The 56,384-nt window shown below is 68.3% G+C and carries 51 protein-coding genes, 1 tRNA gene and 1 riboswitch (1 of these 53 running past the window's edge); of the genes, 22 read left to right on the top strand and 30 right to left on the bottom strand.

The genetic code is table 11. The features are described from left to right. From ACGFSB_RS00765 to ACGFSB_RS00740, 6 genes are all read right to left on the bottom strand, one after another. Positions 1-682, bottom strand: partial view of an ABC transporter ATP-binding protein gene (locus tag ACGFSB_RS00765; protein WP_393392039.1) — the 5' portion only. Its footprint begins 407 nt before the window's first position; 682 of the gene's 1,089 nt are visible here — the first part of the coding sequence; it begins with the start codon at positions 680-682; its stop codon lies beyond the left edge, outside the window. Next, positions 679-1,425, bottom strand: coding sequence for a phosphonatase-like hydrolase (locus ACGFSB_RS00760; RefSeq protein ID WP_393392037.1), 747 nt, complete (start codon positions 1,423-1,425; stop codon positions 679-681). The genes ACGFSB_RS00765 and ACGFSB_RS00760 overlap by 4 nt, the downstream gene beginning before the upstream one ends. Continuing rightward, entirely contained in the window at positions 1,419-2,543 is a 1,125-nt protein-coding gene (locus tag ACGFSB_RS00755) for a TIGR03364 family FAD-dependent oxidoreductase (RefSeq protein ID WP_393392035.1), read from the bottom strand. Before ACGFSB_RS00755 ends, ACGFSB_RS00760 begins: the two co-directional genes overlap by 7 nt. 158 nt (positions 2,544-2,701) lie before the next feature. After that, entirely contained in the window at positions 2,702-3,496 is a 795-nt protein-coding gene (locus tag ACGFSB_RS00750) for a GntR family transcriptional regulator (protein ID WP_393392033.1), read from the bottom strand. 319 nt (positions 3,497-3,815) lie between these two features. After that, a complete protein-coding gene (locus tag ACGFSB_RS00745; RefSeq protein ID WP_393392030.1) occupies positions 3,816-4,745 on the bottom strand; it encodes a hypothetical protein in 930 nt (309 codons plus the stop codon). A 99-nt stretch (positions 4,746-4,844) separates the two neighbouring features. Then, positions 4,845-6,095, bottom strand: a complete 1,251-nt coding sequence (locus ACGFSB_RS00740) for an ROK family protein (RefSeq protein WP_393393738.1) — start codon at positions 6,093-6,095, stop codon at positions 4,845-4,847. A gap of 71 nt (positions 6,096-6,166) precedes the next feature. Between ACGFSB_RS00740 and ACGFSB_RS00735 the strand changes: the two genes are divergently transcribed. After that, positions 6,167-7,270: a Gfo/Idh/MocA family oxidoreductase gene (locus tag ACGFSB_RS00735; RefSeq protein ID WP_393392027.1), complete on the top strand. Its 1,104-nt coding sequence runs from the start codon at positions 6,167-6,169 to the stop codon at positions 7,268-7,270. After that, the gene (locus tag ACGFSB_RS00730) at positions 7,267-7,734 is read left to right on the top strand and encodes a heme-degrading domain-containing protein (protein ID WP_393392024.1); all 468 of its coding nucleotides are present in this window, start codon (positions 7,267-7,269) and stop codon (positions 7,732-7,734) included. The genes ACGFSB_RS00735 and ACGFSB_RS00730 overlap by 4 nt, the downstream gene beginning before the upstream one ends. A 331-nt stretch (positions 7,735-8,065) precedes the next feature. Here the strand turns inward: ACGFSB_RS00730 and ACGFSB_RS00725 are convergent, their stop codons facing one another. The 4 genes from ACGFSB_RS00725 to ACGFSB_RS00710 all read right to left on the bottom strand — a co-directional run bounded on the left by ACGFSB_RS00725 (position 8,066) and on the right by ACGFSB_RS00710 (position 10,956). After that, positions 8,066-8,923, bottom strand: a complete 858-nt coding sequence (locus ACGFSB_RS00725; RefSeq protein ID WP_393392021.1) for a fumarylacetoacetate hydrolase family protein — start codon at positions 8,921-8,923, stop codon at positions 8,066-8,068. A 142-nt stretch (positions 8,924-9,065) separates the two neighbouring features. After that, positions 9,066-9,881: a YidC/Oxa1 family membrane protein insertase gene (locus ACGFSB_RS00720; RefSeq protein ID WP_393392018.1), complete on the bottom strand. Its 816-nt coding sequence runs from the start codon at positions 9,879-9,881 to the stop codon at positions 9,066-9,068. 105 nt (positions 9,882-9,986) lie between these two features. Next, positions 9,987-10,307: a DUF6412 domain-containing protein gene (locus tag ACGFSB_RS00715; protein ID WP_393392015.1), complete on the bottom strand. Its 321-nt coding sequence runs from the start codon at positions 10,305-10,307 to the stop codon at positions 9,987-9,989. A 118-nt stretch (positions 10,308-10,425) separates the two neighbouring features. After that, positions 10,426-10,956, bottom strand: coding sequence for a winged helix-turn-helix transcriptional regulator (locus tag ACGFSB_RS00710; RefSeq protein WP_393392012.1), 531 nt, complete (start codon positions 10,954-10,956; stop codon positions 10,426-10,428). 112 nt (positions 10,957-11,068) lie between these two features. Here ACGFSB_RS00710 and ACGFSB_RS00705 point away from each other — a divergent pair, with 112 nt between their 5' ends. Continuing rightward, complete coding sequence (locus ACGFSB_RS00705) at positions 11,069-12,490, top strand: MFS transporter (protein WP_393392009.1); 1,422 nt, start codon at positions 11,069-11,071, stop codon at positions 12,488-12,490. Between the two features lie 34 nt (positions 12,491-12,524). On the opposite strand, the gene ACGFSB_RS00700 is transcribed toward ACGFSB_RS00705, so the two are convergent. Further along, a complete protein-coding gene (locus ACGFSB_RS00700) occupies positions 12,525-13,328 on the bottom strand; it encodes a class E sortase (RefSeq protein ID WP_393393735.1) in 804 nt (267 codons plus the stop codon). Between the two features lie 196 nt (positions 13,329-13,524). Here ACGFSB_RS00700 and ACGFSB_RS00695 point away from each other — a divergent pair, with 196 nt between their 5' ends. The 4 genes from ACGFSB_RS00695 (at position 13,525) to ACGFSB_RS00680 (ending at position 17,444) form a co-directional block, all read left to right on the top strand. Further along, a complete protein-coding gene (locus tag ACGFSB_RS00695) occupies positions 13,525-14,550 on the top strand; it encodes a hypothetical protein (RefSeq protein ID WP_393392006.1) in 1,026 nt (341 codons plus the stop codon). 91 nt (positions 14,551-14,641) lie between these two features. Next, positions 14,642-15,025, top strand: coding sequence for a very short patch repair endonuclease (locus ACGFSB_RS00690; RefSeq protein ID WP_393393732.1), 384 nt, complete (start codon positions 14,642-14,644; stop codon positions 15,023-15,025). A gap of 22 nt (positions 15,026-15,047) precedes the next feature. Continuing rightward, on the top strand, positions 15,048-16,025 hold the full coding sequence (locus tag ACGFSB_RS00685; protein WP_393392004.1) for a DNA cytosine methyltransferase: 978 nt from the start codon (positions 15,048-15,050) through the stop codon (positions 16,023-16,025). Between the two features lie 99 nt (positions 16,026-16,124). Next, entirely contained in the window at positions 16,125-17,444 is a 1,320-nt protein-coding gene (locus ACGFSB_RS00680; protein ID WP_393392002.1) for a DNA cytosine methyltransferase, read from the top strand. Here the strand turns inward: ACGFSB_RS00680 and ACGFSB_RS00675 are convergent. From ACGFSB_RS00675 to ACGFSB_RS00665, 3 genes are read right to left on the bottom strand one after another with little or no spacing between them, the layout of a single operon-like run. Continuing rightward, positions 17,368-18,255 carry a DUF6339 family protein gene (locus ACGFSB_RS00675; protein WP_393391999.1) on the bottom strand — a complete coding sequence of 296 codons (888 nt, stop codon included), beginning with the start codon at positions 18,253-18,255 and terminating at the stop codon, positions 17,368-17,370. The genes ACGFSB_RS00680 and ACGFSB_RS00675 overlap by 77 nt on opposite strands. Continuing rightward, complete coding sequence (locus ACGFSB_RS00670; protein WP_393391996.1) at positions 18,252-19,244, bottom strand: hypothetical protein; 993 nt, start codon at positions 19,242-19,244, stop codon at positions 18,252-18,254. Before ACGFSB_RS00670 ends, ACGFSB_RS00675 begins: the two co-directional genes overlap by 4 nt. Continuing rightward, positions 19,241-21,391: a helix-turn-helix transcriptional regulator gene (locus ACGFSB_RS00665; protein ID WP_393391994.1), complete on the bottom strand. Its 2,151-nt coding sequence runs from the start codon at positions 21,389-21,391 to the stop codon at positions 19,241-19,243. The genes ACGFSB_RS00670 and ACGFSB_RS00665 overlap by 4 nt, the downstream gene beginning before the upstream one ends. A gap of 984 nt (positions 21,392-22,375) precedes the next feature. Here ACGFSB_RS00665 and ACGFSB_RS00660 point away from each other — a divergent pair. Genes ACGFSB_RS00660 through drmB form a run of 4 tightly spaced genes read left to right on the top strand, consistent with a single transcriptional unit; the run spans position 22,376 to position 34,159 of the window. Beyond that, entirely contained in the window at positions 22,376-27,169 is a 4,794-nt protein-coding gene (locus ACGFSB_RS00660) for a sacsin N-terminal ATP-binding-like domain-containing protein (protein WP_393391992.1), read from the top strand. Next, positions 27,166-29,082 (top strand): UvrD-helicase domain-containing protein, encoded by a 1,917-nt coding sequence (locus ACGFSB_RS00655; protein ID WP_393391989.1) that lies wholly within the window; start codon positions 27,166-27,168, stop codon positions 29,080-29,082. The genes ACGFSB_RS00660 and ACGFSB_RS00655 overlap by 4 nt, the downstream gene beginning before the upstream one ends. Next, a complete protein-coding gene (locus tag ACGFSB_RS00650; protein ID WP_393391986.1) occupies positions 29,079-32,315 on the top strand; it encodes a helicase-related protein in 3,237 nt (1,078 codons plus the stop codon). Before ACGFSB_RS00655 ends, ACGFSB_RS00650 begins: the two co-directional genes overlap by 4 nt. Further along, on the top strand, positions 32,312-34,159 hold the full coding sequence (gene drmB / locus ACGFSB_RS00645) for a DrmB family protein (protein ID WP_393391983.1): 1,848 nt from the start codon (positions 32,312-32,314) through the stop codon (positions 34,157-34,159). The genes ACGFSB_RS00650 and drmB overlap by 4 nt, the downstream gene beginning before the upstream one ends. Positions 34,160-34,166: 7 nt before the next feature. On the opposite strand, the gene ACGFSB_RS00640 is transcribed toward drmB, so the two are convergent. Further along, the gene (locus ACGFSB_RS00640; protein WP_393391980.1) at positions 34,167-34,826 is read right to left on the bottom strand and encodes an ATP-binding protein; all 660 of its coding nucleotides are present in this window, start codon (positions 34,824-34,826) and stop codon (positions 34,167-34,169) included. A 204-nt stretch (positions 34,827-35,030) separates the two neighbouring features. Here ACGFSB_RS00640 and ACGFSB_RS00635 point away from each other — a divergent pair, with 204 nt between their 5' ends. The 4 genes from ACGFSB_RS00635 (at position 35,031) to ACGFSB_RS00620 (ending at position 37,814) form a co-directional block, all read left to right on the top strand. Beyond that, the gene (locus ACGFSB_RS00635) at positions 35,031-35,876 is read left to right on the top strand and encodes a helix-turn-helix domain-containing protein (RefSeq protein ID WP_393391977.1); all 846 of its coding nucleotides are present in this window, start codon (positions 35,031-35,033) and stop codon (positions 35,874-35,876) included. Further along, complete coding sequence (locus tag ACGFSB_RS00630; protein ID WP_393391974.1) at positions 35,876-36,070, top strand: DUF397 domain-containing protein; 195 nt, start codon at positions 35,876-35,878, stop codon at positions 36,068-36,070. The genes ACGFSB_RS00635 and ACGFSB_RS00630 overlap by 1 nt, the downstream gene beginning before the upstream one ends. A 237-nt stretch (positions 36,071-36,307) precedes the next feature. Beyond that, entirely contained in the window at positions 36,308-37,018 is a 711-nt protein-coding gene (locus ACGFSB_RS00625) for a 1,4-alpha-glucan branching protein (RefSeq protein WP_393391971.1), read from the top strand. 265 nt (positions 37,019-37,283) lie between these two features. Further along, positions 37,284-37,814: a hypothetical protein gene (locus ACGFSB_RS00620; RefSeq protein WP_393391968.1), complete on the top strand. Its 531-nt coding sequence runs from the start codon at positions 37,284-37,286 to the stop codon at positions 37,812-37,814. 86 nt (positions 37,815-37,900) lie between these two features. Here ACGFSB_RS00620 and ACGFSB_RS00615 read toward each other — a convergent pair whose 3' ends face one another. Further along, positions 37,901-39,133, bottom strand: coding sequence for an FAD-dependent oxidoreductase (locus ACGFSB_RS00615; protein WP_393391965.1), 1,233 nt, complete (start codon positions 39,131-39,133; stop codon positions 37,901-37,903). 180 nt (positions 39,134-39,313) lie between these two features. Between ACGFSB_RS00615 and ACGFSB_RS00610 the strand changes: the two genes are divergently transcribed. Continuing rightward, positions 39,314-39,619: a hypothetical protein gene (locus ACGFSB_RS00610; RefSeq protein ID WP_393391962.1), complete on the top strand. Its 306-nt coding sequence runs from the start codon at positions 39,314-39,316 to the stop codon at positions 39,617-39,619. 23 nt (positions 39,620-39,642) lie between these two features. Here the strand turns inward: ACGFSB_RS00610 and ACGFSB_RS00605 are convergent, their stop codons facing one another. Next, positions 39,643-40,113, bottom strand: a complete 471-nt coding sequence (locus ACGFSB_RS00605; RefSeq protein WP_393391960.1) for a hypothetical protein — start codon at positions 40,111-40,113, stop codon at positions 39,643-39,645. Here ACGFSB_RS00605 and ACGFSB_RS00600 point away from each other — a divergent pair. Then, a complete protein-coding gene (locus ACGFSB_RS00600; protein WP_393391957.1) occupies positions 40,100-40,288 on the top strand; it encodes a hypothetical protein in 189 nt (62 codons plus the stop codon). The two genes, ACGFSB_RS00605 and ACGFSB_RS00600, sit on opposite strands and share 14 nt — an antisense overlap. 14 nt (positions 40,289-40,302) lie before the next feature. Here the strand turns inward: ACGFSB_RS00600 and ACGFSB_RS00595 are convergent, their stop codons facing one another. Both ACGFSB_RS00595 and ACGFSB_RS00590 read right to left on the bottom strand, forming a co-directional pair. Further along, entirely contained in the window at positions 40,303-41,304 is a 1,002-nt protein-coding gene (locus tag ACGFSB_RS00595; protein ID WP_393391954.1) for a GlxA family transcriptional regulator, read from the bottom strand. A gap of 158 nt (positions 41,305-41,462) precedes the next feature. Then, positions 41,463-42,818: a DUF445 domain-containing protein gene (locus ACGFSB_RS00590; RefSeq protein WP_393391951.1), complete on the bottom strand. Its 1,356-nt coding sequence runs from the start codon at positions 42,816-42,818 to the stop codon at positions 41,463-41,465. A gap of 223 nt (positions 42,819-43,041) precedes the next feature. Here ACGFSB_RS00590 and ACGFSB_RS00585 point away from each other — a divergent pair, with 223 nt between their 5' ends. Then, positions 43,042-44,364 carry an SGNH/GDSL hydrolase family protein gene (locus ACGFSB_RS00585; protein ID WP_393391948.1) on the top strand — a complete coding sequence of 441 codons (1,323 nt, stop codon included), beginning with the start codon at positions 43,042-43,044 and terminating at the stop codon, positions 44,362-44,364. Positions 44,365-44,389: 25 nt separating this feature from the next. On the opposite strand, the gene ACGFSB_RS00580 is transcribed toward ACGFSB_RS00585, so the two are convergent. The 4 genes from ACGFSB_RS00580 to ACGFSB_RS00565 are packed head-to-tail and all read right to left on the bottom strand — an operon-like array spanning position 44,390 to position 47,708. Then, positions 44,390-45,091 (bottom strand): DUF1707 domain-containing protein, encoded by a 702-nt coding sequence (locus ACGFSB_RS00580; protein ID WP_393391945.1) that lies wholly within the window; start codon positions 45,089-45,091, stop codon positions 44,390-44,392. A gap of 9 nt (positions 45,092-45,100) precedes the next feature. Continuing rightward, the gene (locus ACGFSB_RS00575) at positions 45,101-46,066 is read right to left on the bottom strand and encodes an ATP-binding cassette domain-containing protein (protein ID WP_393391943.1); all 966 of its coding nucleotides are present in this window, start codon (positions 46,064-46,066) and stop codon (positions 45,101-45,103) included. A 6-nt stretch (positions 46,067-46,072) separates the two neighbouring features. Continuing rightward, complete coding sequence (locus ACGFSB_RS00570) at positions 46,073-46,894, bottom strand: ABC transporter permease (RefSeq protein WP_393391940.1); 822 nt, start codon at positions 46,892-46,894, stop codon at positions 46,073-46,075. Beyond that, a complete protein-coding gene (locus ACGFSB_RS00565; RefSeq protein WP_393391937.1) occupies positions 46,887-47,708 on the bottom strand; it encodes an ABC transporter permease in 822 nt (273 codons plus the stop codon). Before ACGFSB_RS00565 ends, ACGFSB_RS00570 begins: the two co-directional genes overlap by 8 nt. Positions 47,709-47,907: 199 nt before the next feature. On the opposite strand from ACGFSB_RS00565, the gene ACGFSB_RS00560 reads away from it, so the two are divergent. Further along, a complete protein-coding gene (locus tag ACGFSB_RS00560) occupies positions 47,908-50,394 on the top strand; it encodes a transglycosylase domain-containing protein (RefSeq protein WP_393391934.1) in 2,487 nt (828 codons plus the stop codon). An 8-nt stretch (positions 50,395-50,402) separates the two neighbouring features. Here the strand turns inward: ACGFSB_RS00560 and ACGFSB_RS00555 are convergent, their stop codons facing one another. From ACGFSB_RS00555 to ACGFSB_RS00545, 3 genes are all read right to left on the bottom strand, one after another. After that, on the bottom strand, positions 50,403-50,723 hold the full coding sequence (locus tag ACGFSB_RS00555; protein WP_160505255.1) for a multidrug efflux SMR transporter: 321 nt from the start codon (positions 50,721-50,723) through the stop codon (positions 50,403-50,405). 59 nt (positions 50,724-50,782) lie between these two features. Continuing rightward, a riboswitch (guanidine-III (ykkC-III) riboswitch) is annotated at positions 50,783-50,852 on the bottom strand. Between the two features lie 77 nt (positions 50,853-50,929). Beyond that, the gene (locus tag ACGFSB_RS00550; protein ID WP_393393730.1) at positions 50,930-51,232 is read right to left on the bottom strand and encodes a GroES family chaperonin; all 303 of its coding nucleotides are present in this window, start codon (positions 51,230-51,232) and stop codon (positions 50,930-50,932) included. Between the two features lie 97 nt (positions 51,233-51,329). Beyond that, the gene (locus ACGFSB_RS00545; protein ID WP_393391931.1) at positions 51,330-51,659 is read right to left on the bottom strand and encodes a DUF3618 domain-containing protein; all 330 of its coding nucleotides are present in this window, start codon (positions 51,657-51,659) and stop codon (positions 51,330-51,332) included. A gap of 156 nt (positions 51,660-51,815) precedes the next feature. Between ACGFSB_RS00545 and bcp the strand changes: the two genes are divergently transcribed. Further along, on the top strand, positions 51,816-52,283 hold the full coding sequence (gene bcp / locus ACGFSB_RS00540; protein ID WP_393391928.1) for a thioredoxin-dependent thiol peroxidase: 468 nt from the start codon (positions 51,816-51,818) through the stop codon (positions 52,281-52,283). Positions 52,284-52,356: 73 nt separating this feature from the next. Next, positions 52,357-52,440: transfer RNA gene (locus ACGFSB_RS00535), tRNA-Leu, on the top strand. Positions 52,441-52,509: 69 nt separating this feature from the next. On the opposite strand, the gene rdgB is transcribed toward ACGFSB_RS00535, so the two are convergent. The 4 genes from rdgB to ACGFSB_RS00515 form a co-directional block, all read right to left on the bottom strand. After that, positions 52,510-53,115 carry an RdgB/HAM1 family non-canonical purine NTP pyrophosphatase gene (rdgB, locus tag ACGFSB_RS00530; protein ID WP_393391925.1) on the bottom strand — a complete coding sequence of 202 codons (606 nt, stop codon included), beginning with the start codon at positions 53,113-53,115 and terminating at the stop codon, positions 52,510-52,512. A 34-nt stretch (positions 53,116-53,149) separates the two neighbouring features. Beyond that, on the bottom strand, positions 53,150-53,545 hold the full coding sequence (locus ACGFSB_RS00525; RefSeq protein ID WP_393391923.1) for a hypothetical protein: 396 nt from the start codon (positions 53,543-53,545) through the stop codon (positions 53,150-53,152). Between the two features lie 128 nt (positions 53,546-53,673). Next, on the bottom strand, positions 53,674-54,405 hold the full coding sequence (rph, locus tag ACGFSB_RS00520; protein WP_393391920.1) for a ribonuclease PH: 732 nt from the start codon (positions 54,403-54,405) through the stop codon (positions 53,674-53,676). Positions 54,406-54,518: 113 nt separating this feature from the next. Next, a complete protein-coding gene (locus ACGFSB_RS00515) occupies positions 54,519-54,752 on the bottom strand; it encodes a glucose PTS transporter subunit EIIB (protein WP_389206627.1) in 234 nt (77 codons plus the stop codon). A 235-nt stretch (positions 54,753-54,987) separates the two neighbouring features. Here ACGFSB_RS00515 and ACGFSB_RS00510 point away from each other — a divergent pair, with 235 nt between their 5' ends. After that, positions 54,988-56,301, top strand: coding sequence for a PTS transporter subunit EIIC (locus ACGFSB_RS00510; protein WP_393391917.1), 1,314 nt, complete (start codon positions 54,988-54,990; stop codon positions 56,299-56,301). Positions 56,302-56,384: the final 83 nt, after the last annotated feature.

Raw genomic sequence — 56,384 nt, 5'->3', positions numbered from 1 at the left:
CGCAGTCCCGCAACCGCGCCCGGTCCATGACGGCAATCCGATCCGCCAGGGTCAACGCCTCGACCTGATCATGGGTGACGTACAAAATAGAGACGTCGGGCAACTCCCGGTGCAATCGGGCAAGTTCCCCCAGCATCCCCGACCGCAACTGCGCATCAAGCGCGGAAAGCGGCTCGTCCAGCAAAAGCACACCCGGCCGAATGGCCAACGCCCGCGCGATGGCGACCCGCTGCTGCTGCCCTCCGGACAGCTCCCGGGGAAAGCGTTTCGCGTACGACGCCATTCCCGTCATATCCAGCGCTTCGGCCACCCGCCCGGGAATCTCGGACTTGGCGACCTTCCGCGCCTTCATGCCGAAGGCGACATTCTCCTCGACCCGCATATGCGGAAAGAGCGCGTACTGCTGGACGACCATCCCGATCCCCCGCTGATGCGGCGGGAGACCTGTGACATCGCGCTCCCCGATGAACACCCGCCCGGAGGCAGGCTGCACGAACCCGGCGACGGCCCGCAGCGCGGTGGTCTTGCCCGAGCCCGACGGCCCGAGCAGGGCCATGACCTCGCCGGGCTCGACGGTCAGGTCGAGCGAGTCGAGGACGGTGTTCTTGCCGTAGGCGACGGAGACGTTCTCGAAGCGGATACCACTGCGCACGGCAGGAGAGGTGGGGGCCGCGCCGCTCATGCGCCGACACCCTTGAGTATCAGGGGGAGTTCAACGACCGAGCCGAGTACATGCGTAGCCCCCGCCCCCCGCAGCGCCACCGCGTCATGCGCCCCGGTGAGCACCCCGGCGACCACACCGGCCCCGGCCCGCACCCCGCTCTTCATGTCGTACGCCGTGTCGCCCACGACAGCGACCTGCTTGACGCCGTCCACCGCCCCCGTACGGAGGAACGCGCTGAGCACCATGTCCGGGTAGGGCCGCCCGCGGCCACCCGCGTCGGCGGGGCACAGGGTCAGCTCGACCAGGTCCCGCCACCCGAGCGCGTCCAGGATCGCGTCCTGCGTGATCCGGGCGAACCCGGTGCTCAACACCACCCGCAGACCATCGGACTTGAGCTCCTCGATGACTTCCCGCGCACCGGGGACCGGCGCGATACGGCCGCCGTCCACCAGCTCCCCGTACGCCTTCTCGAAGGCCACGTTGCCCTGCTGGGCAAGTGCCTCGTCCCCGAACAGATGCCGGAAGACGGAGATCTTGGACTCGCCCATGGTGGCGCGTACGTAGTCGAGCTTCTCCGCGTGGTCGGCCGAGCCGGGCTCGACGCCCAGTTGCCGCGCGGCGGCCGAGAAGGCCTGCTCGACGAGGCCGCCGTCGGCGACGGTGGTCCCGGCCATGTCGAGCACGACAAGACCGATGCTGTTGTCCGTGGTCGACTTCCTGTGTGCGGCCGACTTCCTGTGTGTGGTCAACTCCCTCACCATCCCAACTCGTCGGCAGTCTTCTCGGCGATCGCGGGCGAGCACGTCATGCCGCGCCCGCCGGGCCCGGTGACCAGCCACACGCCCTCGCGCACCTGCTGGCGGTGCACGACGCGGGCCGTGTCGACGCACTGCGCGTACACCCCGGCCCAGCGCCGCTCGATCTTCGGCAGCGGGCGCCCCAGGAAGCCCTCGACGACCTCGGTCAGGTGGTCGTAGGGGGCCTCGGTGGTGTCGAAAGCGAAGGGGTGCTCGTACTCGTGGGTGTCGCCGATGGTCAGGCCGCCGTCCTCGCGCTGCACCATCAGCAGCTGCATCTTGTGCTCGGCGGCGGTCGGCGCCTGCGCCTGCCCGGTGTTGAGCGCGTCGAGGGCTTCCGACTTGTACGCCGGGTAGTAGCGGAAGCTGTCCGCGTCGGCGACGGAGGTGGTGAGCGCTTCACCGAGGGGCGCCGTCTGCATCATCTGGAGGCGTACGCGGCGTACGGGAAGGTCGGGCCCTGCCAGCTCGCGGACGAGGCCGCCGAGCCAGGCGCCGGTGCACAGGACGACGACGTCGCCGGTGTGCACGTCACCGTGGTCGTCCCGCACGGCACGCTCGCCGATGACCTCGCGGACCTCCCTGCCGGGCAGGAAGGTGTAGCGGGGAGAGGCCAACAGAGCTTCCCGGAGACGGAGTTGAGCGGTGCGCGGCTCCACGGCCGCGTCCCGCTCGCACCACAGGCCCGCGATGAAGTCGCCCCGCAGCGCCGGGTTGAGGGCGCGGGCCTCGTCCGCTTCGAGCAGCTTGTAGCCGCGGGCCGCCGCGTCGGGGCGGGTGAGGGCGGCCTCGGCCACCGCGCGCTCGCGCTCGTTGCGTACGAGGGTGAGGGAGCCGTTGGCCCGGAAACCGATGCCCTCCACCCGCTCGCCTATCTCCTCCCACAGCTCGCGGGCCCGCAGGGCGGTGTCCAGCTCCTCGCCACCGGCGCGACCGCTCACCCATATCTGCCCGAAGTTGCGCAGCGACGCCCCACGGGCCTCGCTCTCGCGCTCGATCTGTACGACCTCGTGGCCGCGTTCCACTGCGTGCCAGGCGTGCATGGTTCCCACCACGCCGGCTCCTACGACGATGACTCTCACAACGGCAACGCTCCTGGGGGCGAATGTCCCGCCGCGGTCCTGACGGCAACGGGACAGTGAACGGCCACCCAAGGTTGGACTAGACCCGTTACGTTCTCGTTATCGACATGAGTCGATCGGCCGCCCTGGGAGGGAAGTTCAGCGGCGTTCCGCGGCGTTCAGCGGCCGCCGTTGCCGAGGTGCGTGGTGAAGGAGAAGCGGTCACCGCGGTAGAGGGTGCGGACGCGCTCCAGCGGGTGGCCGGAGGTGTCGCGCGAGACGCGGTGGATGAGCAGCATGGGCAGCGCGGGAGGCGTACCGATCAGGAGCGCCTCGCGCGGGGTGGCGAGCACGGTCTCGATGCGTTCGTCGGCGTCACCGAAGGAGATGCCGAGCTGTTCGCGCAGGTAGGCGTAGAAGGAGGAGTCGGGCTCGAAGTCACGGTCGAGCGCGGGAACGCGGGCGACGGAGACGTACGTACTCTCCAACCCCACCCGCTCCTCATCGGCGAGCAGCACGCGCTCCATGTGCCAGACGGGCTCCCCCTGCTGGACCCCGATCTCGGCGGCGAGGGCCGCGGGGGCGGGGAAACGGTCGAGGGAGATGAGATTTCGCCCGGGGGTACGCCCCTGCCGCCGCACGCCTTCCGTGTAGCTGGCGAGGGAGAGCGGCTGCTCCAGCTTGGGGCCCGCGACAACAGTGCCGCGCCCCTGCCTGCGCAGCCGCCCTTCGAGCAGCAGCTCGCGCAACGCCTGCCGCACGGTCTCCCGCGCGACCTCGTACCGCACGGCGAGATCCCGCTCGGTCGGCAGCGGCTGCCCGTCCCCCAACTCCTCTATCAGGTCGGCGATCCTGGCCTTGACCGCGTAGTACTTCGGGATGCGCCCGTGCTCGGGGATGCCGGAGCGGATGGGGGCGCCGGGCGCCTGGTCGAGCAGGTGCGCGGGAGGAGGCGGGGAGTTCGGGTAGTCCACCCAGGGATGTTCCCAGACGTACGTGAACCGGAAGGTGAACGGCTGGCCACGCGGACGGGCCGCGGAGGCGGTGGCCTTGCCGGCAGATCGTGACTGCGGGTAAGTGACGGCCGGTCGGACAGCGTCGGTCGCGCGTCGGTCGGGTGCGGCGGCGTTCGGACAGACGGCCTCGGTCGCGGTGACGACGCGGAGAGACGCACGGGCTCAACGCCGGGCGCGCAAACTCAACGCCAGGCGCGCAGAGTCAACGCCGAGCGCGGAGACTCAACGCCAGGCGCGGAGACTCAACGCCAGGCGCGCAACTCAACGCCAGGCGCAGCTAACGCCTCCGGGCGGCCGCTGCTCGCAGGCGTCGCGCCCCCACGATGAGGCCCCAGCCGCCGGCGAAGAGAGCAGCTGCGACGGCGCTGACGCCCAGGAGTGCGCGGGGGCCTGTCGCGGCCAGCTCATCGGCGTACGAGGAGCCCCCGTCGTCCGACCGCTCTCGCCCGCCGCCGTCGCCGCCGTCGACGCCGCCCGCTCCTACGCCTGCGCCATGGCTGTCACCACCGTCCCCGCCTCCGTCCCCGCCTCCGTCCCTGCCCCCGCTTCCGCCGCCGTCACTGTCGATGGCGAACGGATAGTCATCGGACTCGCCCACCCAGTCGCCGTCGTCGTCGCGGCGCTGGACGACCGCGGTGGACATGACGGCGTGTTCGGACCGTGCCTCGGAGGTGAAGGAGAGGCGGACCTTGACGTCCACGGTGCGGCCCGCCTTGACGGTGAAGCCGGGGAAACCGTCGTCGAAGACGCCGACGTTCTCGTCCCTGTCGGTCCGCTCGAAGCCCACGGGCCGCCACCGCTTGCCGTCGTGGAACTCCAGCTGGATCTGCCGGGGCAGCAGCTCGCGCTCCCGGTCGACGATGACGACGACCGGGTGGATGTCCCCGCACGTGCCACGGGTGGTGTTGGCAAGCCTGACCGACCAGGTCCGGTAGCCGCCCCCGGCCTCGTACGTGGCGGGGCCGCCCTCGATCCGGGTCCCGATGGGGAAGCCGTCGCTGTCGGGGGCGTCGCAGGTGGGCTGCTGGGCGGCGCGGGCCGCGGTGTCCGCTGCCGGGGTCGTCGTGCCCGCTGCCGGGGCCGTCGGCGGCCCTTCCGCAGCAACAGCTGAAGCCGCTGAAGTCGCTGGAACCACCCCGGTCGCCACGGGCGCGATGACGGCGGCAGCGGCGGTGACGCCGGAGGCGAGAGAGCGGCGGAGTCGCATGGGCGGCGACCCTGCCACGCGCACCCGAGTCCACCCGCCCCGCCACAGCCCCGTACCGCCGACTGGATTGCCCATGTCCCCCTATCAGCTGACTTTCCGTTAAGTGGCCATGCCCGGAAACGCCGCGTCCGCCGCCCGGCCGAACAGCGGCGCGAGCACCAGTTGCGCGGCGCCCTCCGCGACCAGCCGCTCTCCCCCGGCCGCGACGGCGACCGGAACGCCCCCGTCCCCGTCCCCGCTTCTGCCGCCCCGCCGCGCACGCTCACCGACGACGGCACCCACCCCTCGTACGAAACAGTCCTCGTCCGCGAGAACCACCCGCCCGCCAAGGAGTACGAGATCGATGTCGAGCAGGCTGACCAGATTCCCCGCCCCCGCCCCGAGAACCCGCGCCGCCTCGTCCAGGTCCCCCCGAGCGACCGCCGCCAGGCACAGCGCCTCGATGCAGCCCCGGTCGCCGCAGCCGCACGGCGGGCCGTCCAGCTGGATGACCTGGTGGCCGAACTCCCCCGCTCCCGTCCGCGCTCCCCGGTAGAGCCCTCCGCCAAGGACGAGCCCCGCCCCGAGCCCCGTACCGAGATGCAGATACGCGAAGGACTCCGCCACCCCGCCCAGCGCGAGGCCGAGGGCGGCGGCGTTCGTGTCCTTGTCCACGACGACCGGCAGCCGAAGCTGCTCGTGCTGCCCGTGCTGCCCGAGCTGCCCGAGCTGCCCGAGCCTCTCGGCGAACGCGTCCCGCAGCGGATATCCGTCCCACGCGGGGAACCCCGTCACGCGGTGCAGCACCCCGTCGGCGTGGTCGAGCGGCCCCGGCAGCGCGACCCCCACCCCGAGCAGGCCGACCCCGGCCAGCGGCTCGTCAGCCAGGCCCCGCTCCGGCCCTCCCCGCTCCGGCCCTCCCTGCTCCAGACCCCGCACCAGCTCCCGTACCGCCCCCACCGCCGCATCGGCCACCACGTCCGCACCGGCCCCGAAGTCCAGCGGGGCCCGCCGCTCGGCGACCACGCGTCCCGTCAGGTCGGCGAGGACGGCGGTCAGTTCGTCGCGGTCCAGGTGGAGGCCGACCGCGTGGCCCGCGTCCGGGACCAGGCGAAGCAGCGTCCGCGGCTTGCCCCCCGTCGACGCTCGGCGGCCCGCGTCCGCCGCCAGGCCCTCCGTACGCAGCCGGGCGGTGATCTTGCTGACGGCCTGCGGGGTGAGGCCGGTGCGCTCGGCGATCTCGAGGCGGCTTATGCCGGGCTCGCCCGCCGTGCGCAGCAGATCGAGCACCAGGGCCGCGTTGTGCCCGCGCAGCCCCAGCAGATTCACTCCGGCGCCCGATCTGCCGTCGCTGCCCCTCGCATCAGCCATTCCAGTCCTGTTCACACCCCCATTGTCGCCCGCGCTTGCGCTTTGGCAACAGCGTTGCTTAAGTGGGACACATGACTGGTATGACTCGTACAGGCTCCGGCTCCCCGCTGCGCGTGGCCCTCATCGGATACGGCCTCGCGGGCTCCGTCTTCCACGCCCCGCTGATCGCCGCCACCGAGGGCCTCGCACTCGACACGGTCGTCACGTCGAACCCCGAGCGGCAGGCGCAGGCCCGCGCCGAGTTCGGTGACGGCCTGCGCTTCGCCGCGTCGCCCGACGAGCTCTGGGCGCGAGCGGACGAGCTCGACCTGATCGTGATCGCGTCCCCGAACAAGACGCACGTCGCGCTCGCGACCGCCGCCCTCAAGGCGGGCCTCCCGGTCGTCGTGGACAAGCCGATCGCGGGCACGGCCGCCGAGGCCCGCGAGCTCGCCGCGCTCGCCGACGACCGCGGGCTCCTGCTCTCCGTCTTCCAGAACCGCCGCTGGGACAACGACTTCCGTACGCTCAAGCAGCTCATCGCCGACGGCGAGCTCGGCGACGTATGGCGCTTCGAGTCCCGCTTCGAGCGGTGGCGTCCGCAGCCCAAGGGCGGCTGGCGCGAGTCCGGAAACCCGGAAGAGATCGGAGGTCTGCTGTACGACCTCGGAAGCCATGTCGTCGACCAGGCGCTCGTGCTCTTCGGTCCCGCGCGGTCCGTGTACGCGGAGTCCGACGTCCGCCGCCCCGGCGCGGAGGCCGACGACGACACGTTCATCGCGATCACGCACACGAACGGCGTCCGCTCGCACCTGTACGTGAGCGCCACCACCGCCCAACTCGGCCCGCGCTTCCGTGCGTTGGGATCATCCGCCGGATACGTCAAGTACGGCCTCGACCCACAGGAGGCGGCCCTGCGCGACGGCAAGCGGCCCACGGGCGCTGACAGCGACGGCTGGGGCGTGGAGCCCGAGTCGCTGTGGGGCCGCGTCGGCTCCGGCGAGTCCCCGCTGACCGGCGGCGGCCTACCGATCGAGACGCTGCCCGGCGACTACCCCGCGTACTACGCGGCCATCGCCGCGGCACTGCACGGCACCGGCGAGAACCCCGTATCCGCACACGAGGCCGCGGCGGCCCTCGACGTCCTGGAGGCGGCACGCCGCTCGGCACGCGACGGCGTGACGGTGGTCGTATGACGAGCCCCGCGCCACTGACGGTCGAGGAGCTGGCGGCCCAGGAACTGCGCCTGGTACTCCCCCACTTCACATACGAGGACGCCTGGGCGCTCGGCACGCTCCTGGTCGACCTCGCCCGCGAGCGCGAGGCCCCGGTCGCGATCGACATCACCCGCGGCGGCCAGCAGCTCTTCCACGCGGCCCTGCCCGGCTCGACCCCGGACAACGACGCCTGGATCGCCCGCAAACGCCGCGTCGTCGAACGCTACCGCTGCTCATCGCTCCTGGTCGGCACGCGCTTCCGCGCAAAGGGCACGACGTTCGAGGAATCGTCACGCCTGGACCCGGACGCATACGCGGCCCACGGCGGCGCGTTCCCGATCGCGGTGCGGGGCGCGGGAGTGATCGGCACGGTGGTGGTCTCGGGCCTTCCCCAGGCGGCGGACCACGCGTTGGTGGTGGAGGCGCTGGAGAGGTTCGTATAAGCGGGGACGCCCCTTCTACGCAGGGGGGCGCCCCTTCAGGGGCGCGAGGAGCTGCGCGACAAGCCACAACGCACCCGCGGGGAGGCCCCGCCGGAGGGAGCATTGCGCCCCCGAAGGGGCGCGGGGAACTGCGCGCCCAGCCAGAACGCACCCGCAGGGAGCCCCGCCGGAGGACTGCCCCCGAAGGGGCGCGGGGCTGTATCAACCATGCGGCTCCGCCGCGCGGGCGCGCGCAACCACAGCGCACCCGCAGGTGGCGCCCCCGACGCAGAAGCCCCCGGCCCCCGGGGCACCCCGGGGGCACAAAGAAACCGCCCCCACCCCCGGAGGGCTACGCCTGCTTCAACTCCTGCCGCTGCCGACCAAGCCCCTCGATCTCCAGCTCCACCACATCCCCGCCCCGCAGATACGGCTTCGGCTCGGCATGGCCCATGGCCACCCCCGCCGGCGTCCCGGTGTTGATGACATCACCGGGGTACAGCGTCATGAACTGGCTTACGTAGCGCACCACTTCGGCCACCGGGAAGATCTGCTGAGCCGTGGTCCCGTCCTGCTTCAACTCACCGTTGACCCACAACTTGAGGGACAGCGCCTGCGGGTCGGGGACCTCGTCCGGCGTCACGAGCCACGGGCCGAGCGGGTTGAACGTCTCGCAGTTCTTGCCCTTGTCCCAGGTGCCGCCGCGCTCGATCTGGAACTCGCGCTCCGACACATCGTGCGCCACCGCGTACCCGGCGATGTGCGCGAGCGCCTCCTCGCCGGACTCCAGGTAGCGCGCGGTACGCCCGATGACGATCGCGAGCTCCACCTCCCAGTCGGTCTTGACCGACTTGCGCGGCACCAGGACCGTGTCGTTCGGCCCGATCACCGTGTCCGCGGCCTTGAAGAAGACGACGGGCTCGGCGGGCGGCGTGGCCCCGGTCTCGGCAGCATGATCGTGGTAGTTGAGCCCGATGCACACGACCTTGCCGATCCCGGCCACGGGCGGACCGATCCGAAGCCCGTCGGCGTCGAGCACGGGCAGCGAGCCCGCCTCGGCGGCGGCCCTGATCCGGCCGAGGGCGGCCGCGTCGGCGAGCAGCGCCCCGTCGATGTCCGCGACGGTCCCTGACAGGTCCCGCAACGTGCCTTCGGCATCGAGCAGCGCCGGGCGCTCGGCCCCCGCCGTACCGACTCGCAGCAGCTTCATGGTCAATCTCCCTTTGGTCGAGCGCGGCCGGTCCGTCCTGACCGGCCGCGTGGCCAGGCCGATGGGTTGCGGCCATCGGAGGTTTGGCCGATCGTCCAAGGTCAGCGTCCACTCCGCAAGACCCTGTTCACAGACCGGACCATTACCCGGCAGTAGCAGCCAGCGCTCCCGCCCCGGCCCCGTACGGCATGTCGCGGTACAGCACCGCCCGCTCGACCGCGCTCCAGGTGGTGCTGGTGACCACGTACAAGGCGGCGGCGAGCGGTACGAAGGCCACCGTGAACAGGGTCATGAAGGACATGAACGGCATGACCTTGGTCATCGCGCCCATGCCGGGCATCTGCGGGGCATCACCGGAACCGACGCCAGCACCGGCACCAGCACCGGCACCACTGCCACCCGCCGCAGGCGCCGCCATCGCCATCTGCCGCTTCGCCCGCCGGAAATTGAAGGTGGCGACGGCCGCGACGATCGCGAAGAGACCGAGGTAGACGAGCCCCTGCGCCCCGAAGACCCCACCATCGGCGAGCGCGTCAGCCCACCGCCCTCCGAGCGGCGCATCGAACAGCTTGTGCCCAAGCAGCTCGTTGGCCTCTCCGCCGATCCTCGAGTTGGAGAACAGGTGGTAGAGCAGGAAGAACGCCGGGAGCTGGAACAGGCTGGGCAGGCACCCGGAGAGCGGCGACACCTTCTCCTCCCGGTGCAGCTCCATGACCGCCTTCTGCAACTTCTCAGGGCTCTTGGCGTGCTTCTTCCGCAGCTCGGTGATCTGCGGCGAGAGCTTGGCGCGCGCCTTCTGGCCACGGGCCGATGCCCGCGACAGGGGGTGGACGAGGAGACGTACGCACGCGGTGAAAAGGACGATGGCGGCGGCCGTCGCGGAGGCGTGGAAGAGCGGTTCGAGCAGGTCGGCGATGCTACCGACCAGGTCGGCGAAAAGGGACATGAAAGCGGACATGGAGAAGCCCTCCGGGGGTCTCGTCGTGCCGAGGAAAAGGTGCGCTTGACGCGCTTTCCGGCGTGACGGCCCGCGAGGGGAGCTAGCTTCGGGTTTTGGTGCGCCCTACGCGGCCGTCATGACGAGACGGCCCGGTGCTCGGGGTCGCCTTCGCCCGGCGGCGTCGGGATCGCGCTGCGGCAGGAAGGCCGTGCGCTTCTCGCGGTCGCGGATCGCCGTACGCACCCGAGTGCGCGGCACCGCGGGAGCGCAGCGCGCGGCGATCACGGAGCAGGCGGCGAGCGCGGAGCCCGCGGCGGCGGTCGCGGCGAGCGCGACGGCGGCGGTGAGGCTGCTCGCGTCGAGGAGGACGACCTCGACGAGGAGGAAGAGGAGGAGCCCGGTGGGCCGGAGCGCGGCTTTCCAGCCACGGAATGCGTCCCGCATGTCCCGACCCCCCTTTCGCCACTCGCTCAGTGATACGCCGGTATGACGTAGGCGTAGACCTAGACCTAGATGTAAATGCATACGCATACGCCGATACGTCATATCGGCGTACTGCCCGTTATACAGGATCCGTCTCGACAGCCGTAAGGAGCCTTCGGGGTGCGAGCAGCGCCCGGCTGACCGGATCGGCCGGGTCCGGATCGAGGCCGGGCCCTGGCGCCATCTCGACGTCCTCGACGGGCACGAGCCCCCCGCAGGCCGGACATTCACCGACGGGCCCGAGCTCCGTACCGCACTCCGCGTGCCGGAAGTACCGCGGCGGCTTGCTCTCCGAGAAGGTGTCGCGCCCCCAGGCGCTGAGCGCGCGCACGGTCGGCCAGAGCGCGCGGCCCCGCTCCGTCACGACGTACTCGTGCCGCGAGGGCGCCTGCGCGCACGGCCGCTTCTCCAGGACGCCGGCCGCGGTGAGCGACTGGAGGCGGGACGCGAGGACGGCGCGGGGGATGCCGAGGTGGACGAGGAAGTCGTTGTAGCGCCGCACCCCGTAGAGCGCGTCGCGGACGACGAGCAGCGTCCAGCGCTCCCCGACGACCTCGAGCGCGCGGGCGACGGAGCAGTCCTGAGCCGCGTAGTCCTTGCCGAGAGCCATGGGTCCACCTTAGCGACTTTCCGACGTCAAGGTTCAATGAATGAACTTGAGCTGCTACGGTCACGGAACATCACCAAGTTCAATGACTGAACCTTCCTTGAAGGAGCAGGCCATGCCCCGGCCCATAGACACCGCAGCCCCCGCAGCCCGCGCTCCCGCTCCACGGACAGCCGCCCCGCGCACCCCGGATGCCGCCCGCCGCCCGGCGGCCACCCTCGCCGTCACCAGCGCGGCCACCGCAGTGACCTTGATGACGTACGCGGCGCCGACGGTCACGCTCCCCGACACGGCAGCCTCCCTGCACACCCCCCTCTCCGCCCAGGCCTGGCTGCTCAACGGCACCCCGCTCGGCCTGGCCGCCCTCCTCCTGGTGGCGGGCAGCCTCGCCGACGACTACGGCCGCCGCCGGATCTTCCTCTACGGGACAGTGGCGCTCGGCATCACCACAGCCCTGGGCGCCCTTGCGACCTCGTCATGGCTGTTCACGCTCGCCCGCGTGGCACAGGGCGCGGCGAGCGCGGCGATCCTGGCGGCCAGCCTCGGCCTGCTGGTGCACGCGTTCCCGGCGGGTCCAGGGCGGATCAGGGCAACGGGCATCTGGGGCGCGTGCGTGAGCGGCGGCATCGCGGTGGGCCCGGTACTGGCGGGCGGCGTAGCATCGCTGGCCAACTGGCGTTGGTCGTACGTGGCGTTGGGCGTGGCAGCGCTGGTGGTGGCCGCCTTCGCCCCGCACACGCTGACGGAATCACGCGCCCCTCGCAGCAGCCGCCCGGACCTGGCAGGCGCGCTGACGCTGGGCCTGGCCCTGGTCGCACTGGTGGCGGCGCTGACACTCGGCAGGGACGGCTGGCTGCGCGCACCGGTGGCGGCACTGCTCCTGGCGGCGTTGGCCCTCCTCGCATCGTTCACGGCGGTGGAGCGCAGATCCGCGGCCCCCATGCTCGACCTGACCCTCCTGCGCCAAGCACCGTTCCTGGCCTCATCAGGGGGCGCCTTCTTCACGGGCTTCGCGGTGATCGCCCTGTTCAGCTACCTCCCGACGCTGCTGCAACAGACGCTCCCCCTGTCGGCCATGGGCACGGCGGCACTGCTCGCGACATGGTCGGGTACGTCATTCCTGGTGGCCCTCCAGACCAGGCGCCTGGCAGGCAAGGTCTCGGCCCGCCACCAACTGGCCCTTGGCTTCGCCCTGCACGCGGCAGCGGTCCTGACGATGCTCTCCGCGGCCTCCTCCGGCCCATGGCCCCTGCTCCTCCCCGGCCTCCTGATCTCCGGCACGGGCAGCGGCCTCCTGAACGCGGCGCTCCCCCGGCTCGCGGTCGCGTCCGTCCCCGCCGAACGAGCGGCGATGGGGTCGGGGGCGAACAACACGGCGCGGTACATCGGTTCGGCGGCGGGAGTGGCGCTGATGATCGCGGTGTCGACGTCGACGGGTTCACCGGGCCATGGGGCGCGGGTGGCGCTGGTGATGTCGGCGGGACTGGGGGCGGTGGGGGCCGCGACGGTGCTGGCACTGCGGGAGCGAGGACGCTGAGGGGAGACGGTCACTGTTGTCGCCCTACCGGGCCCTACCGGGGGCGCATGGACCGCAGCTTCCCCCACACGATGAGGCGGTACTTGGAGGTGTATTCGGGGGTGCAGGTGGTGAGGGTGATGTAGTACCCGGGAGAGCTGTACCCGTACCCGTCCTTCACACCACTGCGGGGGACGGCACGGATGACGCCACTGTCGCGGGCGGAGGTCTGGCCCAGCGTCTTATCAACGACGTACGTATACACAGCCCTCTTGGTCTCGACAACGACTTCATCACCACCCCGAAGCCGATTGATGTACCGAAAAGGCTCACCGTGGGTATTGCGATGCCCGGCAAGGGCGAAGTTCCCGCCTTGGCCGGGCTGAGCGGTCCGCTCGTAATGCCCGACGTACCCCTTATTAAGTACGGCGCTCTTACTCACCCCCTCGGCAACGGGCACGCGAATCCCGATGCGCGGAATGCGGAGGACGGCGTAGGCCTGGTCCCAGCGGGGCGCGGGGGCGGCGACGGGCTGCTGCCGAGGGGCGGGCTTCCGCGCACCGGAACCACCGGAACCACCGGCATCTACGGAACCCGGCTCGGGGCCGTTATCGGGATCGGCGTCACCGCCTGGGGAAGGCGAAGGGAAAGAGCTGTCACGACTGGCGCCGTCCCCGCTCCCCCACTCCCGCTCCAGGGCCTGGACCTTGCGCTGGGCGCCCTCGCGGGCCTGCCGATTGGTCCACCAGAGCTGATGGACGACGAGGAGAAGCAGCACAAGCCCACACGTAACGGCGACTTCGGCACCACCCCACACAAGGCGAGCCCCCTTGCCCCGCCGACCACGCCGCCCCTGCACAACAACAGGAACCCGCCGCACCCGCTCCCGCACGCCGACACCTCCCTCACAAGAGGGCGGCAGATTAAGCCCAAGCCCGCGAACTATCCATGCCGCCGGCAATGGCGCCCACACGACAGCACCAGGAAAGTGCGGCCACCCTGATCCGCACGCCAACCCTGCTGTAAGGCACCCACTCGGCAGTACGGTGTCCCGTATGCGCCCCGACACGCCTGCCGACCACATCGCCGAAGCCGAGCGCCTCGAGCGCACCGCCGGTTTGTACCCCGAGGACACCGAGCACCTGCTCCTCCAGGCCGCGGCCCACCTGGAACTGGCAGGCGAACGCGACCGCGCGACCACGCTCTACGACCGCCTACTGGCCCCGGACGCCCCCCACCCGGCATCGGCCCCGGCCCTCATCCGAGCCCTGAAGGCCTCGAACCTCTGGGAGTACGGCCACGAGGCGGAGGCAAGGGCGATCATCGACGGAGTCCGCGCGGCGGCCCCGCGCGACCCGGCCCCATGGGTGATCGTGGCGGAGTCCCTCGAATCGCACGACGAGCTGACACAAGCGCAGGAAACTTTCACGCAGGCACTGGAACTCCTGCTGCCGCTCTCAGGCGGAGGGGGCGCCCCCTCCTACGAACAACGCCCGCTGCTGTTCGGCCGCCACAGGGTGCGCCGCCTGCTGGGCGCGACCCACGACGCGTGGGACGCACTGGCGGACGAGGTCTCCACGTCCCCCGTCCCCCTGGACGAACTCCACGACCCGAAACGAATCTGGTCCCTGGGCTCGGACAACCCGGCGGAACTCCGCGCGGAAATCTCCCGAATCCAGGCGGAGTTGGGCTCCTACAGGGAAGCCCTCTCCCGCCCATTCCCGGTGGCGGTCCTCCACTGGCCCTCAACGGAACTGGAAGAACTCCTGACGGCGTACCCGTCCCTGGAGTCCGAATACCCGTCCCACGAGGCGCACTTGGCGACCATAGAGTCCTCACTGAGGGAACTGTCGGCCTCCGGCACCCCGAACCTGGGCATCGTCACGGGCACGGTCCCGTCGTACGAGGCGTTCGCAGCCTCGGAGGGCACGGAGCCGACGGACGTCTCCCTGCTACCGCAGTACGCGACGACGCTGGCTGCCAGGGGGCGGGCTGTGGGGTGGCCGCCTCGGGGGGATGCGGGGTGTTGGTGCGGGTCGGGGCGGGCGTACTCAGGGTGCCATGGCACGCAGGAGCAATAGCGGGAAGCCCGAGGCATAAGGGATCTTTCCCCCTCATCCAGGAACGAACTTGAGCACGATGAAGCCGTCCTCCCCTGCCGTCTCGGCGCGCATGCGCCGGCAGGCGAGCAAGGACACCGCGGCCGAACTGGCGGTACGCCGATTGCTGCACGCGTCCGGTCTGCGGTACCGGGTCGAGTATCCGGTACCGGGCATGGCCAGGCGCAGGATCGACGTGGCCTTCACACGCGCCAAAGTGGCGGTGCTGATCGACGGATGCTTCTGGCACGGATGCCCGGAACACGCGACTCAGCCCAAGGCCAACGCGGAATGGTGGCACCAGAAGCTGGCTCGCAACATGGCCCGGGACGCGGAGACGACCGAGCACCTGACCGCGGCAGGGTGGACCGTTCTGCGGTTCTGGGAGCACGAGGCACCGACCGAAGTGGCTGATCGGGTTGCTGCCGCGGTGGCCGCCCGACGTACAACGATGTGAGCGAAGGAAGGGGAGGGGAACGATGAGCGGGTTGACGTTCGTGGACGTGTGCTCCGGCGCGGGCGGGCTGGCCCTCGGCCTGGAGGCAGCGGGGTTCGAGCCCACACTGTTGCTGGACAACAAGCCGGTGGCCTGCGAGACGCTGAGGACCAACCGGCCGGAATGGAACGTCCTGGAGACGGACCTTCTGGAGTTCGACCCGAGCGAACACCAGGAGAGCTACGACGTCGACCTCCTCTCGGCGGGTCTGCCTCGGGTGAAGTCCAGCGCGACGGTGGCTCGGGCCGAATCCGACACAGAGTTACGGCTGCTCGAGGCCACCATCTACCTGGCTCATGCCGTACAGCCACGAGCCATGATTGTCGAGAACGTCCCCGGGCTGGTAGGCGGGGACGAGTACGAGTCGATCCGAGACTTCATCCGCAAAGAACTCGAGCACCTCGGATACAGATTCAGCTGGTTCGTCCTGAACGCGGCCGACTTCGGTGTCCCTCAAGATCGCAAGCAAGGGATTCTGGTCGCCGTCAAGGAGCGCTGGTTCGACGCCTTCCGGCCCCCCGCCCCCACCGTGGAACAGCACGATTACCGGTCGGTCGGCCGGGCGTTGGCACGGTCGATGAGATCGCGCGGATGGCCGGACGCGGACCGTTGGGCGAGCCAGGCGCTGAGTGTGGCCCCCACATTGGTGGGGGGTTCGGACAACCGGGGAGGCGCTGATCTGGGTCCGTCCGGCTCGAAGAAGGCATGGGCCCGCATGGGGGTCAACGGCGGCTCACTGGCGGACGAGACGCCGGGACCCGATTTCGAGTGGCTACCGCACATCGGCCCGGACGGAATGGTCAAGATCACCGTCGACCAGGCGGCCGTGCTCCAGGCATTTCCCGAGGACTGGATCTTCGCCGGGAAGAAGACCGTCCGCTACCGTCAGATCGGCCACGCGTCGCCTCCGCCGGTCAGCCGGGCGCTGGGCATGGCGGTGGCCGATGCACTGCGTGCGTAAGGACGCGTCACCCCAGGTCGGGAGGCATATGGGCGCAAGCACAGGCACCTCTGCGGCGACGGGAATCTCATTGCCCGCCGCCGGCTACACTTCAACCCCATGACCCGAGCACCTCAGCAGCAACCACCACGTCCCGCGAATCCCGTCATCGTGGATCTCTTCGCGGGCCCTGGTGGCCTGGACATCGCCGCTGAGGTTCTGGGAGTGGCGAGCATCGGCGTCGAGTGGGACCCGCCCACACGGGCCACCCGGGACGCGGCCGGGCTGGCATCCACCACGATCGGGAACGTGGCGGAGCTGAGCCCGCTCGACGAGGAAGTACAGAACGCGACGGTGCTCACCGGCGGTCCTCCCTGCCAGACGTTCTCGGTGGCGGGGAACCGTGAGGGCCACAAGGCCCTGGACGACGTGAAGCGCCTTGCCACCCGTATCGGCGATTGCAGAAGCGCCGAGAAGTTCGATCTGGTGTGGGAAGAGGTCAGAGCCGAGACGGACAACATGTCCGACGAACGGACCGGGCTCGTCCTCCAGCCTCTCCGCTGGATCGTGGAGAAGAAGCTCAAGACCGCTTCCCCGTATCAAGTGGTCGTGCTGGAACAGGTACCCACGGTGCGGCCGGTCTGGGAGGAGTACGCCAAGATCCTTCGGGGGTTGGGGTACGCGGCACGCTGCGAAGTACTGCACACCGAAGACTTCGGAGTACCGCAGACGCGGCGACGGGCCGTGCTCATCGCGCGGTACGCGCCCGAAGCAGTGGACAGAGAGATCAAGTTTCCCGCTGCCACCCACCAGCGGTATCGGAAGGGTGCGCAACGGCTCTCCTCGTCGCAGAAGCGCAGGGAGCAGCAGGAACAGGAACAGCAGGATCTCATCTTCAGCACCCCTGAGCCCGAGAAGCCTGTGCCTGAGCCGTGGGTCTCGATGCGGGACGCCCTGAAGCACCACCGCCCGGCCGAGTTCGTGGTGGTCTCCAATTACGGATCGGGTGGTGACCCCAAGAAGCGAGGGCGCCGCACCTCTGCGGAGCCTTCCGCGACCATCACCGGCAAGTTCCGACGCAACAAGCTGTTCGAACGCGTCGGCTCCTCGAAGAGCGGGGAGGAGGTGCTCGGCGCCGAGCTCGGTCGTCTGTCCTTCGAAGAAGGAGGACTGCTGCAGACCTTCCCTGCCCGCTACCCGTGGCGGTCGACCGACGTCGCCCAGCAGATCGGCAACGCCATCCCGCCCCGGCTCTCGCTCCATATCCTCGGCGCCGCGCTCGGCCTTGGGGAGCCGGGGAAGGACGTCCTGGAACGGCTTCGGGACTGGTGCCCTCCACCGAGATCCGCAGACGGTTCCGGGCTCAGGAGTCTGGAACTTCCCTCCCCCGTACTGGTGCGTCCGCGAACATCTCTGCAAAGCGGTCGACCAACACAGTGACGGACCCCTCCGGCGCGGGCTGCTCGCGCGGCCCTTCCGGGAGTACGTTCCGGAGCACCGGACCCGCGATCTCGGCCTCGGCGATCCAGTCCCACAGCGGCTCACCGTCCCGATCGACGTCCGGTGCCACCACGTCGTACATGAGGGTCGCTCCTGCCGCGTTCACAGCAGCGGCCAGCGCGTTGGCCTCACGGCCGGTCCGGACCGTGCCACGGTCCAGGAGCCTCACCACTGCCTGCGCGGTGGGCCGATGATCCATGACGTCCTGGCGCAACGCGGTGTTCAACATGTCCTGTTGGCCGCACGCCGTGACCGCCGGAGCGTAGTCCGGTCCGTTCCGAAAGAGCTCTGCCGCCCACCACAGTCGTGAGAACGTCTGGGTGTAGTGGGGGCCCTTGAACCTCGCAGCCGCGACGCGGGGCGTCTTCCCGTCCGACTCCCGTTCGCTCATATGGCGCCAGACGACATAGTCGGGAGCGACACCGAACGCGAGGTAGTTCCACAGCCGCTTGTCCGCAGCCTGGCGCCGCGTGAGCCGCAGCGTCGCGTGCAGCCTCGGAGCGAGCCAGGCATCGGCCTGCGTCGGCTTCTCGTCCCGGTACTTGTGCATCGCGTCTTCGAGGAGATTGCGCACGGGATGGAGCGCCGCGCGAGCCTCGTCGCCGGGGATAGGCTCGGTGTTCTGGTTGAGGTCGATCGACGGGACGCTCTCCTTGCCCTCGCGCAGTCCTTCGGTGAGGTACCGGGCGGCGTTGAGGTCGGAGAGGAGCGCGAGCCGCGCAGGAAAGTGGTCCGGCTTGGCGGTTGTCATGCGTCGTCCCCCCGGTGAAGCCGGTCGAGTCCGTTGACCGTGATTCTCAGTGCCTTCGGCACTTCGGCTCTGCGGGCGGCGGCGAAATGGATGCGCGGCTGGAGGTCGGCCCAGCCGGCCGTCCCGGTGCGTCCCAGGTGCACCTCACGCAGCGCCTCCTCCACGGGCCGTCCTGGCACGACGTCCGGGAGCATCTCCCTGAGGACCTCGCCCTGCCAGTCGTGCGGGAACAGGGGCGTGCCGTCGTCCTCGACCTCCAGATCACCGACAGCAGCATGGAAGACAGCCGTCCACACGTCCGTACTCATCTGGGCGAGCAGCAGTTCACCGACGATGTTCTCGGTCTCGGAACCGTTGCCGCCGAGGAGGTCACGCAGTCCGTCGAAGTCTCGGTTCACACGCACGGTCGGCAGTCCGCCGGAGGTGTCGACGATCCAGGGCATCTCGCGGAAGGCCTGAAGCCACGCGGGTCCGCCCTGGAAGCCGTTCCACACGACCTTCAGTTCTCGGTCACGGACCGGTGAGTCACCGTCGATGTCGACGAACCACTCTTTCTCCGACGAGGCGATCACTCGTCCCGGCACGTCATCGACCGTCGCCACCACGTGAACGGACAGTGAGGCACGGTCCAGATGATCCGCATGCCACAACTCCAAGGCGCCCACCCATTCCCGACCACCCGGAGCCTCGGGCTCCAGGCGGATGGTGGTCCGAGCGTTCGTGGCGCCTTCCGTGAGGACGGCGAGCACGGACACCTCGGACCAGTGGCCCTTGGAGTCGATCTCCTTGGCAGGCACGGTCGCCGAGAGCTTCAACCGCGCTCGCTCCCAGTCCTCACGTTCGGCGAGCCCGAGCGCGACGACCTGTTCCACCACCGAGAAGCCCCTCGCGTCGAGATCCTCGTGTCGCTCGCCCGGCCCGCGCAGACCCACAGCGGTCACGCGCATCGTGACCGGGCCGGAGAGCCGAGGGTAGGGGAAGACCTTCACGCGCCGTCCCCCTTCCCGGTGCGCAGCTCGACGACGAGACCCGTGTGCGTGGCCCGCACCGGATGGGTGGACACGTCGGTGACTCCTCTGAACGTGGCGCTCCGGGCGCCGGGAGTGAAGTGCAATGACCCGTCGATCAGTTCACAGTTCCGCACGGCCACGAGCTGGGACCAGGCGAGGACAGGGCGCGGACCGGATCGGACGTCCACCTTGGCGACCGGAATGAGCCGCCAGGTGTCGCCTCCGGCCGGCACCTTCACCTCGGCAGACACGTGCCAAGCCCCGTCGTCTCCCACCTCGGCCTGGAGTTCGTCCAACTTCGGTACGGCAACAGCGGCGGGCCCGGAGGCCTTGCCGCCCTTGCGGCCTACCGAGAGTCGTTTGCGCAACTTGTCGGTGCCGTTGTTCGCTTTCGTCCTCGGCACGACCACCAAGTCGCGCACGGCTCGGTTCGTCGCGGTGGTGAGCGAGGCGATACGACGATGAGCTGACGGGGAGTAGGCCAGACGTAGCTCCTCCGTCTGGCCCCACTTGTTGTGCTCCGGGGGTTCGGAAGCGCGCAGGAATTCCTCGGCACGGTCGGCGAACGGGACGTCGCCGGCGGCACGGCCCGCCAACAGAACCGCCTGGAAAGGATTGGTCCCGATCGCGAGGTCGGGCACTCGGTTCGTCCGCACGGTCATCCGGTTGCCACGCATCGAAGTCACCCTGTAGGGCTGACTGTCGTCGTCGGTCTTGTCGAGCCGGTCGGTCGCGTCGGTCACCAGGAGAACGGCCCGATGCTCGTCGCCACCACGCGATCCGTCGAGAGCCGGCACGACCAGCGGAACGGTCGTCATCGCAACCTGTCCGGCCTCGGTAAGCCGCTCGACGGTCGTCCCCTCCAGGAAGGCGCGGAGCGCACGTGCCCTGGCAGGCTGATAAGTGTGCGGGTCGACCCTCTCCTCCGGGAGCACTTCCTCACCGTTGCGCAGGGAACGCACAGAGGCTTCGAGGAAAGGCGGTTGCTCCCCGCCGGCTGTCATGGCGGCCCAGAAATTCCGGCCGAGTGCTCGGACAAGACGGCCGTGCATCCGCCGGATGTCCTCCTCTTCCTCCGCCGAGCTCTCACCGTCAGCGGTGGGGAGTGCCTCAGCCATGCCCTCCACGTCGTGGGCGCCGACGATCAGAAAGGAGGTTCCGGGGTCGGAGCTCTCCCGAGTGAGGTGAAGCCGTTCGACGGTCTCTTCATCAGCCCACCACGAGCGGACTACGTCCTTGTCGTCTCGAGCGGCGTCCGGTTCCCCGAACCACGCGGGCCCGGCGAACTGATCGCCGTCGACCTCGCGCCAGGGCAGATCGAGACGACCGACCAGCCGCCGTTCGGTACGGCCCTCGTGAGGTTCCGAAGGGTTAAGAGTGGAGTTGATCAGCACCAGGCCGAGCCGACTGGTCGCCCAGAGTGTGGCCTTGCCCAACCCGTAGGAACCGCCAGCGTCGGGGCCCGACTTGCGGCTCTCCAGTTGCCGTCGCACCACGGCGGCGAACCGGCCGTCCTCGTAGTCGTCGCCCGTCAGCCCGGAGGCGTTGTAGTCATCGACCCGCAGCAGTACGAGGCAGTCCCGCTCGTACATGTCGCGCAGGCCTTCGGCGATGACCCGTCCCACCTTTTGCTCACGCGATGATGCGGCTTCGTAGTGGGGGTACAGGTCATCCCACTTGATGGCCTCCCGGAAACGAGCGAGGCTCTCGCCGGTCAGTTCGTGAAGCGTGTAGCGGACGCGGACGGGCCTATTGCCATCCAGCCGTTCATCCAGGCTGTTCTGTGTTGCTTCACGTGCCAGCACCTCGACGTCCGCCTCGAAAGCGAAGGCGGCAGCGTTGCCGAAATCCCGACCGCCGTCACCGTAGGCCGGGCGGTGGTACCAGCCGACCGGGCGGGACGCAGCAACGGCATCTGCTGTTCGCAAATGCATAGTTACGTAGTCCGTATCGAAGACGGCGGCGATGGCCCGCATCGTCTCTTCGCGGGGCGTGGCTCGACCGGTGATCCAGGCCGACACGGCAGCACGCGTGAGCCCGATCCGCTCGGCCAGGTCCGCCTGATTCATGCCAGCCCGCTTCAACTGCCGCGCGAGCCAAGGGCCGAAGTCCTCCCCGGCGTTCATCGAGATCCTCCATCGATCGAACTCACTCGCTCAAGGGGACCACCGTAGCACGGACGTTTGACAACTAGCGGTCGCGACAATTTTGATTGACATGACATCGCGCAGCGGTAGCGAGGTGAGCACAGTGGATTGAATCACCCAGATAGCTACACACTTGTCCAGTTTGGCTGCATTAGACCACTTCAGCTCTGCCCGAAAACCTGAATGCGGGATTCCGTAAATTAGTTTCGGCGAAAATCGACTATCTCGTTGACGCGCCAGCTCCGGCACCCCTAGCTTTGCCGAATCAGAAGTATCAGGTCCTTCGAGGAACACCTTTCTCGTAGAGGCTATTTTGCCGTGCCTTACGACCCCAAGGCGCACCGAACAACACTCATGCACATTTGATCATCTCCGCACACCCACACTCCGACAGACGAAGGTGCGTAAATGCCCGAGAGAAGCGAAAATTCCTCCGAATCGGACCCCGGATCTCGCGACTCCGCTTTACGGAGAATGCGCCAAATACTCCATCAGTACGACTCTCTGGAAGACCCCGCGAGCAAGTCCGACTTTCTCGAGCAATACGGTTGCACGCGCTACACGATCCGGTACTACCGAAGAACTCTTGCTCTCGCCGATCGCGATTCCAACCCTCCTGCCGTATCCCCTTCCGCTGAGCCCGCCCCTGGCTCGCGTTCCCATGACGCGCATCGAGCGCGACACCAGCGCCGCCGCGCCCTGATCGCAAGCCCTCCTGGAAGGCGCGACACCCGACGGCCCACGCAGTCCCGCCGTGCACGGAACCGGAACCGGAACCGCGGACGAATCGTCACCATCCGTATCACCGTCCGTATCACCATCGAACTTCCGTAGCGAAACGCTTCGTTCACACCCAGACGTGACTCCGCCGCCGTCGGAGAGCCGTCACGAGGGCCGGCCATGGTTGTCGGCCGGCCCTCTCTGGCTCCAGCTCCCACCACGCACTCACAGAAGAGGGCTCTCGTGACTCAGCAGTCGCTACCGGACGCTTCGCAGCCGAGCCCGGTGATCAGCAAGATCCTTGAACAGTCCGAACGTGTGCTGGAGACCTACCGTGTCGACCCCGGCCTCATTCAGGAACACGCCAACGGCGAGCGTCGGATCACCCAGGGCGGCTACGGCGACCGTCAGCTCTTCGAGTTGGTCCAGAACGCCGCGGACGAGATCGCCAACGATCCCGGGAAACGAGTCCACGTAGTTCTGGCGGACAACCCGAAGACGAACAAGAGCTATCTGTACTGCGCGAACGAGGGCAGCGAGGTCACGCCGGAAGGCGCCGAGACGATCCTTCGGATGGGCGTCTCGCGGAAGCGCGGAGGACAGATCGGACGATTCGGCGTCGGCGTGAAGTCTGTTCTCGCGATCACCGACGCCCCCGAGTTCTTCAGCACGTCCGGCAGTTTCGGCTTCGACCGCGATTGGGCCCGAGCAGAGATCGGTCGAGCTGCGGGACTCCCCACGGACTCGGAGTTCGAAGCACCTGTTCTGCGGATGGCCCGCCCCATGGACGCGGCTTCCGAACGACGCGAACGGCGCGACGACTCAGTACTCGACGAGCTGCTCGGCTGGGCCACGACCGTGGTCCGCCTCCCCCTCCTCGAAGGAGCTGCGGACCGCCTCACCAAGGACATAAGCCTGAGCGAGTCGGATCCTGAGCAGGAGGAGTTCCCGGTTCTCTTCCAGCTCTTCTCCCCGCACGTCGGAAAAGTGATCCTTGAAGACCGCCGGTCGACACCCACGATCCGGCGAGTGATCAGCGTCGAGCGCGACGAATCCCGCCGCACGATTCGGGAGCAGCGAACTGCCCGCAAAGAGCTCGTCAACAACTGGACGGTCTTCTCCGTCGCCCACCAGCCAACTCCCGAAGCACGCAGGAGCGCTGGAGAAATGCATGACCGCGGGACGATCGACGTGGCGTGGGCTGTACCCGAATACAGCGGTGAGGCACCCTATGTGACCCCCAAAGGACGCGGCAAGTTCTGGTCCTTCTTCCCTACCAAATACGAAATGACATTGAGTGGCGCACTCAATGGAGCTTGGAAGACCAACGAGGACCGTCAGAACCTGCTTGATTCCAGTCCTTTCAATCGGGAATTGATTCAGGTGGCTGCCCGACTCGTCGTGCGCTCGCTCCCTCAACTGGCACCCAAGGAGGATCCGGGGGCCTATCTGACGTTCCTGCCTGGCCGCCCACGCGAATCGGAGACGATCAGTTGGGCGGATCTGCACCTGACGAGAAGCATCTGGGAGGCGTCCGTCCATCTCCCGTCCCTTCCCGATCAGGACGGCGATCTTCGCGTTCCCGGGCATCTCCACATCCATCCCGACGCCGGAAGAGAAGAGGATCTGAAGTCCGAGTGGCTTCAGATGTGGAACAAATACCCTGGCAGGCCGACTGATTGGCTGCACCCTTCCACACAGGCCACCAATCTGCGTGCCGGCAAGGTCAAGCACATCCTCGAGACCGCGAGGCACCAGCGTGCCACGGTGCGGGAATGGCTCGAAGCGCTGGTCGGCGACGGCACGGCCGGAGCGTCGGCTGCCGCGATCGGAATCTTCGCGGAGATGGTCAAGTCCGACTCACAGCTCGTCGAGGAGGCCAGAAAGGCGCGCATCGTCCTGACCGAGACGGACGGCATGGTGCCGCCCGTCAGTGGACGAGTGTTCCGCCGCAGCGTGCAGGACGGGCTGAAGGACGACCTCGCCTACGTAGACTCTCACCTCTCCGAGGACCCTGATCTCCAAGCGGCACTCGATGTCATCGGTATTCGAGAGGCCACCAGCCATGGCCGATTTCAGGGCGTGCTCGATCAAGGCTTTGACACCTACGGTCCTCGTGACTGGACCCGTTTCTGGGAACTCCTGAGAAGCGCGGGAGGTGTTCAGGCTCTGAGATCGGTCCGCCGACGACTGGAGAACCCGCTGGAAACGCTCCACGTGCGTACAGCGGACGGGCGATTTCACCGAATGCACGACTGTCTTCTGCCCGGCCCCGTAGCCTCCGTCGATCGGACCGGCGACCAGGCGATCGCTGTCGATCTGGGATTCCACACGGACGATCTGCCGGTGTTCCACGACCTCGGGCTCCATGGTCGCCCTTCGCCGGGTCACCGAGAGACCGACGCCCCCTGGTTCGACGAGTACCGCCATGTCCTGTACGAGCGCTACTGCCGAACGCTCGGCCCGAAGACCAGTCGGCCGCAATTCACCCGTATGAACGTTGACGGCTCGGCCTTCGGTGGGCCGCTCCACCTCCTTCCTCGACTGTCCGACGAAGGAAAAGCGGCCTTCGTCAAAGCGCTGCCCGATGAGTCCGTCGTCGACTCGTGGTCCATGTGGTTCGGCAGTCAGGCCAACGCGCGCAAGTCGGTGGCTTCACCGCTGCGTTGGATGGTGCGCAAGCACGGCATAGTCACCACCTCGCAGGGACTGCGCCGTCCCGGCGATGCGGTCGGACCGCAGCTGTCCTCGTACGCCGATGTGCTCCCGGTGGCCGACATCAGCGCCGAGAAGGCCCGCAAACTCCACCTCCCCACAACGCTCGATGCCGTGCCGGAGAGCATGTGGGACAAGCTCATGGAGGAACTCCTCCAGAGCGAGGACGACGCGTTCGTCGGCAACACGTACGTCATGCTGACCCGCCTCCAAGTCCCCTTCCCCGAAGACTCGTTGACGCGGTGTCGCATCGCTGATGAGTGGGGCACCCGGGAGGACGGCGAGATCGCCGTCGCGGCGACGCCCCAGGAGTACGCCGCCCTGCGAGCCGAGAGGCTGCCCGCGCTCCTGACAGCCAATGCCGATGACGCAGGGCTTCTTGTGGGCAAGTGGGGCATGCTCCCCTACGCGGACGTGATCAGCCGAGAGACTCGGCACGTCGCGTCGACAGAACCGACCCTTCTTCGCGACGCCTTCCCGACTCTCCGCCAGCGACTGGGCAGCAGGATCAACCAGTACTCCCTTCAGTACTGCACCGAGCTCGAGGAGATCACCCGTACTCCCAACGGCATGAATGCCGAACCTCTGGAGAGCGCCCTCCACGATTCCGTCGTGCTGGTGCTCGCTCCCAAGTCCCCGTTGGAAGCCCTGATGGCGGCAGATCGGGAACTGCGCTGGGGCCTGGGCGAGGCCGACTGCCGCGCGGTGCTCGACGCACAGCGGCGGCAGGAGCAGGACCAGCGCGTTCAGAGCGCGCTCCGGACCGTTCGCGAGGCCGACTCTGTCGTGAGGAAGCTGACTCTGCTGCTGGGCGACGAGGTGCTTCGTGATCGGCTACCCGCCGGCCTGCTGGCGAGCGAGCGTGCGGAGTTGGGTGGCGTGGAGCCCTCCCCGGAGCGCATCGCCCAGATGGCGTTCAACGCCCACGGAGACGGAGTTCTACAGGTTCACTCGCGGGACCTCCAGGCTGCCTACCCCCATCACGCGCCTTCGTCCTTCACCGGGTCGACGCCTGCGCTCAAGTTCGTTTCGGACCTGGGGTTCCCGGACTCGTTCGCGGGGTTCAGCATTCCGTCGCTGGAACCTCGAATCGACGTCGACGGCCCTTCCGAGTTTCCTCATCTCCACGAATACCAGGAGAAGTTGGCATCCAATGTCTTCGGGATGCTCGATCGGCTAGTGCCACAGCGCGCCATGCTCTCTCTGCCCACCGGGGCCGGGAAGACCCGCGTCGCCGCCGAGGCGGTGATTCGCTGGATCAAGCAGGTCGACGACATCGGCGGCCCCGTCCTGTGGATCGCTCAGACCGAGGAACTCTGCGAACAGGCTGTCCAGAGCTGGAAGTTCGTGTGGTCCAAGGTCGGAGCGGACAAGCCCCTGACCATCAGTCGACTCTGGGCCTCGAACGAGGCCGGTCCGGTCCAGGAGCGCCCTCAGCTCGTCGTGGCAACGGATGCCAAACTGCGCGTCTGCCTCGACACGGAGAGCTATGCATGGCTGCGCAACGCCGCTCTCGTGATCGTCGATGAGGCGCATGTCGCCATCGCACGTCAGTACACCGAACTTCTCGCCTCTCTGGGCCTGACGGCATCCCGAACGGACCGCCACCTCCTGGGGCTCACCGCCACCCCGTTCCGTAACACCAACGTGGAGGAGACCCATCGGCTGATCCAACGCTTCGGCGCGACACGTCTGGATGAGGGGGTCTTCACCTCCGGCGACCCCTACTCGGAACTGCAGGAACTGGGCATGCTGGCCCGAGTTGAGCATCGTGAACTCACGGGCGGCACGATCGAGTTGACCGGTGACGAGAAGACTCGCGCCGATCAGCTGAGCGTGCTGTCCAAAGCCGCCGAGCAACGTCTCGCCGACGACCACGACCGCAATCGGCGCATCATCGATGAGATTCGCGGCATGCCGGACGGCTGGCCCGTCCTGGTCTTCGCGACGTCGGTCAGCCATGCCAAATTCTTGGCGGCGAAGCTCAACGACCTCGGCATCCGATCCGGATCCGTGGACTCCGCGACCAGCACGAGTGACCGCGCCAACCGCATCGCTTCGTTCAAGGACGGCCGTCTACGTGTCCTGACGAACTACGGTGTGCTCACCCAAGGGTTCGACGCCCCGGCCACGCGAGCCGTCGTGGTGGCGCGCCCCACGTACAGCCCGAACGTCTACCAACAGATGATCGGCCGTGGCCTTCGCGGCCCGCGCAACCGTGGCAAGGACACCTGCCTGATCCTCAACGTCCGCGACAACATCACCAACTACGGCAAGGCTCTCGCCTTCACACAGTTCGAGCACCTGTGGAGCGGCAAGTGACGGACGCCTACGCCGACAGTCCGCCGCTCACCGCCGAGCAGCAGTCGGTCGTCGACGAGCCCTGGGACGCCCGTGTGCTGGTGACGGCGGGCGCGGGCGCGGGCAAGACACACACGCTCGTTCGCCGCCTGGACTCGCTGATGAGTCGGGAGAACGACGCGTTGGAGGCCCGCGAGCTGCTCGTCCTCACGTTCTCGCGCGCCGCTGTGCGCGAGCTCCGGGAGCGGATCGCCGCGCACGCGCGGGAAGCTCGACGAGTTCGGGTTCAGACGTTCGATTCCTGGGCGTACGCCGTGTTGGTCAACGCCTATCCGGATCAGGAGTGGAGTCGTCGCAGTTTCGACGAACGCATCGTCGCTGCCGAGGAAGCCATCACCCGGGGCGCAATCGAGGCCGGGGAATCGGGAGCTCCCGCGCACGTGGTGATCGACGAGGTCCAGGATCTCGTCGGTGACCGACGTCTCATGGTGGAGACCCTCCTCGACCGCTTTCAGGACTCCTGCGGCTTCACGATGGTCGGTGACACCGCACAGGCCATCTTCGGGTTCCAGGTGTCGGATCCCGAGGCCCGAGCCGACGAGACCAACTACTTCTTCGACTGGCTGCGCGGCTCGTACCCCGATGATCTGATCGAGTTGCGTCTCACGGAGAACTTTCGAGCCGACACGGACGAGGCGAAGACCGCCCTGTCTCTGGGCAAAACCCTGCAAGGTCTCCCTTCCGAGACAGCGGAGGCGGCGGCCGCGGGCGAGGCCCTCCACCGTGAGCTGCGCTCACGCCTGTCGGCCCTGCCCTCCTTCGGGGAACTCACGGACGGCTTCACGCTGGACTCTTTGCGTGACTTCCCGGGAACCTGTGCCGTCCTGTGCCGGGACAATCGTCAGGCTCTCCTCATCTCGGAGACGCTCTTCGAGCGCGGAGTCACTCACCGCTTGCAGCGCTCGTTCCAGGACCGCCCGGTTCCGGCTTGGGTCGGAGGCGTCCTTCGCCGCACCGGTTCGAGCTCTCTCACCCCTGAGCGCTTCCGTGAACTACTGGCGGAGGCAGATCCTTCGCATCGTTCCGACACCGACGCCGAGCGACTCTGGCGCTCGCTGCGCTCAGTGGCACGAGGCAATCGTGGTCAGCTCGATGTCGGCCGGCTGAGCATGCTGGCAGCCGAGGGCCGGATGCCCGACGACCTGATCCCGGCGGAACCGACCGGGCTGCTCGTCTCCACCGTGCACAGGGCCAAGGGACTCGAATTCGATCGAGCGATCGTGGTCGAGCCACCCACCATGGCGGAACTCCGAAAGCAGCACCAGTCCGTCGACCCGGCCGCCGAGGCCCGTGCTCTGTACGTCGCCATGACCCGTCCCCGTTCCGACCTCTACCGGATCGTCTCCCCCTCGACGGCCCTCCTACGTCGGGTGCCAGGCACGGACCGCTGGTACCTGGGAGGCTGGAAGGGCTACCTGCGCCACGGGATCGAAGTGCGCGGTCAGGATGTCTCCAGCGAACATCCCCCTGGCACCGAGGGGTTCGACGCCGACCCGATCGCGCTGCAGGACCACCTTTCGAATCGAGTGCGTGCCGGCGACGCCTTGGTCCTGCACCGCATGCACGAACTGCCCGTCGGCGTGGATCAGAGCCCTCCCTACGTCGTGCTGCACGAAGGGAGGCCGATCGCTGTCACGTCGGAGCTCTTCAGAAGACATCTGTACGCCTCCCTCAAGGTGAACCGCACCTGGGAGATCTCATGGCCCGCCGAGGTGCACGGAGCCCGGGTGGATGTCGTCGAGACGGTGGCAGGCAGCACCGCATCGGGCTCCCGCGCCGGCCTGGGTGAGCACGGAGTGTGGTTGGCACCTCGTATGGCCGGTCTGGGGCGCTACAAGTCGAGCAGCATCACACAGAGAGACGAACAAGCATGACCGACAAGGGGAATCGGCACGCCGCCCACTACTCGATGCGCGGTGATCTCGTGGAGCACCTCCGTCGTGAGCTGCTCGGACCGGGCACGCCGGACGAGATCCTCACTCAGGATCCGCCCATCACCGCCTATCCCATCGGGGTGCTGTTCCCACAGCCCGCCACTGAGCACTCCGCGAAGGAGCTTGCGGCTGACGCCACCGAGAACGACGGGCTCGACGATGCTCCCGTCCTGTCACGCCAGGACGTCGACGACGCGAAACTCAACCTGGGCGGCTCACCGGCCGCCCCTCGCCGACCGTCCTCCATGGGGATCACCTTCGCTGTGGACCCCTCCGTCTCGTCCACCGTCGTGGTGGAGGCCGAGGCCGCGATGTACGAGCCGATCGACGCCGAGGGCCGCGTGGTGAGTGCCAAGCGTTCCGAGGCACGTACCACCGACGAGCAGAAGGAGCACTGGCGTCGCCGTAGGCTCACGCTCCCCTCGATCACCGTCGACGTGACCGAACCCGGCGCTGTATCGCGATCCGTGGATGATTCTTGGCCGGCGGACGTCGTGCTCCACACCCTCGTCCGCAAGCCGTCGCCGCACTCGGGAACAGTCACCCTCACGGTTTCCCTCATCAACCACAAGCGCATCGGTGAGCGCGAACTCCAGGACGCCTTCAGCCTGTTCCAGGCCAGACTGACGGTGAGGTCTCCATCGGGTGCCAGAGCATTCGTCGAGCGCGCGGCCACACTCGACGCCGTCGATCCCGAGCAGGCGGTGTCCCGACTCCTCCATCGCCACGCCCCGACCTTCGCGGTGGGGCACGGTTGCGCGGCTGACTGGGATTGGTTCCCCCCACCCATCGGCACCCCGAACCTCAAGACGGCTGCCGTCGCCGAAGTACGCACCGAATTCGTTCCCACTCACGAGGTGCTGCTCACCGACTCCAACCCGGACATCGACGAACTGGTCGATCTGTCGATGCTCGGGTTCGCGACACGATCGGACGCCGAGGTCTTCGCGACATTGGACGACCTGGCTCGCGGGTACGAGCAGTGGATCGCCCAGCGGCTCGAGGAGGCCGCCCATCTGGGGAACCCCGCGTTCGACGCGGTGGCTGCGGAGCAACTCCAGTCTTGTGGCGTGGTGTTGGATCGAATCCGCATCGGCGTCCAGGTTCTCCGCGACTCTCCCGATGCCATGCGGGCCTTCAGGCTCGCCAACGAAGCCATGGCGCAACAGCGCGCCCGGAGCGAGTGGGTCAAGCACGGCAGTGAGGGCGAGCCCGATCTGGCGGCCGGGCGCTGGCGCCCCTTCCAGATCTCGTTCATGCTCCTCTGCCTCAAAGGCATCGTGGACCCGAAGCATCCGGATCGGACATTGGCCGACCTCCTCTGGTTCCCCACCGGCGGCGGCAAGACCGAGGCCTACCTCGGCCTGATCGCCTTCACCACCTTCCTACGTCGTATGAACCGTAAGGAACAGGGAGCGGGGGTGACTGTGCTCATGCGATACACGTTGCGGCTGCTCACTCTCCAACAGTTCGAACGTGCCGCGATCTTGATCTGCGCGATGGAGCGCATGCGCCTGAAGAACGAGACCCTCCTGGGGACCGAGGAGATCTCCATCGGCATGTGGGTCGGCCAGTCCGCCACACCCAACCGGCTCACCGTGGCCGAGGAGAACATCGCCGAACTCCGTAAGGGAAAGAAGCTCCAGGAGAAGAACCCCGTCCAACTGCATGCCTGCCCTTGGTGCGGCACCCGGCTCGACGCCTACCAGTACGAGGTCGACCACACCGCCAAGCGCTTGCATGTCCGCTGTCCCGAGCCGACCTGCGACTTCCGTGGCGGGCTGCCGGTGCATCTGGTGGACGAGTCGGTGTACGACGCTCGCCCCACTCTCGTCATCGCCACCGTGGACAAATTCGCGTCCATGCCGTGGCGGGAGCAGACGGCCGCGCTCTTCAACCGTGACAAGGAGGACGGCACACCACCGCCAGAACTGATCATCCAGGACGAGCTGCATCTGATCTCCGGCCCGCTCGGTACGCTCACCGGTCTGTACGAGACCGCCGTCGACGCTCTCGCCGAACAGCCGAAGGTCGTCGCCTCCACAGCGACGATCCGTCGTGCGACGCAGCAGGGGCGGGCCCTGTTCGACCGCGAGGTCCGGCAGTTCCCGCCCGCCGGACTCGACGCCCGGGACTCGTGGTTCGCGGTGGAAGCCCCACGCGAGGAGAAAGCGAGTCGCCAGTACATCGGGCTGCTCACGCCGAGCACGAGCCAGTCGACCCTGCTCATCCGAACGTATGCGACGCTGCTGCACCAGGCTCTGCGCACCGACACCTCGGACGAGGTCCGCGATGCCTACTGGACTCTCGTCGGATACTTCAACAGCTTGCGCCTGTTGGCAGCCGCCGATCTCCAGGTCCATGACGACGTCGATGACCACCTCGCGTATCTGGCCGAGCGGGACGGCACCCCGAAGCGGCAACTGGACGAGGTGACCGAGCTGACCAGTCGTGCCACTTCCAGTGAGATCCCCAGCCGCCTGAAGCAGGTCGAACAGCGATACCCGGGCAAGGAGGCCGTCGATGTGCTGCTCGCCACGAACATGATCTCCGTGGGCGTGGACATCGAACGTTTCGGACTCATGGCGGTCATGGGCCAACCTCAGACCACAGCCGAGTACATCCAGGCGACCAGCAGGGTCGGTCGTCGTCACCCAGGACTCGTCGCGGTCCTGTTCAACTCGGCGCGCCCCAGGGACCGTTCGCACTACGAGAGCTTTCTGCATTTCCACTCTGCCTTGTACCGCGAGGTGGAATCCACTTCCGTCACCCCCTTCTCCGCTCGTGCTCGGGAACGTGGGCTGCACGCCGTCGTCGTAGCGCTGACACGCATCCTGATCCCTGCCGCTCGGCCGAACGACGGAGCCGGTCGCATCGGCGAGTTCCGCGACGAACTGGAACGTGTCGTCAAGCCCGTCCTGATGGCCAGAGTCACCGGCGTCGACGAGGACGAGGCCAGGATGACCGCCCAGGCGGTGGACGAGTTCGTCGACTACTGGGCCGAGGAGGCGGACAAGCACAACGGCCTCTACTACGAGCCCGTTCGCGGGCGGAAGACCCCGTCACTGCTCCGCGCGTACGACGACGAGCTCAACGACGCTTCGTGGACGACCCTTTGGAGTCTGCGCGATGTCGACGCGGAGTCCGCACTCTTCATGGAGGCATCCCGATGACCCCACCTCCCGGCCGCCGTCGGCGTGGTTTCGGCGCTCCCGACCGGAGCTTCCCACGCAAGGGCGCGGTCCGCCGCTCCCAGATGATCACGACCTATGGCGTGGGCTCGATGGTCGCCGTGGACACCGAGTCGTTCATCGTCGCGGGGATCGACTCGTGGAACATCAGCGAAGCTCCGAAGCTCTACGAGCACCGACTCGCTCGTGTCCTCGATGTGAGGCACTTCCGCCTGCCCCCCGCGTCCGACGACACCAGCAAAGACGGGGTGCACGTTCGCAGGTTCCCCCTCTGGCACTCGTGCCCCACCTGTCGTTCGCTTCAGCACGTGGGTGGCTTCAACTCGCCCCCGGGGAAGAACGAGTGCGGGGAGTGCCAGGAAGATCTCGTTCCCTCGCGTTTCGTGATGGCATGCGAGCACGGGCACCTGGACGACTTCCCCTATTGGAAGTGGGCGCACCGCAACAATCGGCAGGACGGAGATGTCGGCCATTGCGGGGGCACCATGCGGCTCACGACCAGCGGCCGCACGGCGTCCCTCCGCTCGATTCTGATCTCCTGCACGTGCGGAATCCCCGAGGTCTCGATGGAGGGCGCCTTCAGAAGCAGCGCCCTGGCCCAACTTCGAGTCCGTTGCACCGGTAGGCGCCCGTGGCTGAAGGACGCACCGGCAGAACACTGCACGCAGGCTCCCCGGACCCTCCAGCGTGGTTCGTCGATGGCCTGGCAGCCGATCGTGAAGTCGGCGCTGACCATCCCGCCGTACAGCGATGGCCTCGCAGCTCGCCTCAACGACTACTGGGACCACCTGCGCACCCTGGACCGGTCTCAGATCGAGGGGTCTCTCAGGATGCTCGAGATACAGAGCGGCGAACGTTTCCCGGTCGACGACGTCGTGCGGCTCCTCGAAGCCGAGGACCTGGAGGAGGCGGCCCAGGGCGAGGAACCCGACCACAACCGCAGGTACATCGCTCTGCGCAACCTGGAGTACGAACGCCTCTGCACTGGGAACACCGAGGAGGACCGGTCACACGACGAAGAGTTCATCTGCGAACCGCCGATCCGTTCTTCTGAAAGCCTTCGCCCCCTCGGGCTCTCGACCCCCATGCTGGTCAAACGACTTCGTGAGGTACGAGCGCTGAAATCCTTCTCCCGTATCCATCAGCCGGACTCGAACATCGAGGTCCACGAAGCCGCTCTGTCCCTCAAGGAACAATCGTGGCTACCGGCCATGGAGGTGCGCGGCGAAGGCGTCTTTCTCCGTCTCGACGAGCAGCGCCTGGCCGACTGGGCCGAGAACCTCTCCGTCGCGGCCCGAGTGGAGCACATGCGCACCAGTCATGATCGACAACTCCGCGAGCGGGCCGCGGATCCTAGCTCGGCGCCTCCGTCACCGGCCACCCCCCGCATGGTGCTGCTCCACACCCTGGCCCACGCCCTCATCAACGAGTGGAGTTTGGACGCGGGCTACCCGGCCGCCTCACTCAGAGAACGGCTCTACTCGACCGCCCCCATGGCGGGAATCCTGCTCTATACGGCAACCAGCGACTCGGAAGGCAGCCTCGGAGGGCTGGTCGCCCAGGGCGAACCCGACTCCCTGGCGGCCTCACTCCTTTCGGCATTGCGTCGAGCGGAGTGGTGCAGCGCCGACCCGCTGTGCATGGAGTCCGAGTCAGGCGGGTCCGAGAGCATCAACTTGGCGGCCTGCCATGCGTGTGTCCTCCTGCCGGAGACGAGCTGCGAGCAGAACAACGTCCTGCTCGATCGAGCTCTGTTGGTCGGGACCCCCGAGGATCCGTCACTCGGCTTCTTCCGAGACGTGCTCGATTCCTTGCCGCACACCTGATCACACCTCATACCCAGGTGGCGGTCGCCTCGGCCTCGAAGTGAGTCTGCGCCCGATCCAGAGCCTGGTCCGGGTCGCAGCCATGAGCCCGCAGCCAATGGAGGAGGTCCGCGATGACGTCGATCGCGGCCTCTTCCGCAACGGCGACTCCCAGAACCGAGCAGGCCTCGCCCCTCGGAACCGGCTTCTCCCCATAGATGCCGATCAGGGCCTCGGCACGATCAACGCGCAGACCACCTGCGTGCCCGGTAGGTGATCCGAGCCCCGTGGCCAGTTCGCACCAGGTGGCCTTGGAATCACTCCGCGGAATCACGCCCCACCGGTCAGTGACCGCGGCGAGCAAGGCCATCCCGCGCCCGCTCTCGGCCTCCACCTCAGCCGCGATCAGCGTCGGAAGCGCCCGCGCATCGGGGTCGCTCACCTCGATGCGGACGTACGTGCCGTTCATGCTCAGTCCGAGCGTCGTGGGCGTCTGCGGGCCCACATGCGTGATGACGTTGGCCACGAGCTCGCTCACGCACAGCTGCGCCGCTTCGACGACTTCGGGCAACCCCCACCGAGTCAGGTGCAGCCGCACGATACGCCGCAGGGATGCCACCTCCTCCGGGTCGGCCAGGAAGGGCAGTTCCCACCCCTTCCGAAGGACCCCGCATCGACAGTCGGGCATGCTCGATCAACTCCCGTCACACTGGGCAGGCATCGCTTCATGCGCTCGCCTGCGCACTTAGAGTTGCAGTGGAACTCTCAAAATGGAACTCTCACGAGAGAGTTGTGGGAGCACGCTCCCCGCCGCACGCCCCTGGTCGTGCGCCCTTGCTCCGTCACCGAGGCACGGGCACGCTCGGATCGTTCAACAAGAGAGGCCGGAAACATGGTAGTTGGGCCGACCACCCGCCGCCGCCAGCTCGGCGCCGATCTTCGCCGTCTGCGCGAACGCAAGGGGCTCACGCTGGAGGAAGCGGGAGCTCGCGTGGGCATTTCCAAAGCCACCCTCAGTCGGTACGAGACCAAGGAAGGCACGGTCAAGTGGACTGCCGTGGACGCCCTTTGCCGCGAGTACGACGCATCCGACGACGTACGTGGAGCCCTGGTCGAACTCGCAAAGGGTGCCAAGATCCAAGGATGGTGGCGTTCCCTGGCCGACCCCGTCCCGGAGTCCATGAACCTCATGCTGACGCTTGAGGACGAGGTGGTGCGCGAGGACCACTACGCATGCATGTACATCCCCGGCCTGTTCCAGACCAGGGCGTACGCCGAGGCCGTGCACCGGGCATCCGAGGTGGGCTGCTCGGATCGCGAGGTGCAGCACATGGTCGACATTCGCATGAAGAGGCAGGAGCTCCTTCAGCGCTCCGAGCCACCCCGCATCTGGGCCGTCATCGACGAAGCCGCCGTCCACCGTGTCGTAGGCGGGGCCGACGTCATGCGGGAACAACTCCAGCACCTCTTGGAGCTGTCCGAAACTCCACAAGTAACCATCCAGATACTGCCGTTCTCGGCAGGGGCCCACGCGGCTGCGGTGGGGAGCTTCGCGCTTCTGCGGGGACAGAGCCAGGACTTGGATGTCGTCTACGTGGACCTCCTCGGCGGTGGACTCTTCATGGAGAAGCCCCAGGAGCTCGAGCGATACAGGATGGCGTTCGATTACCTTCTTGCACAGGCCCTTGATCTGCCATCATCCAGCAAAGCCATTCGCCGAATCCTTAGGGAGTTGTGATGGACGCCCGACGCCTCTACTGGTTCAAGTCCTCCTACAGCGGCGGATCCGGGACCGAATGCGTCGAGGTGGCGACGACTGAGCACAGGGTCCTTGTGCGCGACTCCAAGCGCGCCACCCAGGATCGACTTGCCGTCGAGCCGCGCACCTGGGCCGGTTTCATCGCATCCATACGAGACATACCTAGCCCCTGATCCGGCCGACCCATATGCCGGCGCCCACCCCGGCATCCACTTGGCAACTGTCGAGCCTGCTGGTGCAGTTGCCCGACCGGCACCAGCTCAATGAGCAGCAGGACCGAGGCAGAGGCAGACGGCACATGGTCACACGCGGCGGCACGCAGCACTGCCCGATGAACTCCGTATCGGCGCCGCGCAGGTGGGAAGTACGAAGGCCTGCCCGCATCCGCTCAACGAAAGAGATACTTCAGCATGGCCCTCATCCACCGCGCCGCCGTCAACCCGACCAAGCTGGAGCTGCTCACCTCCTGGCTCCCCTCCCGCCCCTGGTACCGCGGCGGCCCAGCCGAACAGGATCAACAGGGCAAACCAGAGTTGACCAAGTCCGGCGGCTTCCGGCTGGATGACCCGCAGGGGGAGGTGGGGATCGAGTTCATCGTGGTCACCGACGCCTCCGGCCCTCGCCCGACCGCCTACCTCGTGCCGCTCACCTATCGCGGTGCCCCGCTCGACGGAGCTGAGCACGCCCTCGTCGGCATCATGGAGCACGGGGTGCTCGGCCGGCGCTGGACCTACGACGGCTGCCACGACCCGGTGTTGGTCGCCCAGTTGCTTGCCCTGATCGAGGGCCGGGTCCAGGCCCAGGACCAGAACACCAGCAACACCCCCGACCGGGAAGTCACCCGCTCCTACACCGGTGAAGGCGTGGCCTCCGCGAACTCCGCAGCCTTCGCCGCCACGGCAACCGACGACCAGGAAGGCACCGCGCTGGCTGTCCCGAACGGCGCAGTCCTCCGCCTGCACCGGGCCCTGCAGCCCACCCAGGACGACCCGCCGCCGCTTCCGCAAGGAGCCACCGGCCACGTCTCCGGTTCCTGGCACATGCTGGACGACACCCCGGCCCGGGGGCTGTTCGCCGTCCTGCACACGAGCTTCGGTCGTGACCAGGGAGACAGAATCTAGTCAGCAGCGGACATTCATCCCGGGCCGTCCACGGTGTTCCCAGTGAGCCCGGGGCTGGCTATTCGCGGTTGCAAGGACCGCTGTTAACCTCCTGGGGCTTGTGCCGACTGTTGGCTCTCGGGGGCTTTCGCATGACGCTCATAATGGCGGCCGCTGCGGAATCGCGGTCCAAGATCGGGTGGACCAAATACGCGACCAGCGCGGACCGTTGCGGCAAGACGAAACTGGGGTCGGGCACGGCAAAACTTCCTACCAAGGAAGTCGGGTGGCGATTCTGGGAAACGAGTTCATGACTCTCCAGCGAGGTAGCGCGGGCCGCGGCCTGGCCGTGTGTGCCTCCCTGCTGTCCGCGGCCCTCATCACAGGCTGCTCCAGTGATACCGAGAAGCCGAACGAGCCGACGGGCAGCCCCACGCGGAAGGCCACACCCACCGCGCCGGTCCAGGATGAGCAGGGCCTCGGTAAGAAGGTGAAGGAAGCCCTGGGCACGGAGAGCATCGACGACAGCGATCCGCTCTTCGTCGAGTCGGGCCTGGAACGCGTCAGCGACGGAATCCACACCGACTCGGTGTTGTCGAAAGGCAGCTCGTACGAGCTGTCGGTGGCCTGCGCGGGACGAGGCAAGGTCAGCCTCTCGGTGGGGCTGAAGGGGCACGTCCGTCAAACCGTGCTCTGCGATGGTGTCCCTGTCCTCCAGCGGATCACGGACTCGCCGAGCAAGGTCAAGATCTCGGCCGAGGGAGCATCCGGAGCCACCGGGATGATCGGTTGGCGCATCACCCGGGCCGGGAAGTAGGCCGCTCACCCCGTCCACAACACGAGCTTTGCCCCGCACCTGAGCAGATGGTGCGGGGCAACGTGCTGTCGGAACCCAGCGCCCCCCTACCCCACCCGCTCATCCCAATCAATCCGATGCTCGAACGGCCACGCGCTCCACCCCGAGCCACCCCCCAGCTTCAGCGCCACCGGCAGCATCGTGTCCCGTAGGACCCTGCCCAGTGGGCCCGCCGACTTGGTGCTGCCCGTGCGCGTGGCCGCCGTGGTGGTGAGTTTGAGGATGCGTTCCACTCGGGGGCGGCGCAGGGCTTCGTATGCCGTGAATGCCTTGTCGTGGGGCAAGTCGCGTAGGCAGCGGGCCAGTTCGACCGCGCTCTCCGAGGCCAGTGCCGCGCCCTGGCCCAGGGTCGGGGATGTCGCGTGGGCCGCGTCGCCGATCAGTGTCATGCGGCCCCGGCTCCAGGCTCGGATCGGGGGCATGTTCTCCGTGGGGCCCGTGATCAGGAGGTCCTCGGGGGCTGTTGCCGCCAGGAGGTCCGGAGCCGGGGTCCGGTCGTCCGCGCACGCCTCCCTCAGGCGCTTCAGCCACTCTCCCGCGCCCACCGCCTGCGCCTCCACCGACGTCATCGGCTCGCGGTGCGGCAGGTTCACGAACCAGATCGCCGAGGCGTCGTCGAAGATCTGGTAGCTGAAGAACGCCCGCTTCCCGAAGCACATGTACATCACGTCGGCCGTGGAGGGGAGTTCGGACGTCTGGACGCGGGCGCTGAACGTGAGCATTCCCGCGTAGTGCGGGGCCAGCACGGAAGGGTCGATCAAAGAACGCACCGTCGAGCGCAGGCCGTCCGCGCCGATCAGGATGTCCGCCCGCTCCAGCGAGCCGTCCGAGAAGCGGGCCGTCACGCCCGTGCCCGTGTCCGTCGCGTCCAGTAGGCGCTTGCCCTTGTGGAGAGCGATTCCGCGGCGTTCCGCCTCCGCCCCCATCGCCTCGTGCAGCTCCTTGCGCCATACGAAGCGGGTGGCGGGGAGGTCTTGGGGTGGGGCGAGTTGAGCCAGATGCTTGCCCGTCCAGCTGCGCAGGCCCATCGCGGTCACAGGGGTGCCGAGGGTGCTCACCACCTCCGCCGCGTCGATCGCCGCAAGCGCCTGCTGGCCGTTCGGCGCGATGGTCAGGCCGCCTCCGAGGCCGCCTCCGAGGCCAGTTCCCCGGCCGTCGTACGCCTCGTAGACCCTCGCCTCGATGCCCGCCTTGTGCAGCGCCATCGCCGCCACCGGGCCTGCGATGCCACCCCCGATGACCAGGGCGGTTCGGGTGCGGGCAGTGGTTCGCGCGGTCATCTCTACTATCGGTCCCTCGTCGGCGGCGCCTTCGCGCACGCCACGGATGCACAGCGCACACCCTCACCAACCTACGTCGCCCGGACCCCCTCGCCGCAAGGCTTTCCTGGCGGCGCGTTAGCCTCGGGCCGAAGGCTCATTGAGGACGTATCGGCTGGAAGCCGTGGAAGCGAGGCAGGCATGGCGAAGGTACCGGCAGCAGCAGTGGCCGCGGGCGGGCTCGTCGGCGGGTTCGCCGTCGCCCGGTGGACCAAGAAGCGGCCCCTCGGTGGTGTCGTACTCGCCGCCGCGGGGGTCGCCGCCGCTCAGCAGTGGCGACAGAGCTCGGGCGGCAGGACCGCCGCCGCGCTCAGTGCCGCGTACATCGTCGCCTTCGCCGGGTCCCATCCCCTCGCCAAGAAGGTCGGGGCCTGGCCCGCCGTCTTCGGGGTCGCGGGTGGCGTGGGGCTCGCCTCCTGGGTGCTCGCCGACCGCCGGGCGGCCTGAACACACCGGTCGCGGGCCCCTGTTCAGGCCTCGCTGCCCCTGAACCGGCGCACGAAACCCGCCACCGCCAGGACCCCGACCCCCATCACAAGGACGAAGAAGCCCCACGCCAGCGGCCACACCGCCGCGTCCGGCGCCGGGTGGCCCGCGAGGGAGAAGTACATCAGCGTCGCCGGCGGGCCCGCCACCAGGAGCAGCGCCCAGCCGAGGCGGTCCCGGAAGCCGAAGTAGGCCGCCAGGGTCAGCATCGAGATGGCCAGGACGGTGATGCCGAGCGCCGTCACCGGTGACGTCTCGTTTATCGCACCCGGCGTCTCGGCACGGTTGCGCAGGTCCCAGGGGAGGCTGAGCAGGTACGCCCCCGCCGCCAGGCCCGCGCCGAGTGCGCGGGTCGTCCAGCGGCCCAGGGCAGGGCGGCCGGGCAGGGGCGTCAGCACCTTTTTGAGGCTCAGGCCGTGGCGCGAGCCCATGTTCATGGGCGTGCTCCCGTTCATGGGCGTGCTCCCGTTCATGGGCGTGCTCCCGTTCATGGGCATGCTCCCGTTCGTGCTCGTGCTCGTCCTCGTGCTCATGTTCATCATCGACTTTGCCGTCATGCGGATGACTCTGCCGCCCGGCCCGGAGGGCGCGACAGAGTACGCGTACTCAGACCGGGGCTCCTCAGTCTGAGCCCCTCAAGCCCATCAGGCTGAGCCCCTCGTCCCCCTGAACGTCATCCGGTACGCCCCCGGCGACACCCCTAGCCCCGCCTGGAAGTGCTGCCTCAGGGACGCTCCCGTGCCGAAGCCCGCGTCCGTCGCGATGCGGTCGACCGTGCGGTCCGTCTCCTCCAGGAGCTCGCGGGCCCGGTCCACGCGGCGCTGGGTCAGCCACTGCATCGGCGTCAGGCCCGTCTCCTCGCGGAATCGGCGGCTGAAGGTGCGTACGCTCATGGACTCCCGCTCGGCCAGCTCGGCGAGCGTCAGGGGGTCGGACAGGCGCGACTGGGCCCACTGCCTGGCCCGGCCCGTCGACGTCAACCCCGGTTCGGCCACCGGGCGTTGGATGTACTGGGCCTGGCCGCCCTCGCGATGCGGGGGTACGACCGTGCGGCGGGCCACGTCCGCCGCCACCGCCGCGCCGTGGTCCTCGCGGATCATGTGCAGGCAGAGGTCGATGCCTGCCGCCTCTCCCGCGGAGGTGAGGACCTTGCCCTCGTCCACATACAGGACGTCCGGGTCCACCGTCACGGTCGGGAACGTGCGGGCGAAGAGGTCCGCCGAGAGCCAGTGGGTCGTCGCTCTGCGGCCGTCCAGGAGGCCTGCTGCCGCCAGGACGAAGGCGCCGGTGCAGATGGAGGCCATGCGAGCGCCTGCGTCTGTGGCGGACTTGAGCGTCCCGGCGAGAGCAGGCTTGAGCTCGCCTGGACTCAGCGACTCGTCCTCCTCGTGCGAGGCCGGGATGATCACCGTGTCTGCCGTTGCCACCGCGTCGGGGCCGTGTTCCGCGTAGACCGGGAAGTCGGCGTCCGTGCGGATCTTGCCGGGGGTCAGGGCGCAGGTGCGGAGGGTGTAGAGCGGGGGTCCGGAGGGGGTGCGGCGGGCGTTGCCGAACAGTTGGTGGACCAGGCCCAGCTCCATGGGGAGTACGCCGTCGCGGATCAGGACCGCGATCTTGTGGGGGCGGGTGGGAGGCTCGGGGCTCATGGGATGGTCCTCACCGCGTTTCCCTTTCCCCGATCCCGCCCCTTCCCGAAACCGGCTTCGCCGCCCCTTCCCGAAACCGGCTTCGCCGGGCCTTCGCGTACGGTCAATCACCGGCTTCGCCGAGTTCGTCCTCAAACGCCGGACAGGCCAAGAGGAAATCACGCCCCCAGCCCATGCGTCACCGTATAGATCGCCAAGCCCGCCAACGCCCCCACCACCGTGCCGTTGATCCTGATGAACTGCAGGTCACGGCCAATATGCGCCTCGATCTTCTTCGACGTGTGCTCGGCGTCCCAGCCCGCGACCGTGTCCGTGATCAGGGAAGTGATCTCGTCCCTGTACGTCGTGACCACGTACACCGCCGCCCCCTCGACCCAGCCGTCGACCTTCTGCCGCAGCCGGTCGTCCGTCGCCATCCGGGCGCCGAGCGAGAGCAGCGCGGCCCGCACCCGCAGGCGGAGCTCGCTGCGCTCGTCCTCGGCGGCGGCCACGATCATCTGGCGTACCGCCGACCAGGCGGAGGCGATCAGGTCCTGGACCTCGCCGCGGCCGAGCACCTCACGCTTGAGGCGCTCCACGCGCTCCCGCGTGTCCGAGTCGGACTGCAGGTCGGCGGCGAAGTCGGCGAGGAAACGGTCGACGGCGCCGCGGGCGGGGTGCTCGGGCATGTCCCGCATCTCGGCCAGGAAGCGGAGGAGTTCCTTGTAGACGCGCTCGCCGACCTTCTTGTCGACGAACCGCGGGGTCCAGCCGGGGGCGCCGCCCTGCACCGCGTCCATGACCGACTCGTCGTGCTCGACCAGCCAGTCGTGGGCGCGTACGCAGACCAGGTCGACGACTCGTCTGTGGCCGCCGTCCGCCACCACCTTCTCCAGCATCTTTCCGATGCCCGGCGCGATCTCCTGGGCGTCGGCGCGGCGCGTGATCGCCTCGCCGACCACCGCCTGCACGTCGGAGTCGCGCAGGACCGTCAAGGCTCCGCGCAGGGCCGTCGCCAGTTCGGCCGTCACCCGGTCGGCGTGTTCGGGCTCCGCCAGCCAGGTGCCGAGGCGGCCACCGATGCCCACGGCCCGCAGACGGCCTCGTACGACATCGGATGAGAGGAAGTTCTCACCCACGAACTCACCGAGCGAGACGCCCAGTTGGTCTTTTTTGTTCGGGATGATGGCCGTGTGCGGGATGGGCAGGCCCAGCGGGTGGCGGAAGAGCGCCGTCACCGCGAACCAGTCGGCGAGCGCGCCGACCATGCCCGCCTCCGCCGCCGCCGCGACATAGCCCGTCCAGGCGCCCGCTCCGGAGTTCTGGGCCCATTTGGCGAGTACGTAGACGACGGCGACGAAGACCAGGAGGCCCGTCGCCGTGATCTTCATCCGGCGGACGCCGCGCCGCTTCTCCTCGTCGGCGGGGCTGTACGTGAAGCCACCGCCACCGGCGGCGGCACCATGCCGCCCGGGAGTATCCTGTTCTGTCGCTTCGGCCGCATTTTCCGGAAATGCTCGATCAGTACGTTCCACTCACTCCACCTGGCCCATTCGCGTGGTTCGTGGCGTCCTCGCCCACATTGTCCCCGGCTCTCCGTGTCCCTTCCTGACCGACTCCTGGAACGGACCACAAGTTCCCGGCGTCTGAATGGTCGGAGGGGGGCAGTGTCGGCCGCCTCACGGCCCATGACGCATCATGGGGTGATCACATCGGAGCCTCGACCAGGCTCCCCCTGCCCGAGGAGAAACAGCCCGCATGACCAAGCGTCACGGTTATGCCCTGCTAGCCGCGGTCCTCGCGGTGATAGTGGTGATTTCCGCCGCCATATACCTCGGTGTAACGCACACCGACGACGGATCTCAGGACACCATCAGCGCGGGGCCACGCACCCCGCGCAATTCAGCGGCGCCCGCATCGGCGGGCACCTGGATCGGCTCCTGGGCGGCGTCACCCGCCGCCGCCGAGCCGGGCACGCAGCGCAACGGCTTCGCGGGTCGCTCCATCCGCAACGTCGTGCACACCAGCGTGGGCGGCGACAACGCCCGCATCACCCTGTCGAACCTGTACGGGCAGCAGCCGCTGAGCATCACCCACGCCTCGATCGCGGTCGCCGTCGGGCCGAACAACCCGGCCGTCGCACCGGGCACCCTGCGCCGCCTGAACTTCAACGGCAACACCTCGGTGGTGATCCCCGCGGGCCAGCAGGTGATGAGCGACGCGGTCCGCATCCGGGTGCCGCACGACACGGACCTGCTCGTGTCGACGTTCTCGCCGACCCCCTCGGGTCCCGTCACCATCCACCCGCACGCCCGCCAGGTCAGCTACGCCGCCGACGGCGACCGTACGGAAGACCCGAACGGCCGGGCGTACAACCAGCAGAGCACCTCCTGGCGCTACCTCTCGGCCGTGGACGTCCTGAGCAACGAGTCGAACGGCACCGTCGTCGTCTTCGGCGACTCGCTCACCGACGGCATCTCCTCCACCATGGGCGCCAACGCCCGCTGGACCGACACCCTCGCCGACCGGCTCCGCACCGAGACGGGCGGGCCGCGCTACGGCGTCGTGAACGAGGGGATCAGCGGTAACCGCGTCCTCTCGGACGGGAACGGCACCCCCGCGGACAACCCGAGCGGGCTCTCCCGCTTCGACCGCGACGTCCTGAACCGCACCGGCGTCAAGGCCGTCGTCATCGCGCTCGGCGTCAACGACATCCTGCGCAACCCGCACCAGAACAATCCCGACCGGATCACGGAGGGCCTGCGCGAACTGACCCGCCAGGCCCACACCCGCGGCATAAGGGTCGTCGGCGCGACGCTGATGCCGTTCGGTGGCCACCGGGGATACGAGCCGGAGCTCGAAGGCGTACGGGAAGCGGTGAACGAGGAGATCAGGAACGGGCAGGTCTTCGACGAGTTCGTCGACTTCGACAAGGCCCTGCGGGACCCCTACGACCCCCGCAAGCTCCGGCACGAGTACGACTCGGGCGATCACCTGCACCCCAGCGACGCGGGCTACCGGAAGATGGCGGACACCTTCAACCTGACGCAGCTGAGGGGCTCGGCAGCGGCCGAGCTGTAAGCCACAGCCACCGGGGGGGGCGGCCTCAGTGCCCGCCCCGCCTCTCATCCCGCCGCTCCAGCCTCTCCCGGCGCCGCTCCTCCTTGATCCGCAGGCGCTCCGCCCGCGGCAGCTTGCGGTCCACGCCGATCCCGCCCATCAGGGCGAAGCCCTTGACCACCACGCGCGGGGAGCCAGGCGTGCCCTCGCCCGTGGCGTGGTCGTCGAAGCCGCCCATGATGCCCCAGCCCTTGACCACCACGGTCAGCTCCGGCGGCACGGTGACCTGCATACCGCCCATGACCGTGAAGCAGCGGATCTCCACGTCACGGTCCGCGAACCGCGCCTCGCGCAGGTCGATCTCGCCGCCGCCCCACATCGCGAACGCGGTGAACCGCGAGCCCACCGTCCAGCCGCCCTTGCGGTTGAAGCCGCTCCAGAAGGCGAAGGCGCCCGTGGACGTGGCCTCGCCGCCCATGCGGGACGGCCAGTCGACCTCGCCGTCCCCGGCCTGGCTCGGCTTGACCATGGACACCATGGGCCCCTTGGCGCCCACCGCGGGGAGATCCCGGGTGATCGGCTCGAGCTCACCGTACGTACGCGCCTTGTACGTCGCGTCGAGGCGCTGCTCGAACTCCTCCATGTCGAGGCGGCCCTCGGCCATGGCATCGCGGAGCCTTTCGGCGACGCGGTCGCGGTCCGCGTCGGCGGCCCGGAGATCGGGGAGATGAGGCTGCTCGTCGGTCATACGAGCAGCCTACGAGGTCGCCTTCTCCGCGTACATCTTGGCGATGACCGCCTCGATGTCGGGTTCCCTGACCGAGAGGTCGACCATCGGGTACTCCGCCGCGATCCGCGCGACGAGCGGAGCCGCCGACTCCGCGGCCGGGAAGGCGAGCCACTGCCGCGGGCCCTCCACCTTCACCACCCGCGCCGACTCCACCTCGATGGGCGGCAGTTCGCGCTCCAGGTCCACGATCAGGGTCCGCTCGCTCTCCCCCACCTCGTGCAGCCCGGCGAGCGCGCCGTCGTACATCAGACGGCCGTGGTCGATGACCATGACCCGCTTGCAGAGCTGCTCGATGTCGGTGAGGTCGTGCGTGGTGAGCAGGACTGTTGTGCCCGCCTCCGCGTTCAAGTCCCGGAGGAATTCCCGGACTTTGGCCTTGCTGATCACATCGAGGCCGATCGTCGGCTCGTCCAGGTAGAGCACCTCGGGGTCATGGAGGAGCGCCGCCGCGATGTCGCCGCGCATCCGTTGCCCGAGCGAGAGCTGACGCACCGGCACGTCCAACAGGGCGCCCAGCTCCAGGAGTTCGACGCAGCGGTCGAGGTTCTCCTTGAAGCGGGCGTCCGGTACGCGGTACATGCGGTGCATCAGGCGGTACGAGTCGATCAGCGGCAGGTCCCACCACAGGGTGGTGCGCTGGCCGAACACCACACCGATGCGGCGCGCGAGGCGGGTGCGTTCGCGGGACGGATCGATGCCCGCGACCCGCAGCCGCCCGCCGCTCGGGGTCAGGATGCCGGTCAGCATTTTGATCGTCGTCGACTTGCCCGCGCCGTTCGGGCCGATGTAGCCGACCATCTCGCCGCGCGGCACCCGGAAAGAGATGCCGTCGACGGCCCGCACCTCGTGCTTCTCGCGCCGCATGAAGCCGGTCTTCTTGCGTACGTCGAAGACCTTCTCGACGCCGTCGAGCTCAATCAGGTCTGTTTCCACGGCGGTTCAGCTCCCAGTGCTGCGGTACGAACGAAGGCCCGCGCGCCAGGCGAGCCCCGCGAGGGCGAGACATGCGGCGGCGACCAGGGGAGGCGTGAACGCCACCCAGGTCGGCAGGTCCAGCGGATAGGGCCGCCCCATGACGTACAGCGCGGGCAGCCAGTTCACGAAGGCGAGCGGCAGCACGAAGGTCACGCCGCGCACCAGATCCTTGGTGAAGAGGGTCGGCGGATACTGGAGCAGCGTGTTGCCGCCGTAGGTGAAGGCGCTCTGCACCTCGGCCGCGTCCTGCGCCACGAACTGGAAGGCCGCGCCCGCCATGAACACGGACGCGAAGATCCCCGCTCCGGAGAGCAGCATCAGCGGGATCATCAGGGCCTTCAGCGGCGTCCATTCGATGTCCAGGACCACGAGCGCGTACGTGAGGACGAGCACCCCCTGGACGACGCGCCCGAGCCGGTGCAGCCCGAACCGGTCGGCGGCGACCTGCGCGATCACCGGTACCGGCCGTACGAGCAGCGTGTCGAGCGTGCCGTCACGCACCCGCTTCCCGAGCCGGTCCATGGACCCCAGGGCGAGGTCCGTGAGCCCGAACGCGGTGCCGGACGCGCCGTACAGGAAGGCGATCTCCGGCAGCGAGTAGCCGCCGAGCCGGTCCACCTGGGAGAACATCAGCAGGATCGCCGCGAAGTCGAAGGCCGTCACTGTCAGGTTGCCGAGCGCGGTCATCGTGAACGACACGCGGTAGGCCATCAGGGAGCGGATCCACATGCCGGAGATCAGCCGGTAGGCGCGCAGACCGTCCCGCGCCTGTGCCAGGTCAGCCACCCTGGACCACCACCCGTCGCGTGGCGACCGCCTGAAGCAGCCGCCCGGCCGTGAGGAGTGCCGCCGCCCAGCCGATCTGGAAGGCGTACGTCCGAAGCAGGTCGACGCCCGTGTGCTTGCCGAGGAACACGTCCACGGGCACCTGGAGCAGCGCCGACCAGGGCAGCGCGCGGGCGAACTCGCCGAGCGCGCCGGGGAAGACGTTCAGCGGGAGCAGCATCCCCGAGAAGAAGACGCCCGCGAGCATCGCCACCTGGGTCACGCCCGCGCCGTCCATCAGCCAGAACGCGCAGAGCGCCACCAGGAAGCGGATCCCGAAGCTGACCACCACGCCCAGGACGACGGCCACCAGGAACGCCACCCAGGTCAGCACGTCCGTGGGCAGCGCCAGATCGAAGACCAGGGAGCCGATCACCATCGGTACGACACCGCGCCCGAGCAGCTGGAACACGGCCCGGCCCAGGTCGGTCGCCAGCCACCAGGCCTGTAGGTCGGCGGGCCGGTAGAGGTCGACCGCGATGTCCCCGGTGCGGATCCGCTCGATCAGCTCGCCCTCGAAACCGCCGCCCATCAACGACATGACCGTGAGCAGCCCCTGCCCCAGCCATACGAAGGTCAGTGCCTGCGCCTGGTCGTAACCGCCGAGCCCCGGCCGCTCGTCCCAGAGGGCGATGTAGGTGTACGCCAGGATCAGCCCGAAGACGCTGTTGGTGAACACCCCGGCCAGGGTGGCGATCCGATAGGTGGCGTACCGCCGGAAGCCTCCTCGGGCGACGGCCGCGTACAAGCGGAACCGTCCTGTACGCACACGCATCCCCTTTAGCGAGAGTCTTTTAGCGAGAGCCTTGCCCCGTCCGGGCCAAAGAGACGGAGCCTAGTGCGCTCGGCATCGCTCGTGCCAGGCAATTTCGCCGCACGGCGCGTGCCTGGCAGGGAACGCAGGAAGCGACAGTGTGCAATGGGTCGTACGAGGCGTACGTGACGTACGACGCGAACCGGGAGTTCCACGAGACATGAGCAGCGACGAGCCGCAGCAGCGGGGTTCCGGTTCCGAGAAGCCCGAGGGCTGGGCGCCCCGCGAACCCGTGGATACCCCGGCCACTCCGGAAACCTCATCCGAGGCACCCGGCAGCCCCGAAGGCAAAGGCGGCAAGAAGGGCAAGAAGAAACGCCCCAAGCGCAAAGGCTGGCGGCGGATCTTCCCCACCTGGCGCATGGTGCTCGGCGGTTTCATCCTCCTGATCCTGCTCTGCGTCGGTGGCTTCGTCGCGGGCTACATGATCGTCGACATCCCGCCGGCCAACGCGGGAGCCACCGCCCAGAGCAACGTCTATCTCTATGCCGACGGCACCCAACTGGCCCGCGACGGCGAGGTCAACCGCGAGAACGTGCCGCTGAGCCAGATCCCCAAGGAAGTCCAGCACGCCGCGCTCGCCGCCGAGGACCGCGACTTCTACAGCGAGTCCGCCGTCGACCCGAAGGCGATGATCCGCGCCGCCTGGAACACCGTCACCGGCAAGGGCAAGCAGTCCGGTTCGACGATCACCCAGCAGTTCGTGAAGAACTACTACCTGGGCCAGGAGCAGACCGTCACCCGCAAGGCCAAGGAATTCTTCATCTCGATCAAGCTGGACCGCGAGGTGAGCAAGAACGACATCCTCTCCGGGTATCTGAACACCAGCTACTTCGGACGCAACGCGTACGGCGTCCAGGCCGCCGCCCAGGCCTACTTCGGCAAGGACGTCAAAAAGCTGAACACCGCGCAGGGCGCCTACCTCGCGACACTCCTCAACTCCCCCAACGCGTACGACGTGGCGACCCACCCGGAGAACAAGAAGCGTGCCGAGGGCCGCTGGAACTACGTCCTCGACGGCATGGTCAAGGAGGGCTGGCTCAGCGCGTCCGAGCGGGCGAGGACCAAGTTCCCCGCTCCGAAGGAGGCCAAGGGCTCCTCCGGTCTCTCCGGGCAGCGCGGCTATCTCGTACAGGCCGTCGAGGACTATCTGACGGCCAACGACATCGTCGACGAGGACACCCTCGCCAAGGGCGGCTACCGCATCACCACCACCCTCCAGAAGGACCGCCAGGACGCCTTCAAGAAGGCCGTCGACGACCAGGTGATGGACCAGGTCGACAAGGGCGCCCGCAAGGTCGACCGCAATGTGCGCGCGGGCGGCGCGTCGATCGACCCGGCCACCGGCGAGGTCGTCGCCATGTACGGCGGCATCGACTACACGAAGCAGTACGTCAACAACGCCACGCGCCGCGACTACCAAGTCGGCTCCACCTTCAAGCCGTTCGTCTTCACCTCGGCCGTGGAGAACGGCTCGGTCACCCAGGACGGCCGCACGATCACCCCGAACACGATCTACGACGGCACCAACAAGCGCCCGGTGCAGGGCTGGGACGGCGGGACGTACGCGCCCGAGAACGAGGACGACGTCGACTACGGCAACATCACCGTGAGCACCGCCACCGACAAGTCCGTCAACTCGGTCTACGCGCAGATGGCCGTCGACGTCGGCTCGGACAAGGTCAAGGACACGGCGGTCGACCTCGGCATCCCGGAGTCCACCCCCGACCTGACCGCGTCCCCGTCCATCGCGCTCGGCCCGTCCACGGCCTCCGTCCTGGACATGACGGAGGCGTACGCGACGCTCGCCAACCACGGCAAGCACCCCACGTACACGATGGTCGCGAAGGTCACCAAGGACGGCCAGGAAGTCGAACTGCCGGAGAAGAAGACCGCGCAGGCCGTCAGCCGCGAAGCCGCCGACACCACCACGTCCATCCTGCGGAGCGTCGTCGACGGCGGCACCGGCACGGCGGCGCAGGCCGCGGGCCGCCCGGCGGCGGGCAAGACCGGCACCGCGGAGGAGGACAAGGCGGCCTGGTTCGCGGGCTACACGCCGGAACTCGCCACCGTGGTCTCCGTGATGGGCCAGGACCCGAAGACCGGCGCGCACACCCCGCTGTACGGGGCGCTCGGCCAGCCCCGCATCAACGGCGGCGCCTACCCCGCCCAGATCTGGGCGCAGTTCACCAAGGAGGCCCTGGCCGACGAGCCGGTACAGGACTTCGACCTGGAGCTGGAGCAGGGCGCCGACGAGCCGGTGGTCCCGGACCCCTCGGACGTCACGGAGGACCCGGCGACCGGCGGCGCGGCCACGGGCGGCGAGACGCCGGGCCAGGACCAGGGGCAGACCCAGGGCCAGGACGCGGGCCAGACGCAGGGACAGGATCAGGGCCAGACCCAAGGCCAGGACCAGGGGCAGACGCAGGGGCAGGATCAAGGGCAGACCCAAGGCCCCACGGACGGCGGTGCCACCACCGACGGCGGGGCGGCCGACGGAGGCGCCACCGCCGACGGGGGCGCCGCCCAGGGCGGCCAGACCGAAGGCTCCACCGCCGACGGCGGAACGGCCGACGACGGTGGAGCTCTGGGTGGCCTGACGGACAACTCGGCGACGAGGAGGCGGGGCGAACCCGCGGCCCGCTAACCGGTGGCCTAGTGCCCCGAAGTGGCCTTCAGACCCACGACGGCGACGAGCAGCAGCACGACGAAGAAGATCCGGGCGGCGGTGGCGGGCTCACCGAGGACCATCATCCCGACCACCGCGGCACCGGCCGCACCGATGCCGACCCAGACGCCGTACGCCGTGCCGATGGGCAGCGTCTTGGCGGCGTGCGAGAGCAGCATCATGCTCGCGACGATCCCGAGGCCGGTGAACACGCTCGGCCACAGCCGCGTGAACCCCTCGGTGAACTTCATCCCGATCGACCAGCCCACTTCGAGCAGACCGGCGACGATCAACAGAACCCAGGCCATGACGGCACCTCCGACAACGTGGAACGCGACTCGCGGTCGCGCTCGCGCTACTTGATGGGGGTGCGTCGTCTTTGCGGAATCCCGGTACGGCGCGTCTCGTCGGGGTCCTTCAAAGGTAGCAAAGAACGCGCAAAAGGGGCTGGTGACGATGGTCACCAGCCCCTTCAGCGCTTGCTAAAGACAGTGCTCGCTAAAGACAGCGCTTGCTAAAGATAAAGCCCGGTCGAATCCTCGGACCCCTCGAACCGGTCGGCGGCCACGGCATGTAGATCGCGCTCGCGCATCAGCACGTACGCCACGCCCCGCACCTCCACCTCGGCCCGGTCCTCCGGGTCGTACAGAACCCGGTCACCGGGCTCCACCGCCCGCACGTTCTGCCCGACGGCGACCACGGCGGCCCAGGCGAGACGCCTGCCGACAGCGGCGGTGGCGGGGATCAGGATGCCGCCACCCGACTTGCGCTCGCCCTCACCGGTGTCCTGCCGCACGAGCACACGGTCGTGCAGCATCCGGATGGGCAGCTTGTCGTCGTGGGTGCTTGGTCCCTGGCTTTTGGCGCTCACGCCCTGAACCTACCTGCCACCGGCACGCCCGTACGCTCCCGGGTCAGCCCTTGCGGCGCCGCGAACCCACCGTGAGCAGCCCCATGAGCCCCACGACCACCAGCGCCACCGGCACGATCCGCTCCAGGCGCGGCGCCCCGTCCTCGGTCACCAGCTGGCCCTTCACATCGGACACGAGCCGGTTGGCACCGACGTACGCCCGCCCGAGGGTGTTGTCCACACTCGCGACGACCTTGGCCTTCGCGTCGCCGACCACCGTCTTCGGGTGGACCCGCACCCCGATCTCGTCGAGCGTCTCGGCGAGCGTCTCGCGACGGCGCTTGATGTCCGCCTCGATCTGCGCCGGGGTCCTGATATCCGACGTCTCCGACACCGCGCTGCCTCCGTGGTCGTTTCCGGCTATGAGTCTTTCTGTACGTATCACCGACAGTCTGTCAGCTCGACGCGCACCGCACCCCACGGCACCCCTATTACCCTCGACTGCGTCACCACACGTTTTTGCGAAACATCCTGTGCGAGGAGACCGAAGATGAGCGAGCGACTCACCCCCGGCGACACGGCCCCGGCCTTCACCCTGCCGGACGCGGACGGCAACGAGGTCTCCCTGGCCGCCCACAAGGGCCGCAAGGTCATCGTCTACTTCTACCCGGCCGCCCTCACCCCCGGCTGCACCAAGCAGGCCTGCGACTTCACGGACAACCTCGACGTCCTCGCGACCGCGGGCTACGACGTGATCGGCGTGTCCCCCGACAAGCCGGAGAAGCTGGCGAAGTTCCGCGAGAAGGAGAACCTCAAGGTCACGCTGGTCGGCGACCCGTCCAAGGAGACCCTCGAGGCGTACGGCGCCTTCGGCGAGAAGAAGCTGTACGGCAAGACGGTCACCGGGGTCATCCGCTCGACGATCGTGGTCGACGAGGCGGGCAAGGTGGAGCACGCGTTCTACAACGTCAAGGCGACGGGACACGTAGCCAAGATCATCAAGGACCTGGGCATCTGAGCGCTGCGCGGATGCCTGATCGTTGAGCCATGTGCCGCTCGAACCCTCGGCCCGATAGCATGACGGACTACCAGCGGCGGTGGTGCAATGGCGACACAGCTGGTTTAGGTCCAGTGACCCGTGACAGGGTTTGAGGGTTCGAATCCCTTCCGCCGCACTGATCCTTCGGATCGAAGGCCCGTCTCGCGAACCCCGCGAGCCGGGCCTTCGTCGTACGTACGCCCCCTCAGCCCAACAGCTCCCGCACCACCGGCACCAGCCCCCGGAACGCCTTCCCCCGATGGCTGATCGCGTTCTTCTCCGCAGGAGTCAGCTCCGCGCACGTCCGCGTCTCGCCCTCCGGCTGAAGAACCGGGTCGTAGCCGAAGCCCCCCGATCCCGAAGGCGCATGACGCAGTACGCCTCTCAGCTGCCCCTCGACCACCCTCTCCGTGCCGTCCGGGAGGGCAAGCGCCGCCGCGCAGGCGAAGTGGGCGCCCCGGTGCGTGTCCGAGGCGATGTCGCCCAGTTGGGCCAGCAGCAGTTCCAGGTTGGCGGTGTCGTCGCCGTGCTTGCCTGCCCAGCGGGCGGAGAAGATGCCGGGGGCGCCGCCCAGGACGTCGACGCAGAGGCCGGAGTCGTCGGCGACGGCGGGGAGGCCGGTGGCCTGGGCGAGGGCGTGGGCTTTGAGGAGGGCGTTCTCGGCGAAGGTGACGCCGGTTTCCTTGACGTCGGGGATCTCGGGGTAGGCGTCCGCGCCGACGAGGTCATGGGTGAGGCCTGCGTCGGCGAGGATCGCCCTGAGTTCCGTGATCTTGCCGGAGTTACGGGTGGCGAGGATGAGGCGGGTCATGACGACCAGTATCAAGCCCCCGGACGTCCGGACGTTACGGCGTGCAGACCTTCGTCAGTTCGCCCCCCGCGTCCACGACCGGCTTGAGGTCGGGCGTCGCGTCGCCGTTGTCGATGGCTGTGCGGACGTTGTCGACGGCCTTGCCGAGGTCGTCGACCGCCTTGTTCACATCTGTGTCGTCGGTCTTGTCGCCGATCTTGTCGATGTTCTTGTCGATCTCGTCGAGCGCCTTGTCGGCCTGCGTGGGGTCGTCGCCCGCCTTCTCGATGGCCTGCTGCAGGTCGATGACGCTGTCGGAGATGGCGTCCGCAGCCTGGACACAGTCGAGGGCCTTCTCGACGGCGCCGCAGCCGACGAGTCCGGCGCCCGCCGTTACGGCGATCAGAACGGAAGTGATGGCGATGGCGATACGGCGGTGGCGCGCGGCCATGCGTGGGTCCCTCCCCGAGTGCTGGTACGGGCGCACGGCTTTGCCCGTGCGCCCGTATCCGTAAGAACGCCCGCTTGGGGCCCGATGGTTGCTTGCCTGATCGGTTACTTCGTCGGTTACGTCGTCGGTTACTTCGTTGCTTCCAGTGCCTCGCGCTGGAATGCCGCGAGGTCCTCGCAGCCGCCTACCGCCAGGTCGAGCAGCGCGTTGAGCTCCTTGCGGTCGAACGGCTCGGCCTCGGCCGTGCCTTGGACCTCGACGAAGCGGCCGTCGCCGGTGCAGACGACGTTCATGTCGGTGTCGGCCTTCACGTCCTCCTCGTAGCGGAGGTCGAGGAGCGGCACGCCGCCGACGATGCCTACGGAGACGGCGGAGACGGTGTCGGTGAGGGGCTTGCGTCCTGCCTTGATGAGCTTCTTGCCCTGGGCCCAGGCGACGGCGTCGGCCAGCGCGACGTACGCGCCGGTGATGGCCGCCGTGCGGGTGCCGCCGTCTGCCTGGAGGACGTCGCAGTCGAGGACGATGGTGTTCTCGCCGAGTGCCTTGTAGTCGATGACGGCCCGGAGGGAGCGGCCGATGAGGCGGCTGATCTCGTGCGTGCGGCCGCCGATCTTGCCGCGTACGGATTCGCGGTCGCCGCGGGTGTTGGTGGCGCGCGGCAGCATCGAGTACTCGGCGGTGACCCATCCTTCGCCGCTGCCCTTGCGCCAGCGCGGGACGCCCTCGGTGACGGAGGCGGTGCAGAAGACCTTGGTGTCGCCGAAGGAGATGAGGACGGAGCCCTCGGCGTGCTTGCTCCAGCCGCGTTCGATGGTGATCGGGCGGAGCTGTTCGGGGGTGCGGCCGTCGATTCGAGACATGGTGCCGAGCCTATCCGGTACGCGTGTGGGCCCCGCTCCTGTTGTCGGAGCGGGGCCCACACGCATGTCCGGCTGGGAGTCCGGGGGTTACTCCCCGGATGATGCGGCGCTGCTCACATCATGTCTTCGATGTCCGCCGCGATGGGGTCCGCGTCGGTGCCGATGACGACCTGGATCGCGGTGCCCATCTTGACGACGCCGTGGGCGCCCGCGGCCTTCAGCGCGGCGTCGTCGACCTTGCTCGGGTCGATAACCTCGGTGCGGAGGCGGGTGATGCAGCCCTCGACCTCTTCGATGTTCTCGATGCCGCCGAGCCCGGCGACGATCTTCTCAGCCTTGCTGGCCATGGTGTTCTCCCTGTTCTTAAAGGACGCGGCCTCACCACACCGTAGGCACGCTTTGTCACGGTAACGCACGGTTGGAGCATCTTCGCGGGCGGTTACGGCAGTCGTGCCCAATGATGACGATCAAGGTGCCATCCCTCTCGCCAACCCTCTGGGGACGGCACCGCACCCGTTTCGCAACTGGTCTACACCAGTTTTCAACGACCGCCAAACCTGGCTTGTTCCGGAGGGGACGCCGATGAGTTCCGAAGCAGCAGCGGTGCCGCAGAAGAAGTGGTGGAACGGCCTGTTCCAGGCTCTCCAGAAGATGGGGCGCAGCCTCCAGCTCCCCATCGCCGTCCTCCCCGCGGCCGGCATCCTCAACCGTCTCGGCCAGCCGGACGTCTTCGGCGACGACGGCCTCGGCTGGACGAACGTCGCCAAGGTCTTCGCGGCGGCGGGCGGTTCGCTCCTGGACTCCACGCTCGGTCTGCCCCTGCTGTTCTGTATCGGTGTCGCGATCGGCATGGCGAAGAAGTCGGACGGCTCCACGGCGCTCGCGGCGGTAGCGGGTTTCCTCGTCTACTACGCGGTACTCCGCGCCTTCCCCGACGACTGCCCTACGGACACCACGTTCGGCGGCGCGGGGATGTGGGGCGGTGTGTGCGTGGCGGAGGACGGGACGGTCGCGCAGGCCCCGTATCAGAATCCAGGGGTCTTCGGCGGCATCGTGATGGGCCTGCTCGCCGCATGGTTCTGGCAGCGCTACCACCGCGTGAAGCTGGTCGACTGGCTCGGCTTCTTCAACGGGCGCCGCCTGGTGCCGATCATCATGGCTTTCGTCGGTCTGGTCTTCGCCGGTGTCTGTGTCTGGATCTGGCCGCCGATCGGTGACGGGCTCACCAGCTTCTCCAAGTGGCTTGTGGACCTTGGGTGGTTGGGTTCAGGCATCTTCGGTGTGGCGAACCGCGCACTGCTCACGATCGGCCTGCACCAGTTCCTGAACACGTTCGTCTGGTTCCAGTTCGGCGACTTCACCAAGCCGGACGGCACGATCGTCCACGGTGACATCAACCGCTTCCTCGCGGGCGACCCGACGGCGGGTCAGTTCACTTCGGGCTTCTTCCCGATCATGATGTTCGCCCTCCCCGCTGCCGCTCTGGCGATCACGCACGCGGCCCGCCCCGAACGCCGCAAGGTCGTCGGCGGCATGATGCTCTCGGTGGGCCTGACGTCGTTCGTCACCGGCATCACCGAGCCGATCGAGTACTCGTTCCTCTTCATCGCGCCACTGCTTTACGCCATCCACGCGGTCCTGACCGGTGTCTCGATGGCGGTGACATGGGCGCTGGGGGTCAAGGACGGCTTCAGCTTCTCCGCGGGCCTGATCGACTACGTCATCAACTGGAGTCTGGCGACCAAACCCTGGTTGATCATTCCGATCGGTCTTGCGTTCGCGGCGGTGTACTACGTCCTGTTCAGCTTCGTGATCCGCAAGTTCAACCTGGCGACTCCCGGGCGAGAACCGGAGGAGGAGGCGGAGGCGTTGGACGCGGAACAGACCAAGGCTTAGCGCTTGGCGGTGCGGCCCGCAGGCCCACTCCCGGCGCTAGACCCCCGGACCTCTGGTCCGGGGGTCTTTCTGCGTTCATTTCG

This window comes from Streptomyces sp. NPDC048441 (genome assembly GCF_043200235.1).
Lineage (GTDB): Bacteria > Actinomycetota > Actinomycetes > Streptomycetales > Streptomycetaceae > Streptomyces.
Note: the sequence above shows the minus strand (reverse complement) of the source record. Positions and strands in the feature narration are given on the sequence as shown.

Excerpts from the sequence above, each read along its gene's own strand:
- ACGFSB_RS00760 (WP_393392037.1), bottom strand. The coding sequence starts at position 1,425 with ATGGTGAGGGAGTTGACCACACACAGGAAGTCGGCCGCACACAGGAAG.
- ACGFSB_RS00745 (WP_393392030.1), bottom strand. The coding sequence starts at position 4,745 with ATGCGACTCCGCCGCTCTCTCGCCTCCGGCGTCACCGCCGCTGCCGCC.
- ACGFSB_RS00740 (WP_393393738.1), bottom strand. The coding sequence starts at position 6,095 with ATGGCTGATGCGAGGGGCAGCGACGGCAGATCGGGCGCCGGAGTGAAT.
- ACGFSB_RS00735 (WP_393392027.1), top strand. The coding sequence starts at position 6,167 with ATGACTGGTATGACTCGTACAGGCTCCGGCTCCCCGCTGCGCGTGGCC.
- ACGFSB_RS00730 (WP_393392024.1), top strand. The coding sequence starts at position 7,267 with ATGACGAGCCCCGCGCCACTGACGGTCGAGGAGCTGGCGGCCCAGGAA.
- ACGFSB_RS00725 (WP_393392021.1), bottom strand. The coding sequence starts at position 8,923 with ATGAAGCTGCTGCGAGTCGGTACGGCGGGGGCCGAGCGCCCGGCGCTG.
- ACGFSB_RS00720 (WP_393392018.1), bottom strand. The coding sequence starts at position 9,881 with ATGTCCGCTTTCATGTCCCTTTTCGCCGACCTGGTCGGTAGCATCGCC.
- ACGFSB_RS00715 (WP_393392015.1), bottom strand. The coding sequence starts at position 10,307 with ATGCGGGACGCATTCCGTGGCTGGAAAGCCGCGCTCCGGCCCACCGGG.
- ACGFSB_RS00710 (WP_393392012.1), bottom strand. The coding sequence starts at position 10,956 with ATGGCTCTCGGCAAGGACTACGCGGCTCAGGACTGCTCCGTCGCCCGC.
- ACGFSB_RS00705 (WP_393392009.1), top strand. The coding sequence starts at position 11,069 with ATGCCCCGGCCCATAGACACCGCAGCCCCCGCAGCCCGCGCTCCCGCT.
- ACGFSB_RS00695 (WP_393392006.1), top strand. The coding sequence starts at position 13,525 with ATGCGCCCCGACACGCCTGCCGACCACATCGCCGAAGCCGAGCGCCTC.
- ACGFSB_RS00690 (WP_393393732.1), top strand. The coding sequence starts at position 14,642 with ATGCGCCGGCAGGCGAGCAAGGACACCGCGGCCGAACTGGCGGTACGC.
- ACGFSB_RS00685 (WP_393392004.1), top strand. The coding sequence starts at position 15,048 with ATGAGCGGGTTGACGTTCGTGGACGTGTGCTCCGGCGCGGGCGGGCTG.
- ACGFSB_RS00680 (WP_393392002.1), top strand. The coding sequence starts at position 16,125 with ATGACCCGAGCACCTCAGCAGCAACCACCACGTCCCGCGAATCCCGTC.
- ACGFSB_RS00675 (WP_393391999.1), bottom strand. The coding sequence starts at position 18,255 with ATGACAACCGCCAAGCCGGACCACTTTCCTGCGCGGCTCGCGCTCCTC.
- ACGFSB_RS00665 (WP_393391994.1), bottom strand. The coding sequence starts at position 21,391 with ATGAACGCCGGGGAGGACTTCGGCCCTTGGCTCGCGCGGCAGTTGAAG.
- ACGFSB_RS00650 (WP_393391986.1), top strand. The coding sequence starts at position 29,079 with ATGACCGACAAGGGGAATCGGCACGCCGCCCACTACTCGATGCGCGGT.
- drmB (WP_393391983.1), top strand. The coding sequence starts at position 32,312 with ATGACCCCACCTCCCGGCCGCCGTCGGCGTGGTTTCGGCGCTCCCGAC.
- ACGFSB_RS00640 (WP_393391980.1), bottom strand. The coding sequence starts at position 34,826 with ATGCCCGACTGTCGATGCGGGGTCCTTCGGAAGGGGTGGGAACTGCCC.
- ACGFSB_RS00635 (WP_393391977.1), top strand. The coding sequence starts at position 35,031 with ATGGTAGTTGGGCCGACCACCCGCCGCCGCCAGCTCGGCGCCGATCTT.
- ACGFSB_RS00630 (WP_393391974.1), top strand. The coding sequence starts at position 35,876 with ATGGACGCCCGACGCCTCTACTGGTTCAAGTCCTCCTACAGCGGCGGA.
- ACGFSB_RS00625 (WP_393391971.1), top strand. The coding sequence starts at position 36,308 with ATGGCCCTCATCCACCGCGCCGCCGTCAACCCGACCAAGCTGGAGCTG.
- ACGFSB_RS00615 (WP_393391965.1), bottom strand. The coding sequence starts at position 39,133 with ATGACCGCGCGAACCACTGCCCGCACCCGAACCGCCCTGGTCATCGGG.
- ACGFSB_RS00610 (WP_393391962.1), top strand. The coding sequence starts at position 39,314 with ATGGCGAAGGTACCGGCAGCAGCAGTGGCCGCGGGCGGGCTCGTCGGC.
- ACGFSB_RS00605 (WP_393391960.1), bottom strand. The coding sequence starts at position 40,113 with ATGAACGGGAGCACGCCCATGAACATGGGCTCGCGCCACGGCCTGAGC.
- ACGFSB_RS00595 (WP_393391954.1), bottom strand. The coding sequence starts at position 41,304 with ATGAGCCCCGAGCCTCCCACCCGCCCCCACAAGATCGCGGTCCTGATC.
- ACGFSB_RS00585 (WP_393391948.1), top strand. The coding sequence starts at position 43,042 with ATGACCAAGCGTCACGGTTATGCCCTGCTAGCCGCGGTCCTCGCGGTG.
- ACGFSB_RS00580 (WP_393391945.1), bottom strand. The coding sequence starts at position 45,091 with ATGACCGACGAGCAGCCTCATCTCCCCGATCTCCGGGCCGCCGACGCG.
- ACGFSB_RS00565 (WP_393391937.1), bottom strand. The coding sequence starts at position 47,708 with ATGCGTGTGCGTACAGGACGGTTCCGCTTGTACGCGGCCGTCGCCCGA.
- ACGFSB_RS00560 (WP_393391934.1), top strand. The coding sequence starts at position 47,908 with ATGAGCAGCGACGAGCCGCAGCAGCGGGGTTCCGGTTCCGAGAAGCCC.
- ACGFSB_RS00555 (WP_160505255.1), bottom strand. The coding sequence starts at position 50,723 with ATGGCCTGGGTTCTGTTGATCGTCGCCGGTCTGCTCGAAGTGGGCTGG.
- ACGFSB_RS00550 (WP_393393730.1), bottom strand. The coding sequence starts at position 51,232 with ATGCTGCACGACCGTGTGCTCGTGCGGCAGGACACCGGTGAGGGCGAG.
- bcp (WP_393391928.1), top strand. The coding sequence starts at position 51,816 with ATGAGCGAGCGACTCACCCCCGGCGACACGGCCCCGGCCTTCACCCTG.
- rdgB (WP_393391925.1), bottom strand. The coding sequence starts at position 53,115 with ATGACCCGCCTCATCCTCGCCACCCGTAACTCCGGCAAGATCACGGAA.
- ACGFSB_RS00525 (WP_393391923.1), bottom strand. The coding sequence starts at position 53,545 with ATGGCCGCGCGCCACCGCCGTATCGCCATCGCCATCACTTCCGTTCTG.
- rph (WP_393391920.1), bottom strand. The coding sequence starts at position 54,405 with ATGTCTCGAATCGACGGCCGCACCCCCGAACAGCTCCGCCCGATCACC.
- ACGFSB_RS00515 (WP_389206627.1), bottom strand. The coding sequence starts at position 54,752 with ATGGCCAGCAAGGCTGAGAAGATCGTCGCCGGGCTCGGCGGCATCGAG.
- ACGFSB_RS00510 (WP_393391917.1), top strand. The coding sequence starts at position 54,988 with ATGAGTTCCGAAGCAGCAGCGGTGCCGCAGAAGAAGTGGTGGAACGGC.